The 57,671-nt window shown below is 59.7% G+C and carries 48 protein-coding genes and 1 tRNA gene (1 of these 49 running past the window's edge); 30 read left to right on the top strand and 19 right to left on the bottom strand.

Annotation, left to right across the window (positions count from 1 at the left end):
* Positions 1-1,603: the 3' portion of an esterase EstP gene (estP, locus tag LUB09_RS21260; protein WP_231423611.1), read on the top strand. Its footprint begins 320 nt before the window's first position; only the last 1,603 of its 1,923 coding nucleotides appear in the window; its start codon lies beyond the left edge, outside the window; it ends in the stop codon at positions 1,601-1,603.
* Positions 1,604-1,678: 75 nt separating this feature from the next.
* Here the strand turns inward: estP and trpE are convergent, their stop codons facing one another.
* The 10 genes from trpE to LUB09_RS21210 form a co-directional block, all read right to left on the bottom strand.
* A complete protein-coding gene (trpE, locus tag LUB09_RS21255) occupies positions 1,679-3,160 on the bottom strand; it encodes an anthranilate synthase component I (RefSeq protein WP_209985457.1) in 1,482 nt (493 codons plus the stop codon).
* Positions 3,161-3,230: 70 nt separating this feature from the next.
* Positions 3,231-4,049 carry a phosphoglycolate phosphatase gene (locus LUB09_RS21250; RefSeq protein ID WP_057006684.1) on the bottom strand — a complete coding sequence of 273 codons (819 nt, stop codon included), beginning with the start codon at positions 4,047-4,049 and terminating at the stop codon, positions 3,231-3,233.
* Positions 4,046-4,720, bottom strand: a complete 675-nt coding sequence (gene rpe, locus LUB09_RS21245; protein ID WP_209985460.1) for a ribulose-phosphate 3-epimerase — start codon at positions 4,718-4,720, stop codon at positions 4,046-4,048. The genes LUB09_RS21250 and rpe overlap by 4 nt, the downstream gene beginning before the upstream one ends.
* A gap of 84 nt (positions 4,721-4,804) precedes the next feature.
* Positions 4,805-5,953, bottom strand: a complete 1,149-nt coding sequence (locus LUB09_RS21240) for an iron-containing alcohol dehydrogenase (RefSeq protein WP_231423610.1) — start codon at positions 5,951-5,953, stop codon at positions 4,805-4,807.
* Between the two features lie 140 nt (positions 5,954-6,093).
* Positions 6,094-6,918: an ABC transporter permease gene (locus LUB09_RS21235; RefSeq protein ID WP_209985466.1), complete on the bottom strand. Its 825-nt coding sequence runs from the start codon at positions 6,916-6,918 to the stop codon at positions 6,094-6,096.
* Between the two features lie 11 nt (positions 6,919-6,929).
* A complete protein-coding gene (locus LUB09_RS21230) occupies positions 6,930-8,177 on the bottom strand; it encodes an ABC transporter permease (RefSeq protein WP_209985469.1) in 1,248 nt (415 codons plus the stop codon).
* 147 nt (positions 8,178-8,324) lie between these two features.
* Positions 8,325-9,365 (bottom strand): ABC transporter substrate-binding protein, encoded by a 1,041-nt coding sequence (locus tag LUB09_RS21225; RefSeq protein ID WP_209985472.1) that lies wholly within the window; start codon positions 9,363-9,365, stop codon positions 8,325-8,327.
* Positions 9,366-9,408: 43 nt separating this feature from the next.
* Positions 9,409-10,521 (bottom strand): ABC transporter ATP-binding protein, encoded by a 1,113-nt coding sequence (locus LUB09_RS21220; protein WP_231423609.1) that lies wholly within the window; start codon positions 10,519-10,521, stop codon positions 9,409-9,411.
* Positions 10,522-10,747: 226 nt separating this feature from the next.
* Positions 10,748-11,377, bottom strand: a complete 630-nt coding sequence (locus tag LUB09_RS21215) for a response regulator (RefSeq protein ID WP_003232590.1) — start codon at positions 11,375-11,377, stop codon at positions 10,748-10,750.
* A gap of 18 nt (positions 11,378-11,395) precedes the next feature.
* A complete protein-coding gene (locus LUB09_RS21210) occupies positions 11,396-13,390 on the bottom strand; it encodes a PAS domain-containing sensor histidine kinase (protein WP_231423608.1) in 1,995 nt (664 codons plus the stop codon).
* Positions 13,391-13,465: 75 nt separating this feature from the next.
* Between LUB09_RS21210 and LUB09_RS21205 the strand changes: the two genes are divergently transcribed.
* Positions 13,466-14,440 (top strand): alpha/beta hydrolase family protein, encoded by a 975-nt coding sequence (locus LUB09_RS21205; RefSeq protein ID WP_209985479.1) that lies wholly within the window; start codon positions 13,466-13,468, stop codon positions 14,438-14,440.
* Between the two features lie 290 nt (positions 14,441-14,730).
* On the opposite strand, the gene LUB09_RS21200 is transcribed toward LUB09_RS21205, so the two are convergent.
* Genes LUB09_RS21200 through LUB09_RS21190 form a run of 3 tightly spaced genes read right to left on the bottom strand, consistent with a single transcriptional unit; the run spans position 14,731 to position 17,196 of the window.
* Positions 14,731-15,498: a TerB family tellurite resistance protein gene (locus LUB09_RS21200; protein WP_057006680.1), complete on the bottom strand. Its 768-nt coding sequence runs from the start codon at positions 15,496-15,498 to the stop codon at positions 14,731-14,733.
* Between the two features lies 1 nt (position 15,499).
* Complete coding sequence (gene murU / locus LUB09_RS21195) at positions 15,500-16,174, bottom strand: N-acetylmuramate alpha-1-phosphate uridylyltransferase MurU (RefSeq protein WP_231423607.1); 675 nt, start codon at positions 16,172-16,174, stop codon at positions 15,500-15,502.
* Positions 16,171-17,196 (bottom strand): aminoglycoside phosphotransferase family protein, encoded by a 1,026-nt coding sequence (locus LUB09_RS21190; protein WP_231423606.1) that lies wholly within the window; start codon positions 17,194-17,196, stop codon positions 16,171-16,173. The genes murU and LUB09_RS21190 overlap by 4 nt, the downstream gene beginning before the upstream one ends.
* 130 nt (positions 17,197-17,326) lie before the next feature.
* On the opposite strand from LUB09_RS21190, the gene LUB09_RS21185 reads away from it, so the two are divergent.
* The 11 genes from LUB09_RS21185 to LUB09_RS21135 all read left to right on the top strand — a co-directional run bounded on the left by LUB09_RS21185 (position 17,327) and on the right by LUB09_RS21135 (position 31,452).
* Positions 17,327-20,104: an LPS-assembly protein LptD gene (locus LUB09_RS21185; RefSeq protein ID WP_231423605.1), complete on the top strand. Its 2,778-nt coding sequence runs from the start codon at positions 17,327-17,329 to the stop codon at positions 20,102-20,104.
* Complete coding sequence (locus LUB09_RS21180) at positions 20,085-21,419, top strand: peptidylprolyl isomerase (RefSeq protein ID WP_231423604.1); 1,335 nt, start codon at positions 20,085-20,087, stop codon at positions 21,417-21,419. The genes LUB09_RS21185 and LUB09_RS21180 overlap by 20 nt, the downstream gene beginning before the upstream one ends.
* Complete coding sequence (gene pdxA, locus LUB09_RS21175; protein WP_209985499.1) at positions 21,416-22,405, top strand: 4-hydroxythreonine-4-phosphate dehydrogenase PdxA; 990 nt, start codon at positions 21,416-21,418, stop codon at positions 22,403-22,405. Before LUB09_RS21180 ends, pdxA begins: the two co-directional genes overlap by 4 nt.
* Entirely contained in the window at positions 22,402-23,214 is an 813-nt protein-coding gene (gene rsmA, locus LUB09_RS21170) for a 16S rRNA (adenine(1518)-N(6)/adenine(1519)-N(6))-dimethyltransferase RsmA (protein WP_057006674.1), read from the top strand. Before pdxA ends, rsmA begins: the two co-directional genes overlap by 4 nt.
* 238 nt (positions 23,215-23,452) lie before the next feature.
* Complete coding sequence (gene apaG, locus LUB09_RS21165) at positions 23,453-23,833, top strand: Co2+/Mg2+ efflux protein ApaG (RefSeq protein ID WP_209985501.1); 381 nt, start codon at positions 23,453-23,455, stop codon at positions 23,831-23,833.
* On the top strand, positions 23,833-24,678 hold the full coding sequence (locus LUB09_RS21160) for a symmetrical bis(5'-nucleosyl)-tetraphosphatase (protein ID WP_209985504.1): 846 nt from the start codon (positions 23,833-23,835) through the stop codon (positions 24,676-24,678). Before apaG ends, LUB09_RS21160 begins: the two co-directional genes overlap by 1 nt.
* Positions 24,679-24,687: 9 nt before the next feature.
* Complete coding sequence (glpE, locus tag LUB09_RS21155; protein WP_209985507.1) at positions 24,688-25,017, top strand: thiosulfate sulfurtransferase GlpE; 330 nt, start codon at positions 24,688-24,690, stop codon at positions 25,015-25,017.
* A 284-nt stretch (positions 25,018-25,301) separates the two neighbouring features.
* Positions 25,302-27,224, top strand: coding sequence for a PrkA family serine protein kinase (locus tag LUB09_RS21150; RefSeq protein WP_003194732.1), 1,923 nt, complete (start codon positions 25,302-25,304; stop codon positions 27,222-27,224).
* 104 nt (positions 27,225-27,328) lie between these two features.
* On the top strand, positions 27,329-28,600 hold the full coding sequence (locus tag LUB09_RS21145) for a YeaH/YhbH family protein (protein ID WP_057006670.1): 1,272 nt from the start codon (positions 27,329-27,331) through the stop codon (positions 28,598-28,600).
* On the top strand, positions 28,597-30,162 hold the full coding sequence (locus tag LUB09_RS21140) for a SpoVR family protein (RefSeq protein ID WP_209985511.1): 1,566 nt from the start codon (positions 28,597-28,599) through the stop codon (positions 30,160-30,162). The genes LUB09_RS21145 and LUB09_RS21140 overlap by 4 nt, the downstream gene beginning before the upstream one ends.
* Before the next feature lie 63 nt (positions 30,163-30,225).
* Positions 30,226-31,452: a multifunctional CCA addition/repair protein gene (locus tag LUB09_RS21135; RefSeq protein ID WP_231423603.1), complete on the top strand. Its 1,227-nt coding sequence runs from the start codon at positions 30,226-30,228 to the stop codon at positions 31,450-31,452.
* Positions 31,453-31,458: 6 nt separating this feature from the next.
* On the opposite strand, the gene folK is transcribed toward LUB09_RS21135, so the two are convergent.
* Both folK and folB read right to left on the bottom strand, forming a co-directional pair.
* Positions 31,459-31,983 carry a 2-amino-4-hydroxy-6-hydroxymethyldihydropteridine diphosphokinase gene (folK, locus tag LUB09_RS21130; RefSeq protein ID WP_209985517.1) on the bottom strand — a complete coding sequence of 175 codons (525 nt, stop codon included), beginning with the start codon at positions 31,981-31,983 and terminating at the stop codon, positions 31,459-31,461.
* A complete protein-coding gene (folB, locus tag LUB09_RS21125; RefSeq protein ID WP_209985521.1) occupies positions 31,974-32,327 on the bottom strand; it encodes a dihydroneopterin aldolase in 354 nt (117 codons plus the stop codon). The genes folK and folB overlap by 10 nt, the downstream gene beginning before the upstream one ends.
* Before the next feature lie 74 nt (positions 32,328-32,401).
* Here folB and plsY point away from each other — a divergent pair, with 74 nt between their 5' ends.
* Positions 32,402-32,971: a glycerol-3-phosphate 1-O-acyltransferase PlsY gene (gene plsY, locus LUB09_RS21120; RefSeq protein WP_231423602.1), complete on the top strand. Its 570-nt coding sequence runs from the start codon at positions 32,402-32,404 to the stop codon at positions 32,969-32,971.
* Positions 32,972-33,004: 33 nt separating this feature from the next.
* On the opposite strand, the gene tsaD is transcribed toward plsY, so the two are convergent.
* Positions 33,005-34,030: a tRNA (adenosine(37)-N6)-threonylcarbamoyltransferase complex transferase subunit TsaD gene (tsaD, locus tag LUB09_RS21115; protein WP_231423601.1), complete on the bottom strand. Its 1,026-nt coding sequence runs from the start codon at positions 34,028-34,030 to the stop codon at positions 33,005-33,007.
* A gap of 203 nt (positions 34,031-34,233) precedes the next feature.
* Here tsaD and rpsU point away from each other — a divergent pair, with 203 nt between their 5' ends.
* The 7 genes from rpsU to LUB09_RS21080 all read left to right on the top strand — a co-directional run bounded on the left by rpsU (position 34,234) and on the right by LUB09_RS21080 (position 44,231).
* The gene (rpsU, locus tag LUB09_RS21110) at positions 34,234-34,449 is read left to right on the top strand and encodes a 30S ribosomal protein S21 (RefSeq protein WP_002551877.1); all 216 of its coding nucleotides are present in this window, start codon (positions 34,234-34,236) and stop codon (positions 34,447-34,449) included.
* Between the two features lie 444 nt (positions 34,450-34,893).
* Positions 34,894-36,864, top strand: coding sequence for a DNA primase (gene dnaG, locus LUB09_RS21105; protein WP_231423618.1), 1,971 nt, complete (start codon positions 34,894-34,896; stop codon positions 36,862-36,864).
* Positions 36,865-36,931: 67 nt separating this feature from the next.
* Positions 36,932-38,785 carry an RNA polymerase sigma factor RpoD gene (rpoD, locus tag LUB09_RS21100; protein ID WP_231423600.1) on the top strand — a complete coding sequence of 618 codons (1,854 nt, stop codon included), beginning with the start codon at positions 36,932-36,934 and terminating at the stop codon, positions 38,783-38,785.
* A gap of 135 nt (positions 38,786-38,920) precedes the next feature.
* Positions 38,921-42,664 (top strand): EAL domain-containing protein, encoded by a 3,744-nt coding sequence (locus tag LUB09_RS21095; RefSeq protein WP_231423599.1) that lies wholly within the window; start codon positions 38,921-38,923, stop codon positions 42,662-42,664.
* 15 nt (positions 42,665-42,679) lie between these two features.
* Positions 42,680-42,756, top strand: a tRNA-Ile gene (locus LUB09_RS21090).
* Positions 42,757-42,983: 227 nt separating this feature from the next.
* Entirely contained in the window at positions 42,984-43,355 is a 372-nt protein-coding gene (locus LUB09_RS21085) for a plasmid mobilization protein (RefSeq protein ID WP_231423598.1), read from the top strand.
* Positions 43,356-43,445: 90 nt separating this feature from the next.
* Positions 43,446-44,231, top strand: coding sequence for a hypothetical protein (locus LUB09_RS21080; protein ID WP_231423597.1), 786 nt, complete (start codon positions 43,446-43,448; stop codon positions 44,229-44,231).
* A gap of 212 nt (positions 44,232-44,443) precedes the next feature.
* On the opposite strand, the gene drt3b is transcribed toward LUB09_RS21080, so the two are convergent.
* Together drt3b and drt3a are read right to left on the bottom strand one after the other, a co-directional pair.
* Positions 44,444-46,486, bottom strand: coding sequence for an antiviral reverse transcriptase Drt3b (drt3b, locus tag LUB09_RS21075; protein ID WP_231423596.1), 2,043 nt, complete (start codon positions 46,484-46,486; stop codon positions 44,444-44,446).
* A complete protein-coding gene (gene drt3a, locus LUB09_RS21070) occupies positions 46,479-47,825 on the bottom strand; it encodes an antiviral reverse transcriptase Drt3a (RefSeq protein WP_231423595.1) in 1,347 nt (448 codons plus the stop codon). Before drt3a ends, drt3b begins: the two co-directional genes overlap by 8 nt.
* Before the next feature lie 428 nt (positions 47,826-48,253).
* On the opposite strand from drt3a, the gene LUB09_RS21065 reads away from it, so the two are divergent.
* From LUB09_RS21065 to pqqE, 9 genes are all read left to right on the top strand, one after another.
* A complete protein-coding gene (locus LUB09_RS21065) occupies positions 48,254-48,700 on the top strand; it encodes an Lrp/AsnC family transcriptional regulator (protein ID WP_003232633.1) in 447 nt (148 codons plus the stop codon).
* 146 nt (positions 48,701-48,846) lie between these two features.
* Entirely contained in the window at positions 48,847-50,550 is a 1,704-nt protein-coding gene (locus LUB09_RS21060) for a flavin monoamine oxidase family protein (RefSeq protein WP_209985553.1), read from the top strand.
* A 24-nt stretch (positions 50,551-50,574) separates the two neighbouring features.
* Positions 50,575-51,369, top strand: a complete 795-nt coding sequence (locus LUB09_RS21055; protein ID WP_231423594.1) for a carbon-nitrogen hydrolase family protein — start codon at positions 50,575-50,577, stop codon at positions 51,367-51,369.
* 48 nt (positions 51,370-51,417) lie between these two features.
* Positions 51,418-53,757 carry a pyrroloquinoline quinone biosynthesis protein PqqF gene (gene pqqF, locus LUB09_RS21050; protein WP_231423593.1) on the top strand — a complete coding sequence of 780 codons (2,340 nt, stop codon included), beginning with the start codon at positions 51,418-51,420 and terminating at the stop codon, positions 53,755-53,757.
* A gap of 156 nt (positions 53,758-53,913) precedes the next feature.
* Positions 53,914-53,988, top strand: a complete 75-nt coding sequence (gene pqqA / locus LUB09_RS21045; RefSeq protein ID WP_003194766.1) for a pyrroloquinoline quinone precursor peptide PqqA — start codon at positions 53,914-53,916, stop codon at positions 53,986-53,988.
* Positions 53,989-54,059: 71 nt separating this feature from the next.
* Positions 54,060-54,971 carry a pyrroloquinoline quinone biosynthesis protein PqqB gene (pqqB, locus tag LUB09_RS21040; protein ID WP_231423592.1) on the top strand — a complete coding sequence of 304 codons (912 nt, stop codon included), beginning with the start codon at positions 54,060-54,062 and terminating at the stop codon, positions 54,969-54,971.
* An 11-nt stretch (positions 54,972-54,982) separates the two neighbouring features.
* Positions 54,983-55,735 carry a pyrroloquinoline-quinone synthase PqqC gene (pqqC, locus tag LUB09_RS21035; RefSeq protein ID WP_209985565.1) on the top strand — a complete coding sequence of 251 codons (753 nt, stop codon included), beginning with the start codon at positions 54,983-54,985 and terminating at the stop codon, positions 55,733-55,735.
* Positions 55,732-56,007, top strand: coding sequence for a pyrroloquinoline quinone biosynthesis peptide chaperone PqqD (gene pqqD / locus LUB09_RS21030; RefSeq protein WP_209985568.1), 276 nt, complete (start codon positions 55,732-55,734; stop codon positions 56,005-56,007). Before pqqC ends, pqqD begins: the two co-directional genes overlap by 4 nt.
* Positions 56,000-57,130 (top strand): pyrroloquinoline quinone biosynthesis protein PqqE, encoded by a 1,131-nt coding sequence (gene pqqE / locus LUB09_RS21025; RefSeq protein ID WP_245229033.1) that lies wholly within the window; start codon positions 56,000-56,002, stop codon positions 57,128-57,130. The genes pqqD and pqqE overlap by 8 nt, the downstream gene beginning before the upstream one ends.
* 138 nt (positions 57,131-57,268) lie before the next feature.
* Here pqqE and LUB09_RS21020 read toward each other — a convergent pair whose 3' ends face one another.
* Positions 57,269-57,427: a YqaE/Pmp3 family membrane protein gene (locus LUB09_RS21020; RefSeq protein WP_003194776.1), complete on the bottom strand. Its 159-nt coding sequence runs from the start codon at positions 57,425-57,427 to the stop codon at positions 57,269-57,271.
* Between the last annotated feature and the right edge of the window lie 244 nt (positions 57,428-57,671).

Here is a 57,671-nt window from a genome sequence, read left to right as displayed (position 1 = left end):
GGTCGGCGGCTACCGTACCGACAACATCCTGGACTCGATCAACTCGGTGTCCAACGCCACGGTCCCGCCCAACAATCCCGGCGGCGGTACGGTATTGCGCAGCCGCCAGGGCTACCTGCCGGCCAACGGCGGGCGGGCGGATCCAAACGCGCTGTATTTTCTCTCCGGCGGCGGTAACGACTTCATTCAAGGCCGCGTGCTCAGCGCGGGCCAGGCCGTCGCTGCAGGCGGCCGCCTGGCCGACAGCGCCCAGGCCCTGCAAAAGGCCGGCGCCCGCTACATCATGGTGTGGATGCTGCCCGACCTGGGGCTCACACCGGCCATCAACGGCACACTGCTGCAGGCGCCGAGTTCGGCCCTCAGCAGCCTGTTCAACCAATCGCTGGTGCAACGGCTGTCGCAGATCGACGCGCAGATCATCCCGCTGAACATTCCGCTGCTGCTCAATGAAACCTTCGCCGCCCCCGGCCGCTTCGGCCTGGCCACCGGGCAAAACCTCACCGGCACCTGCTTCAGCGGCAACGGCTGCAGCGCCAACCCGACCTACGGCATCGGCGGCACCACCCCGGATCCGACCAAGCTGATCTACAACGACGCCGTGCACCCCACCATCGCCGGGCAACGCCTGATTGCCGACTACGCTTATTCACTGCTGTCGGCGCCCTGGGAACTGACCCTGCTGCCCGAAATGGCCCAAGGCACCTTGCGCGCCCACCAGGATGAACTGCGCAACCAATGGCAGGCCGATAACGGCCGTTGGCAAGCGGTCGGCCAGTGGCGCGCGATTGTGGCCGGCGGTGGCCAGCATGTGGACTTCAACCACCAGGACAGCGCCGCGAGTGGCGATGGCACTGGCTACAACCTGAATGTCGGCGGCAGCTACCGGCTCAACGAGGACTGGCGCGTCGGCGTGGCGGCCGGCTTGTACCGCCAGACCCTGGAAGTCGGCGCCAACGATTCGGACTACAAGCTCAACAGCTACATGGGCACCGCCTTCGCCCAATATCAGCAAAACCACTGGTGGGCCGACGCGGCGTTGACCGGCGGCAAGCTGGACTTCGACAGCCTCAAACGCAAGTTCGCCCTGGGCGTCAGCGAAGGCTCCGAAAAAGGCGACACCGACGGCTGGCTGTGGGCCTTGAGCAGCCGCGTGGGCTACGACATCGCCGCGCCGGGCAGCGACTGGCACCTGTCACCGTTCATCAGCGCCGATTACGCACGGGTCGAAGTCAACGGCTACTCGGAGAAAGACAATCGCTCCACGGCCCTCACCTTTGATGACCAGCAACGCGACTCCAAACGTCTGGGCGCAGGCCTGCAAGGCAGCTACCGGGTAACACCGCAGACCCAGGTGTACGGCGAAGTTGCCCACGAGCACGAGTTCGAAAATGACACGCAGAAAGTGAACATGTCGCTCAACAGCGTGCAGGCCATCGACTTCAAGCTGGACGGCTACACGCCACGCAGCAATTCGGATCGCCTGAGCCTGGGCGTCAGCCACAAGCTGACTCAGGAGCTGGCACTACGGGCGGCGTATAACGTGAGGAAGGATGACAGTTTGACCCAGCAAGGCGTCAGCGTTGGCGTGAGTCTGGATTTCTGATGCAGTCTTGAGAGCGGAACAAAACAAATGTGGGAGCTGGCTTACCAGCCCCCACATTTTGTTCAATGCCAGCCTTTAGCGTTGCGGCGTTTGCTCGGCCAACGCCACAGCCCGGAACATCGCGCGGCGCTTGTTCAGGGTTTCCTCCCACTCAAGGGCCGGCACCGAGTCGGCTACAATCCCGCCACCCGCTTGCACATGCAGCTCGCCATCCTTGATCACCGCCGTGCGAATCGCAATCGCCGTGTCCATGTTGCCGTTCCACGCAAAATACCCCACGGCACCGCCGTAGACACCGCGCTTGACCGGCTCCAGCTCATCAATGATTTCCATCGCGCGAATCTTCGGCGCGCCCGACAAGGTGCCCGCCGGCAGAATCGCGCGCAGTGCGTCCATGGCGGTCAGCCCGGCCTTCAGCTCGCCGGTGACGTTGGAGACGATGTGCATCACGTTGGAATAACGCTCGATCACCATCTTCTCGGTCAACTTCACCGAACCGATTTCCGAGACCCGCCCGGTATCGTTACGGCCCAGGTCGATCAGCATCAAGTGCTCGGCAATTTCCTTGTCGTCGCTCAGCAGGTCCTGTTCCAGCGCCAGGTCGGCTTCTTCGGTCGCGCCACGGGGACGCGTGCCGGCAATCGGGCGCACGGTGATCAGGTTGTCCTCGACACGCACCAGCACTTCCGGCGAACTGCCCACTACGTGAAAGTCGCCAAAGTTGAAAAAGTACATGTACGGCGTCGGGTTGAAGCAGCGCAGTGCGCGATACAAGTCGATGGGCGCAGCCTTGAAGTCAATGGACATGCGCTGCGACGGCACCACCTGCATGCAGTCTCCGGCAAGGATATATTCCTTGATGGTATCGACTGCGCGCTCGTAGTCATCCTGAGTGAAGCTTGAGCGAAAGATCGGATCGGCGGCCGGCGGACGGCTGAGGTCCAGGCCGCGACGCGGAGTGATCGGCTGGCGCAGTTTGTCCAACAAGGCTTCGAGGCTCGCCAGCCCCTGCTCGAACGCATCGGCCTGGGCCGGGTCGGCGAGCACGATGGCGTGCATCTTGCCGGCCAGGTTGTCGAACACCACCACCGCGTCGGAGACCATCAGCAGAATGTCAGGCACGCCCAGCGGGTCCGGGTTCGGGCATTTGCCCAGGCGCTTTTCCACATAGCGCACGCAGTCGTAGCCGAAATACCCGACCAGGCCGCCGTTGAAACGCGGCAGGCCCGGGATGGTCGGCACGTTGTAGCGCGCCTTGAAGCTTTCGACGAAGGCCAGCGGGTCTTCCACGTCATGGCTTTCGATCTCGACGCCATCGTGGGTGATGCTCACGTGGTGATCGTGCACCCGCATCACCGTGCGGCACGGCAGGCCGATGATCGAATAACGGCCCCACTTTTCGCCGCCCTGTACCGATTCGAGCAGGTAGGAGTTGGGCTCGTCGGCCAGTTTCAGGTAGATCGACAACGGCGTGTCGAAGTCGGCCAAGGTGTCGCAGGCCAGGGGAATACGGTTATAGCCGGCAGCGGCCAAACGCAGGAATTCTTCGCGGGTCATGATGTGCCTCGTGGCATGAGGGTCTGGCGGTCGGGTAGGCAAACGTGCCGCAGGGTGCGGCCAGGAGCAGTCAGGCGCGCCAACGCCAGCGGGCCAGAGCCTTGATGACTTTCATCCAGAGTTTGCGGGTAACCACCACGATGGCATTTCCAGAAGGGGACGGGTCGATGTCGGGCAACGTTATCCCAGCGCCCGCTCCCAGGCAACCGGGGATTAACAGGCGCAGATCATCAATCACCAGCGCCGGCGATTCTTCGGCAATCGGCCGGCCATGGTTGTAGCCATAACTCAAGGCCACGCACTGCACGCCTGCGGCTTTCGCCGCCTGCACATCGCTGCGCGAGTCGCCGACGAACAACGACTGGGATGCCGGAATATTGGCCATTTTCATCACGAAAAACAGCGCCGCCGGGTCGGGCTTTTTCTGCGGCAAGGTATCGCCGCCGATGATCCAGCGGAAATAGCGGCCGATTTTCATCTGGTCCAGCAGCGGCGCGACAAAGCGTTCCGGCTTGTTGGTGATCAGGGCCATTTCCACGCCCTTTTTGTGCAGCCACTTGAGGGTGTCGCGCACGCCGGGGTACACCACTGTCAATTCATGGCTGCTTTCATAGGCCGCGTTGAACAGTTCCAGAGCGTGCTCGGCCTCCACCTCGTCGACACCCGTGGCGTCGATATGGTTGGCCAGGGCCCGGCGCACCAGCATCGGCGCGCCATTACCCACCCAGTCGCGCACCGCCTCGATCCCTGCCGGCTTGCGCCCCAGTTTGAGCAGCATGGTGTCCACCGCCGCAGCCAGGTCGGGCACCGAATCGATCAACGTACCGTCCAGATCGAACATCACCAGCCGTGGCAGCTTGCCGGGAAACAGCTGCTCGAAGCCGCTCATGGACGCGTCAGCGCCAGTTCGGCGCGCATCTTGTCGATGACTTCCTGGTAGTTCGGCGCATTGAAGATCGCCGAGCCGGCCACAAAGGTGTCGGCACCGGCGGCAGCGATGTCGCGGATATTATTGACGTTCACCCCGCCGTCGATCTCCAGGCGGATATCCCGGCCCGAAGCGTCGATCAGCGCCCGCGCTTCGCGCAGCTTGTTCAGGGTGCCGGGGATGAACTTCTGCCCGCCGAAGCCCGGGTTGACGCTCATCAGCAGCACCATGTCGACCTTGTCCATCACGTACTCAAGCACGTTCAGGGGCGTGGCCGGGTTGAACACCAGGCCCGCCTTGCAGCCGCCTTCGCGGATCAGTTGCAGGGTGCGGTCGACGTGCAGCGTGGCTTCCGGGTGGAAGGTGATGTAAGTGGCGCCGGCCTCGATGAAGTCACCGATGATGCGGTCGACCGGGCTGACCATCAGGTGCGCGTCGATCGGCGCGGTGATGCCGTACTTGCGCAGCGCTGCGCAGACCATCGGGCCGATGGTCAGGTTGGGCACGTAGTGGTTGTCCATGACATCGAAGTGCACGAAGTCGGCACCGGCGGCCAACACCTTGTCCACTTCTTCACCCAGGCGGGCGAAGTCGGCGGAGAGAATCGATGGAGCAATGACGAAGGGCTGCATGACGCACCTTTTCTGAGCTAAATCACAATGGCGCGCATTGTATACCTCATGCTTTGCCGCGCGCACCGTGACCTCGTTCAAGGATCAGAAAGCGGCCCGGTAGATTTTCTCGATATCCGCCGCGCTGAGCTTGCGCGGGTTGTTGCGCATTAGACGCTCTATGCCCGCCGCTTCCACCGCCATGGCCGGGATCGCGTCCTCGGGCACCCCGAAACTGTGCAGCCCGGCCGGGATTTCGACGGCGGCGCACAGGCGCGTCATCGCCTCGACAGCCTGGTCGGCGGCGTCATTGGCGCTCAGCCCGGTGACATTCACGCCCATGGCCAGGGCAATGTCCTGCATGCGCTCGACACAGGCCAGTTTGTTCCAGTGCATCACGTAGGGCAGCAACAGCGCGTTGCTCACGCCGTGGGCGATGTTGAAGCGTCCGCCCAGCGGGTACGCCAACGCATGCACCGCGCCCACGCCGGCATTGCCGAACGCCATGCCGGCCATCAGGCTGGCGGTGGCCATATCGTCACGGGCCTTGAGATTGGCCGGGTTGGCATACGCCTTGGGCAGCGCGTTGGCAATCAGCTTGACCGCGCCAATGGCCAGCGCATCGGTGATCGGCGACGCATTCAGCGACAGGTAAGACTCGATGGCATGCACCAACGCATCCAGACCGCTGGCGGCGGTGACGCTGCGCGGGCAGGTCAGGGTCATTTGCGGGCTGATCAGCGCCACATCCGGCAGCAGGTAGTCGCTGACGATGCCCTTCTTCAATTGCGCCGCCTTGTCGGAGAGAATCGCCACATTGGTCACCTCCGAACCAGTGCCGGCCGTGGTGGGGATGGCGATCAGCGGCGGCCCTTTGCGCGGCACCTGGTCGACGCCGAACAAATCCGCCAGGGCGCCGTGGTAGCCGGCGTAGGCCGCCACGCTCTTGGCGATATCGATGGCACTGCCGCCGCCCAGACCGATCAGCCCGTCGTGCCCACCGTCGCGATAGACCTGCATGCAGTCTTCGACGATGGCGATTTCCGGGTCGGGCAGCACACGGTCGAAAATCTCATAGGTGCGTCCGCCCAGGTGTTCGAGCGCCAGCGCCACGGTGCCGGACTTGACCAGCGCGGCATCGGTGACGATCAGCGGGTTATCCACATCCAGGCGCGTGAGTTCGGCGGCGAGTTGCTCGATGGCGCCAGCGCCGGTGAGCAGTTTGTGGGCGATCTTGAATGAGGAAGTACTCATGTGCGCGGCCTCTTATCGGTGATGGGCTGGCACAAGGATAGCTGACAGATGAGCGTTGTCTGCCATTCAGCATCTGAATGCACACAATTCAAATGTGGGAGGGAGCAAGCCCCCTCCCACAATGGATCTCTACCTGATCTCTAGACCTGCGCCGTCCGCAGCTTCTCGCTGCGCCCACGCAACCACTCCAGCGTCAGCAACAGCAGCACCGAGAACCCGATCAGCAAGGTCGCCGCCGCGGCAATCGTCGGGCTGAGGTTTTCGCGGATACCGCTGAACATCTGCCGTGGCAGGGTGGCTTGCTCGGGGCCAGCGAGGAACAGCGTCACCACCACCTCATCGAACGAGGTGGCAAAGGCGAACAGCGCCCCGGAAATCACCCCGGGCGCAATCAATGGCAAGGTCACCCGACGAAACGCGGTCAACGGTGAGGCCCCGAGGCTCGCCGCCGCACGCACCAGATTATGGTTGAACCCCTGCAAGGTGGCCGACACGGTGATGATCACGAACGGCACGCCCAGCACCGCATGCACCACGATCAGCGAAAAAAAGCTGTTGCCCAGCCCCAGCGGTGCAAAGAACAAATAACTGGCCACGCCGATAATCACCACCGGCACCACCATCGGCGAAATCACCAGGGCCATCACCAGCGCCTTGCCGGGAAAATTGCCGCGCGTCAGGCCAATCGCCGCCAGCGTGCCGAACACCATCGCCAGCACGGTGGCCGCCGGCGCCACGATAATGCTGTTCTTCAGCGCGCGCATCCATTCGGCCGAGGCGAAGAAATCCTCATACCAATGCAGCGAAAAGCCCTGCAACGGGTACACCAGGAAACTGCCGCTGTTGAACGACAGCGGGATAATCACCAGCACCGGCAAAATCAGGAACAGCAGGATCAGGCCGCACAGCACCCGCAAGCTGTAGAACCACACCCGTTCCACTGGTGACATATAAGGACTCAGCATCGCAAGCCTCCTCAGCTCAGACGCAGGCGGCTCGCGCCTACCAGTCGGTTGTAGATCAGGTACAGCAACACGGTGGCCAGCAGCAGCAGACCGCCCAATGCCGTGGCCATGCCCCAGTTGATGCTGGTGTTGGTGTAGAACGCCACGAAGTAGCTGACCATCTGGTCGTTCGGGCTGCCCAGCAAGGCCGGGGTGATGTAGTAACCAATTGCCAGAATGAACACCAGCAGGCAGCCGGCGCCGACACCGGCGTAGGTCTGCGGGAAGTACACGCGCCAGAAACTGGCGAACGGGTGACACCCCAGGGAAATCGCCGCACGCAGGTAGGTAGGCGAAATGCCCTTCATCACGCTGTAGATCGGCAGAATCATGAACGGCAGCAGGATGTGCACCATGGAGATGTAGACCCCGGTGCGGTTGAACACCAGTTCCAGCGGGCTGTCGATCAGGCCCAGGCCCATCAGCGCGCTGTTGATCAGGCCGCCCGACTGCAGCAACACGATCCACGCCGCCACCCGCACCAGAATCGAGGTCCAGAACGGCAACAGCACCAGAATCATCAGCAGGTTGCTTTTGCGCGCCGGCAGGTTGGCCAGCAGGTACGCCAGCGGGTAGGCCAGCAGCAGGCAGATCACGGTGATCACCAGGCCCATCCAGAAGGTGCGGGCGAAGATGTCCAGGTAGATCGCCTGGTCGGGCGTGGCCGGGGCGATCTCGCCGAGGTCGTCGATGCGGTGATCGACGGCCGCCAGCAGGTAGTACGGGGTAACGCTGCTGGTATTACGCCGGATCGCCTGCCAGTAGGCTGGGTCGCCCCAGCGTTCGTCGAGGTTTTCCAGCGCTTGCTTGTAAGAGCCGGGCGTTTCGGCAAACGGCAGCGCCCGCGCGGTTTTCGTCAGCAGGCTGCGATAGCCCGCCAGTTCCATGTTCAAGCGTTTGGACAAGTCGCCCAGGGTCTGGTTTTTACGCGCCTCGCCCAGGTCTTCGCTGAGCGCCTGGTACACCGGCTCGCCCGGCAGGCCGCGCCCGTCCCAGGCCGTCACGGCCACCACGGTACGCGGCAAGCCCGCCACCACTTCCGGGTTGCCGACACTCTTGAACAACAGCGCGACAATCGGCACCAGAAACACCAGCAGCAAAAACAGCACCAGCGGCGCAATCAAGGCCTGCGCCTTCCAGCGGTTGAGCCGCTCGGCACGCGCCAAGCGCTGCTTGAGGGTGGGGCTGTTGACCTCGTTCGAAGGAACGGCGATGGCCATGGCTGACTCCGGATATTGAAGATAAATGCACACCCTTGTGGGAGGGGGCTTGCTCCCGATAGCGGGGGGCAAGTCAGCCTGTCTGTTGCCTGACCCTCTGCCATCGGGAGCAAGCCCCCTACCACAGGGGGTCAGCGGTGCTGCTGCTTACTTGGCCGCCCAGGAATTGAAGCGCTGCTCCAGTTGCTCGCCGTTATCGGCCCAGAAGCTCACGTCGATCTGCACCTGGTTGGCGATGTTTTCCGGGGTGGTCGGCATGTCCTTGAGGACGTCCTTGGCCAGCAACGGCACGGCCTGGGTGTTCGCCGGGCCGTAGGCGATGTTTTCCGAGTAGGTCTTCTGCTGCTGCGGCTGCACTGAGAAGGCGATGAATTTCTTCGCCGCTTCCGCGCGGTCCTTGGCCAGGCCTTTAGGGATGGCCCAGGCGTCGAAGTCGTAGATACCGCCATTCCACACCACTTTGAGGTTGCTTTCTTTCTGCACGGCGGCGATGCGGCCGTTGTAGGCCGAGCTCATCACCACGTCACCCGAGGCCAGGTACTGCGGCGGCTGTGCGCCGGCTTCCCACCACTGGATCGACGGTTTGAGTTCGTCGAGTTTCTTGAATGCGCGGTCCTGGCCATCTTTGCCGGCCAGCACTTTGTACACGTCTTTGGGCGCTACTCCGTCGGCCATCAGCGCAAATTCCAGGGTGTACTTGGCGCCCTTGCGCAGGCCACGCTTGCCGGGGAATTTCTTGGTGTCCCAGAAATCCGCCCAACTGGTTGGCGCGGAAGCCAGTTTGTCGGCGTTATAGGCCAGCACGGTCGACCACACGAAGAAACCCACGCCGCACGGCTGGATCGCGCCCTTCACATAGTCGGCGGTGTTGCCGAACAGCTTCGGGTCGAGAGGCTCGAACATGTCTTCGTCGCAGCCACGGGACAGTTCCGGCGACTCCACTTCCACCAGGTCCCAGGACACGCTCTTGGTGTCGACCATGGCTTTGACCTTGGCCATCTCACCGTTGTATTCGCCGGCGACAATCTTGCCATTGCCCGCACTTTCCCACGGCGCGTAGAACGCCTTGACCTGGGCCGCCTTGTTCGCGCCACCGAACGACACCACGGTCAGGTCGGGGCCTGCCATGGCTTGTGTGGCGCCCATCAAGCCAAGTGCCAGGGCCGAATACTTAAGGGATTTCAACATTGTTGTGCTCTCCACGTGCAGGGTTGGTGAAGCCAGGGGGCGATCAGTTCGCCTCTAGAAGTGGGTCGAGTGCGCGAACGTGCTCGACTTGCCAGCCAATCGGTACCACGTCGCCGACCGCCAGGGCCGGGTCCAGCTCGGCAATCGGTTGTTTCACAAAGAAATCGGTCTTGCCGCAGACCTCCAGGCGCACCCGCACGTGGTCGCCCAGGTAGATGAACTCCACCACGCGCCCGGAGAAACGGTTGACGCAGCGTTCGCTGGTGCCGTTGAGGCTGACGCGCTCCGGGCGCACCGACAGGGTGACGGGGCCGCCGACCTCGCCAACGTTCACCGCCAGCGCCTCGACCTTCTCGCCCCGCGCCAGCTCCACCACGCAACGCTCGCCGGTGTGGCTGTGCAGGCGGCCATTGAGGCGGTTGTTTTCGCCGATGAAGTTGGCGACGAAAGTGTTTTTCGGCTCTTCATACAAGCTGCGCGGCGCGGCGATCTGCTGGATTTCGCCCTGATGAAACACTGCTACGCGGTCGGACATGGTCAAGGCTTCGCCCTGGTCGTGGGTCACGTACACCACGGTCAAGCCGAGGCGCTGGTGCAGGTGCTTGATCTCCATCTGCATGTGCTCGCGCAGTTGCTTGTCGAGGGCGCCAAGGGGTTCGTCCATCAACACCAGCTGTGGCTCGAACACCAGCGCGCGGGCCAGGGCCACGCGCTGTTGCTGGCCGCCGGACAGCTGCGCGGGGTAGCGCTGGGCGAAGGCATCGAGCTGGACCATGCTCAGCACGCGTTTGACCCGTTCGCTGATATCGGTCTTGCTCAACGAGCGTACCGACAAGGGAAAGGCGAGGTTTTCGGCGACGGTCATGTGCGGGAACAGCGCGTAATTCTGGAACACCATGCCGATATCGCGCTTGTGCGGCGGCACGTTGTTGATGGAGCGCCCGGCCAGCTGGATCTCGCCGGCGGTGGGTGTCTCGAAACCGGCGAGCATCATCAGGCTGGTGGTCTTGCCCGAACCGGACGGCCCGAGCAGGGTCAGGAACTCGCCCTTGCGAATCTCCAGGTTGAGGTCCTTGACGATCAGGTTCTCGCCGTCGTAGCTCTTCTGCACGCCACGAAAGCTGACCAGCACATCCTTTGAATCCACCTCGCTCATACCCGCACCTTTGTGTTTTGGACTGCTGTGGCACAAGCGTAGTCCAGGCGCGAGGCCCCGGAAATCGGGGGCCAGGAGAGAATCGCATCAGCCGGACGGAAGGTGGCGGGTAGGGATTGCCCTACACCGATGGCGGGGATGGGACAGTACCGTGGCAAGGCGCGAGCTGCACACGGCAGGAACGGTGCGGCGGTGGTTTTCCGGGTCGTCGTTATTGGGTAAGTCGCTAGAGAAGCTTGTGCTCCATGGCGTACTTCACCAGCTCGGCCAATGAGGTGATATGCAGCTTCTGCATCAAACGCGCCTTGTGGGTGCTGATGGTCTTGTTGCTCAGGGCCAGTTGCTGGGCGATGTCATTGACGTTGGCCCCCTGGGCCAGGCGCTCGAACACCGAAAACTCCCGCTCCGAGAGCAGCGAATGCAACGGCCGCGAGTCGGTGAGGCCGACCTCGAAGACCATCCGGTCGGCCAGGTCCGGGTCGATATAGCGCCCACCCGCCGCCACCTTGCGAATCGCCGCCAGCAGCAGCGCGGGGTCGCTGTCCTTGGTGGCGTACCCTGCCGCACCGACTTTCAGGGCGCGCGCGGCCATTTGGGCTTCGTCGTGCATCGACAGCACCAGGATCGCCGGCGGATCGTTCAGCGCGCGAATACGCGCAATCGCTTCCAGCCCATTGACGCCCGGCATCGAAATATCCAGCAGCACCACTTCGCAGGGCACATGGCGCAAGGTCTCGAGCAACTGCTCGCCGTTGCTGGCCTCGCCAACCACCAGCAGGTCTTTGGCCAGACCGATCAATTGCTTGATGCCCTCTCGAACAATGGTGTGGTCTTCGGCTACCAGTACGCGGATCACAGGGGTTTCCTTTTGTAGTTAGGCATCCAGCGGCACCGTGACACTCAGGGTGGTGCCCTCCCCCAACGCGCTGTCCAGGGTCAACAGCCCGCCCATGATCAGCACCCGCTCGCGCATGCCCACCAGGCCGAACGACACCGGGCGCTCCCCGGTCTGGACGAACCCCACGCCGTCATCGCTGATGCTCAGCCGCAGGGACTCGCCGTCTATCGCCAGGGTCAGTTCGACAGTATGCGCCTGGGCATGGCGCATCACATTGGTCAGCGCCTCCTGCAGGATACGGAACAGGCCGATGGCCTTGGCATCACTCAGGGTCGGCAGGTGTTCCGGCACCTGCACCAGGCAAGGAATCTGCGTGCGCGCTTCGAACCGCCGCGCCTGCCATTCGATGGCCGAGCCGATCCCGGCATCCAGAATCGGCGGGCGCAGGGCCGTGGCCACGTCGCGTACCAGTTGGAATAGTTGGGCGATCAGACGCTTCATGCTGTTCAAGCGCTCATGCAGCCCGGGATCAAGCTGCGCATAGGCCAGCTCGCACATGGAGGTTTCCAGCTTGAGCACCGTGAGCATCTGCCCGAGTTCGTCGTGCACCTCGCGGGCGATACGTGCCTTTTCTTCTTCGCGCACGGTTTCCAGGTGGGCGGAGAGTTCGCGCAATTGCGCTTCGCTTTGCAGCAAGGCAGCCAGGGTGCGGCGCAGTTCGGTGACGTCATTGAGATAGACCACCAGGTATTCGGCCTCGGCAAAGCGCAGAAAACTCAGCGACACCGTGACTGGCACGATGCTGCCATCGGCGCGCGTGCAGTCGGTGGCGAAGTTCTGTGGCGCCTCTTCGTTGGCCCGCGCGCGCTTCCACAGGTTGAGCCAGCGGTCCATGTCCAGCGTGGGATCAAGCGCGGCCAGCGGCCGTTCGATCAGCGCGCCGGGGCCGTAGCCGAGCATGCTTTCGGCCGCACGGTTGGCGTAGCGCACATGGCTGTCCCAGTTGACCCAGAGAATTCCGACGGTGCTTTGATCGATGGAAAACTGCGTCAGCCGCAGCGCTTCAGCGCCGGCGGCGCGGGCGGCACTTTCTTCACGCGCGGCCAGCAGGCTGCGTTCGAGCCCGCGCTGCTGACGGCGCTGCCAAGCCACCAGCGTCAGGCTGGCAAGCAGCAACAGGCCCAGCAGCAGGCAGAGGTTTTGCCACAACCCGGGGGATGCGGACAGGCGTGGATACTGGGGTTGCAGCCAGCGATTGTGCAATTGGTCGAGGTCGCGGGCGGGGATGGCGCGCAGGGCGCTCTGCATGATGCCTGCCAGCTGGGGCCAATCGCGGCGCGTCGCCACCCGCAGCAATTGCGGCAGGCCAACATCGCCCACCACCGCCAACCCGGCGAACTCCGCTTCGCCCGACAGCCGGCTCAACTGCGCTTCGTCCACCACCGCATAGCGGGCCTGCTGACTCACCAACAATTGCAGGGCCTGGCGCTCCATGGGCACGCCTTGCAGATTGAGGCCGGGATAAGTGCTGCGCAGATAATCGGCCACTGCGCTGGGCATGCGCACGGCGATGCGCGAGAGGCTGTCGAGCTTTTCCAGCTCCACCGCACCGCCGCCCTCGCGGATGCCGACGATGTGCTGCGGCACACGCATGTAGGGATCGCTGAACGACCACAGGCGCAAGCCGGCCGGGGTTTGCTGCAAGCCGGGGGCGATATCGATCTCGCCGTCGCGCAGGGCGGTTTCGAGTGACTCCTGAGCAGGAAAATTGCGCCACGACAGCTCGATATTCAGCGCCTTGGCCAGCCATTGCATCAATTCCACATTGGCTCCGGACAAACGCTGCAACCGCCGGTCGTATTGCGCATACGGTGCCTGCAGCACCAGGCCGACGCGCAGTTGCGGATGACGGGCCAGCCATTCCCGTTGCTCGGCATTGAGTTGCGCCTGCGGTACGCCCGGCGCAGGGGCCGCATTGGCGATCAAGGCGAGGCACAGACCGCCGATAAACAGCACACAGCGAAAACCCATGATCACGTCTCACGTCACTGACAAATACTGACCAACCCATTAGGCTGCTGGAATCATTCCGGCCGGGAAGCAACGATGCCATCACCCAACCGCTCAGCAGTGCCAGCATTGTGCCTGTCGCTGTTATTTACCAGCGCCTTTTCTGTCCAGGCCGCCGACGCCCCTGCGCCCGCCGCCGAAAAACCGGCCGAGCGCCAGCCTCTGGTGGAGCGCAGCCAGGAAGAGTCCGCCGCCCTCGAGCGCCAGCTCCCGCGTGGCGAGCAGCAACAACTGCAGGCTGGCAGCGAGTCATTCCTGGCCCTGTGGAAGCCGGCCAACAGCGCCGAAGCCGAAGGTGTGGTGATTATCGTGCCGGGTGCCGGGGAAACGGCGGACTGGCCGCAGGCAGTTGCGCCGCTGCGACGTAAATTGCCGGACGCCAACTGGGGCACGCTCAGTCTGTCGTTGCCGGACGTGAACCTCGACACCCTGCCGCCCCGGGTAATGGAATCCCCCAAGGCCGCCGTTGACACCAGCAGCAAGGAAGGCAGCACCGCCGCCAAGCCGATCGAACAGGCCGCCAGCGCCGAGGCCGAAGGCACCGACCCGGCCGTGGTACCCGGTGCGGATGAACAGGACAAGACCGACGCCAAACGCATCTTCGACCGTATCGACGCCGCCGTGGCCTTCGCCCAGGCCCAGAGCGCGCGCAGCGTGGTGCTGCTCGGCCATGGCACCGGTGCCTGGTGGGCCGCGCGTTACCTGAGCGAGAAACAACCGGCCCAGGTGCAGAAACTGGTGATGGTGGCCGGCAAGACCCCGCCGGCCCGCCAGCCGGACCTGCTGCAACTGGCACCGGCGCTGAAACTGCCGACTGCGGACGTCTTCTATCAAGACAGCGCAGCCGCCAGCAAAAACGCCCTGGCGCGCAGCCAGGCCGCCAAGCGCGCGAAAAATGAGGGTTACAAGCAGGTGTCGCTCAAGACGCTGCCCGGCAACAGCTCGGCCGAGCAGGAGCAGTTGTACCGCAGGGTTCGCGGCTGGCTGAGTCCGCAGGGCAACGCCGACTGACACCACAGAACCAGGTTGAATGCTTAAACCCAGTAGTCAGGGGGCCATTGTGGCGAGCGGGCTTGCCCTAATGCCGTTCAGTTAAGCGCAGATTCCCTGTGGCGAGCAGGCTTGTCCTGCGTTGGGCTGCGCAGCAGCTCCAAAGCCAGGCGCTGAGCCGTATCAGGTACACCGCGTTTTGCTCGATTGGGGGCGCTTCGCACCCCAACGCGGGGCAAGCCCGCTCGCCACAGAGGTCTTCGGTCGGAAGCAACTCCTCCTGTATTCATTGGGTTGTCATTTCGACACTGTCAGCGAAAATCCCGGCGCTCGCGGATCAGCGCATATGCATTGTGCAACTCTCGGGTACGTTCGGTGGCCTCGCGCACTTGCGCGGGGCTGGCGCCTGAGCCAGCGATTTTATCCGGGTGATGGCGGCTGAGCAGGCGACGGTAGGCACGCTTGATCACGGACGGTTCGCTCGTCGCGGTCACCCCCAGAATGCGCAGGGCGTCCTGATAGGCGCCGCCCCGGTTGGCCACCGGCTTGCGCTCCGGCGCATAGTCGGACGCCAGCGCCTGCAGCTGTTGCGGGGTCCAGCCCAGCCATTTACCCCACAGATCAATGAGGTCGCGCTCGGCGTTGTCCGCCTTGCCGTCCGCCCATGCCATGCGCCAGCAGGCGCGCAGCACACCCTCCGCCGCATGGGGCTGGGCCTTGAGCACGCGCAAATAGGTGCGCACCCGGTCGGATCCGGACTTGCCCCGATTAAACGCAGCAATTGCCCGATGCCGGGCCGGCTCGCTCATGTCCAATGCACGCATTTCCTGGCGGGCCTGCTGGATATGCCCATCCACCACGCGGCCGTTGCTTTTGGCCAGGCGGCCCAGCAGCACAAACAACAATTCGTCGTTGCGCAACACCGGGCGCCCACCCAGGCGTTCACGCAACTGTTCCCAGCTTTGCAACTGCAGGCGGCGGTCCAGCGCCTGCCCCAGCAATGCGCCCAATAAAGCCCCCGGAATACTGGCAATGGCATAGCCAGCCCCGGCGCCGATCAGCGTCCCTGGCCACAGCATGCTAGTGCCCCGCTGTCAGCAGGGTTTCGACATGCGCCAGACGCTCCAGCGTGCCGACATCAATCCAGCGTCCCGTCATGTGCTCTCCCGTTACCTGATCCCTGGCCATCGCCTCGCGCAACAGCGGCGCGAGTTTGAAGGCGCCAGCGCTGCAACCCGCGAACAAACGTGGGTCGAGCACTGAAATGCCACTGAAGGTCAGGTTATCGGCACCGGGCGCCGCATCATGAAGCAGGCCGTCATCCAGGCGAAAATCCCCGCCCGATGGGTGATGCGCCGGGTTGTCGACCATCACCAGGTGGGCCAGGCCCTGGATCGGCTGCTTGAGACGGGTAAAGTCGTAGTCGGTCCAGATATCGCCATTGACCACCAGAAACGGCTCATCCCCCAGCAGCGGCAAGGCCTGGAAAATCCCGCCGCCGGTTTCCAGCGGCTCGCCCTCGGCGGAATAACGGATGCGCACACCGAACTGCGCGCCGTCGCCAAGGTAGCGCTCGATCTGTTGGCCGAGCCAGGCATGGTTGATCACGATGTCGGTAAAGCCTGCCCTGGCCAGCGCCTCCAGGTGATATTCGATCAAGCGCTTGCCGCCGGCCTGCACCAGCGGCTTGGGCGTGTGCAGGGTGAGCGGGCGCATGCGTTCGCCCTTGCCGGCCGCCAGGATCATCGCCTTCATAACACGGCCTCGGCCGGCTGGCGCAGGCTGCAAAGCAGCTCACCCAGCGCATCGAGTTCGGGGCGCTCGGCGAGCACGGCTTCTATATAAGCAAAGAAACGCGGCACATCGGCCAGGTAACGCGGCTTGCCGTCGCGGTGGCAGATACGCGAGAAGATGCCGATGACCTTGAGATGACGTTGCACGCCCATCAAATCGCTGGCGCGCAGGAAGTCGTCGAAATCCGCCTGCACCGGGATGCCCAGTTGTACGGCGCGCTCCCAGTAACCGCGCTGCCATTCACGCACGCGGGCCTGGGGCCAACTGAGGAAGGCATCCTTGAACAGGCAGGTGATGTCGTAGGTCACCGGGCCGTAGACTGCGTCCTGGAAGTCGAGCACGCCGGGATTGGGCGTGCTGAGCATGAGGTTGCGCGGCATGTAGTCGCGGTGCACCAACACCTTGGGCTGGGCCAGGGCGCTGTCGATCAGCAGGTCGCTGGCGCGCTGCCAGAGAGCCTGCTGCTGCGGGTCCAGCTCCACACCCAGGTGCCGACGCACGTACCACTCGGGGAACAATTCCAGCTCGCGGCGCAGCAAGGCCACGTCGTAACTGGGCAGCGGCTCGTCCATCGGCAACTGCTGAAAAGCCAGCAAGGCATCGATGGCATCGGTGAACAGGGCGTCGGCATTTTGCGTGTCGATCACGTCAAGAAAGGTCTTTGTGCCCAGGTCATTGAGCAAAAGAAAGCCGCGCGGCAGATCTTCTGCATAAATTTTTGGGACATTTATTCCTGATTTCGCCAGCAAATAAGCGATATCGACGAAAGGTTTGCAGTTTTCCTGAGGGGGTGGTGCGTCCATCACGACCAACGTGCGGCCGCCCCCCTCCCAACGGAAATAACGCCTGAAACTCGCGTCGCTGCTGGCCGCAGTCAATGTGGCCGGGGGTACGGCGCCCCAGTCCTGAGCGTTGAAAAGGATCGGCAACTGCTCATCCAGCCAGACTTCCAGCTGTTGTAAACGTAGATCGTGCTCGGGCATTACAAGGGTCTCCGACGGCGCTAGCCGTCAAGCGGGGCATGCTTTATTATCACGCATCTTTTTCAGACCATCGAGAGGCGTGCGGCCCAAACCGCGGGCAGATGGCACGCAGGAAGCCCGGACTAATAAGATGGCATTGAAATCCCCCGCGTTTCGTAGAAAATTTCCGTTGCTGGTAACCGGCAGTCTGCTGGCCATGCAACCTTTCGCCACCTCATTCGTGGTCGCCGCGGAACAGTATGACTGCTCAGTCTCTGCTTCGGGTGCCTGGGATTGCGCGCCGAAAACCGCCGCCGCCCCATTACCACCGCGCCCGGTGCATGACGGCGCTGCCGTCAGCTCGGCCAACAGCACGGCCCAGGCCGCTGCGGGTGGCACTGCCGAGGCCGAGCCGAAGACGGCGCTGGTCACCGAATCCAAGGGCCGTGGCCTGCGTTCGCGCAGCGCCGACTACAGCCACCTGGACTGGGTGCCGCGCAATAAGCTGACCGCAGCCCAACTGGCCGAAACCGGCCCGTACTGCGGCGGTGCGTACATCGAGCCGATTCGTCCTGGCATGAACGACAAGACGGACAAGAGCGATGCGCCCACCTTCATCGGCGCCAAGGCCTCCCGTTACGAGCAGGAGTCGCAGGTCGCGACTCTCGCCGGTGACGTGGTCATGCGCCAGGGCAGCATGCAGCTCGAATCCCAGGAAGCCAGCCTGTACCAGGCCGAAAACCGTGGCGAGCTGAACGGTAACGTGCGTCTGCGCGACAATGGCGCGCTGATCGTCGGCGACCATGCCGAGGTCCAGCTGGACACCGGTGCGGCGCAAATCGACAACGCCGAGTACGTGATGCACAAGTCGCGTATCCGCGGTAACGCGCTGTACGCCAAGCGTGCCGAAAACGCGATCATCCGTCTCAAGGACGGTACGTACACCACCTGCGAGCCGGACAGCAACGCCTGGCAACTGCGCGGCAACAACATCACGTTGAACCCGGCCACCGGTTTCGGCACGGCCACCAACGCGACGTTGCGGGTCAAGAACATCCCGATCCTGTACACCCCGTACATCTATTTCCCGATCGATGACCGTCGTCAATCCGGCTTCCTGCCGCCGAGCTTCAGCACCGGCAGCGAGACCGGCTTCACCCTGGTAACGCCGTACTACTTCAACCTGGCGCCGAACTACGACGCCACGTTGTACCCGCAATACATGACCAAGCGCGGCCTGTTGATGGAAGGCGAATTCCGCTACCTCACCAAGTCCAGCGAAGGCCAGTTCGGTGGTGCGTACCTGAACGACGACAACAACGAGCGCAGCAAGCAGACCGATTACGAGAAAACCCGCTATATGCTCAATTGGCAGCATAAGGGCGGGTTGGATTCGCGCGTGACAACGCAGGTGGATTACACCCGGATCAGCGACCCTTACTACTTCCAGGACTTGAAGTCCTTTGAAGAAGGCGTTGAGAGCCGTGACGCTCTGAATCAGCAGGGCTCTGTGTCGTATCGCGGTGACAACTACACAGCTCGCCTGAATCTCCAGGCGTACCAGTTGGCGACCATCTCGCAAATCACGCCGTACGACCGCTTGCCTCAGATCACCTTCAACGGTGCACTGCCATACCATCCGGGCGGGCTGAACTTTACTTATGAGACCGAAGCGGTACGTTTTGATCGGGACCTGCAAAACGGTTCCTTCACTGATGAAAACGGCCTTACATCCGCGCGCCTCGACACCTTTGTCACCGGCCTGACCCGTGCAAACGGTACTCGCCTGAACGTGGCACCCGCTGTCGACTACCCGATGAACTGGACTTACGGTTTCATTACGCCAAAGCTTAAGTACGTCTATACCAAGTACGATCTGGACCTCGACACCATCGGCAAGAACACGCTTGCAGCGGGCGATGAGTTCAAAAGTTCTCAAGACCGTGCTGTGCCGATCGCCAGCGTAGACAGCGGCCTGTTCTTCGACCGCAAGACCAACTGGTTCGGCAAAGAATACAACCAGACTCTTGAGCCTCGCGCTTACTACCTCTACGTGCCGAACAAGGACCAGAGCGACATCCCGGTCTTTGACACCAGTGAAAACACGTTCAGCTACGCCTCGCTGTTCCGCGACAACCGCTTCAGTGGCAATGACCGGATCGGCGATGAAAACAAGCTGTCCCTGGGTGTGACCAGCCGCTGGATCGAAGAAAACGGCTTTGAACGTCAGCGTGTGGCCATCGGCCAGGCCCTGTACTTCAAGGATCGCAAGGTTCAACTGCCAGGCATCCTGGCTGCCGACCGTGACGACGCCAAGACCGATGTGTCGCCGATCGCGCTGGACTACGAGTTCCGCTTCAACCGCGACTGGCGCGCCACGGCCGACTATAACTGGGACCCGGTGAGCCACTCGCCACGTTCCGGCAGCGCAATGTTCCACTACCAGCCGGAAGACAACCCGAACAAAATCATCAACCTTGGCTATCGCTATCGTAACGACCAAGTGGTCTACAACCAGTTGACCGGCAAATGGCAGTTCGGTGGTGACTACAGCGTTCCGTCAGACACTGCGAACTACGTGAAGGATTACTACAAAATCCAGCAACACGACTTCTCGATGATGTGGCCGATCATTCCTCAGTGGAACCTGATCACCCGCTGGCAGTATGACTACGCCCGCAACCGCACTCTGGAAGCCTTCGGTGGTTTCGAGTACGACAACTGCTGCTGGAAACTGCGCGTCATCAACCGTTACTGGGTTTCCAACGACGAATACAGCCAGATCGCCCCACTTAACGAAAAGGGTGACCACGGTCTCTTCTTCCAAATCGTTCTCAAAGGACTCGGCGGCCTGACCGGCGCCAAGGTAGAGAGCTTCCTCGACAAAGGCATTGAAGGTTATCGTCAACGTGAAGATCAAGCTTTCTGAGTCTCTGCGCCCGCTCCTGCTGGGCGCGCTGTTCCTGGGTGCCGCATCGGCGCACGCTGCGGTTCAACAGCTGGATAAGGTCGTGGCCATCGTCGATAACGACGTGATCATGCAGAGCCAACTCGACCAGCGCGTCAAGGAAGTCCAGCAAACCATCGCCAAGCGTGGCGGTGGTGTACCGCCGACCAGCGTGCTGGACCAGCAGGTACTGGAACGCCTGATCGTCGAAAACCTGCAACTGCAGATCGGCGAGCGTTCCGGCATCCGTATCTCGGACGAAGAACTGAACCAGGCCGTCGGTTCCATTGCTCAGCGCAACAACATGAGCATCGACCAGTTCCGCGCCGCCCTGGCCCACGATGGTCTTTCCTATGAAGACGCCCGTGACCAGATCCGCCGCGAGATGATCATCAGCCGTGTACGCCAGCGCCGTGTGGCCGAGCGGGTTCAGGTATCCGAGCAGGAAGTGAAGAACTTCCTCGCGTCGGACCTGGGCAAGATGCAGCTTTCCGAAGAACTGCACCTGGCCAATATCCTGATCCCGACCCCGGACAGCGCCAACTCCGAGCAGCTCAACGCCGCCGCCGCGAAAACCCAGGCTATCTATGATCGCCTGAAAGCCGGTGCCGACTTTGCGCAAATGGCCATTGCCCAATCCGGTAGCGACAATGCCCTTGAAGGCGGTGACATGGGCTGGCGTAAAGCCGCGCAACTGCCACCTCCGTTCGACCGTGAGCTGAGCGCCATGCAAGTCGGTGGCATTACTCAGCCGGCCCGTACCCCGGGCGGCTTCATTATCTTGAAGCTGCTGGAACGTCGTGGCGGCGAGACTTCGCTCAAAGACGAAGTGCATGTACGTCATATCTTGGTCAAGCCAAGTGAAATCCGCACCGAGGCGCAAACCAAGGAACTGGCGCAGAAGATCTATGACCGCATCGAAAGCGGTGAAGACTTCGCCACCCTGGCCAAGAGCTTCTCGGAAGACCCGGGTTCTGCCCTCAACGGCGGCGACCTCAACTGGATCGACCCGCGTGCGCTGGTGCCGGAGTTTCAGGACGTGATGGCCAAGACTCCGCAAGGCGTGCTGTCCAAGCCGTTCAAGACTCAATACGGCTGGCACGTACTGGAAGTCCTCGGCCGTCGCGCTACCGACAACACCAACCAGGCCCGCGAGCAACAAGCGCTGACCGTGCTGCGTAACCGCAAGTACGACGAAGAGCTGCAAACCTGGTTGCGTCAGATCCGTGACGAAGCCTACGTGGAAAACAAGCTGCCAGGCGCCGAGCAAACAGGCACCGACCAGGCTACTCAGTGAAACCACAGCGTTTCGCAGTGACACCCGGCGAGCCGGCCGGCATTGGTCCAGACCTGTGCCTGCTACTCGCCTCGCACGCCCAGCCGCATCCCCTGATCGCCATAACCAGCCGCGACCTGCTCCTTGAGCGGGCCGCGCAGTTGGGTGTGGCTGTCACGCTGCTGGACGTGGCGCCGGGCAACTGGCCGGAGCTGCCGGCCCCGGCGGGCAGCCTGTACGTGTGGGACACGCCCTTGCAAGCCAGGGTCATTGCTGGTCAGTTGGACAAGGCCAACGCGGCCTTCGTACTCGAAACCCTCACCCGCGCAGGCCTTGGCTGCCTCAACGGTGACTTCGCCGGCATGATCACCGCCCCGGTGCACAAGGGCGTGATCAATGAATCCGGCATTGCCTTTTCCGGGCATACCGAATTCCTCGCCGAACTGACCCATACCGAACAAGTGGTGATGATGCTGGCCACCCGTGGCCTGCGCGTCGCCCTGGTGACCACGCACCTGCCACTGCGGGACGTCGCCGACGCCATCACCGCCGAGCGAGTGGAGCGTGTGACGCGCATCCTGCACGCCGACCTGCAACACAAATTCGGCATTGCCCGGCCCCGTATTCTGGTCTGTGGGCTCAACCCACACGCCGGCGAAGGCGGCCACCTGGGCCATGAAGAAATCGACATCATCGAACCCACCCTGGAGCGTCTGCGCCAAGAAGGCATGGACCTGCGCGGCCCGCTGCCGGCGGACACTCTGTTTACCCCCAAATATCTGGAGCACTGCGACGCAGTGCTGGCGATGTACCACGACCAGGGACTGCCCGTGCTGAAGTACAAAGGCTTCGGCGCCGCTGTCAACGTGACACTGGGCCTGCCGATCATCCGCACCTCCGTCGACCATGGCACCGCCCTGGACCTCGCGGGCAGCGGCAAAATAGATACCGGCAGCCTGCACGTGGCCCTGGAAACCGCCTATCAGATGGCCGAGACCCGTATATGACCGAGCATTACCAACACCGGGCGCGCAAGCGCTTCGGGCAAAACTTCCTGCACGACGCTGGCGTGATCGACCGCATCCTGCGCTCCATCCACGCCAAGCCAGAAGACCGCCTGCTGGAAATCGGCCCGGGCCAGGGCGCGCTGACCCAAGGCCTGCTGGCCAGCGGCGGCCAGCTCGACGTGGTTGAGTTGGACAAGGACCTGATCCCGATCCTCAACCAGCAGTTCGCCGGCAAGACCAACTTCAACCTGCACCAGGGCGACGCGCTGAAGTTCGACTTCAACAGCCTCAATGCCGCGCCCAACAGCTTGCGAGTAGTGGGCAACCTGCCCTACAACATCTCCACACCGCTGATCTTTCACCTGCTCAACAACGCCTCGATCATCCGCGACATGCACTTCATGCTGCAAAAGGAAGTGGTCGAGCGTCTGGCCGCCGGCCCTGGCGGCGGTGATTGGGGCCGGCTATCGATCATGGTTCAGTACCATTGTCGCGTTGAGCACCTGTTCAACGTCGGCCCCGGCGCGTTCAACCCGCCGCCGAAGGTCGACTCGGCCATCGTGCGCCTGGTGCCCCACGCCGTGCTGCCGCATCCAGCCAAGGATCACAAACTGCTGGAGCGCGTAGTGCGTGAAGCGTTCAACCAACGCCGCAAAACCTTGCGCAACACGCTCAAGGCACTGCTGAGCAATGCCGAAATCGAAGCCGCCGGCGTCGACGGCAGCCTGCGCCCTGAACAGCTGGACCTCGCCGCCTTCGTGCGGCTGGCCGACCAGTTGGCGATCCAGCCTGCGCCAGCAGTGGAATAAGGCTCAAGCCTCGACACAATCCAAATGTGGGAGGGGCTTGCTCCCGATTGCAGAGTGTCAGTCGATGCATGCGTTGACTGATCCGCCGCTTTAGGGAGCAAGCCCCCCCACAATTGAATCCAGTGATGCCAACAGTTGCTCAAAGCCTCCCGGACAGCATGTCTGGCCTAGTGCCCATCTCTTGGCCTAGACTGACCCGCATCTGCTGTCTTCCGCTTTTGCTTTTAAGGCCTCTTGCATGTCCGATCCTCGTTACCAGATCGACGTCAGCGTCGTCACCCGCTTTCTGGCGGACCAATCCCAACCCGAGCACAACCGCTTCGCCTTTGCCTACACCGTCACAGTGAAGAACAACGGCCTGGTGCCGGCCAAGCTGCTGTCGCGCCACTGGGTGATTACCGACGGCGACGGCCAGGTCGAGGAAGTACGCGGTGCAGGCGTGGTCGGCCAGCAGCCATTGATCGACAGCGGCGCCAGCCACACCTACAGCAGCGGCACGGTGATGACCTCAAGGGTCGGCACCATGCAAGGCTCGTATCAGATGAAAGCCACCGACGGCCAACTGTTCGACGCCATCATCAAGCCGTTCCGCCTCGCCGTGCCCGGGGCCCTGCACTGATGGCGACGTACGCGGTCGGCGACCTGCAGGGCTGCCTGGATCCCCTCAAGCGCCTGCTGGAGCGCGTGGCCTTCGACCCGGCGCAAGATCGCCTGTGGCTGGTCGGCGACCTGGTCAACCGCGGCCCGCAGTCACTGGAAACCCTGCGCTATCTCTATGGCCTGCGTGATTCGCTGGTGTGCGTATTGGGCAACCATGACCTGCACCTGCTGGCGGCCGGCCGTAACATCGAGCGCCTGAAAAAGGGCGACACCCTGCGCGAAATCCTCGAAGCGCCGGACCGTGCCGAACTGCTGGAATGGGTGCGCCGGCAAAAAATCATGCATTACGACGAAGCGCGCAACATGGCGCTGGTGCATGCGGGCATTGCGCCGCAGTGGACGCTGAAGAAAGCCCTCAAGTGCGCCGCCGAAGTCGAAATTGCCCTGGCCGACGATAACCTCTATACCGCCTACCTCGACGGCATGTACGGCAATGAGCCGGTCAAATGGGACAATGACCTCACCGGCGTGGCACGCCTGCGGGTGATCACCAACTACTTTACGCGTATGCGCTTCTGTACGGTCGACGGCAAACTGGACCTCAAGACCAAGGAGGGCGCTGACAGCGCGCCGCCTGGCTACAAGCCCTGGTTCGCCCACAAGGAGCGCAAGACCCGCGACACGAAGATCATCTTTGGTCACTGGGCCGCCCTCGAAGGCAACTGCGATGAGCCCGGCGTATTCGCCCTCGACACCGGCTGCGTGTGGGGCGGCGCCATGACCCTGATGAACATCGATACCGGCGAGCGCCTCCGTTGCCAGTGCCAATCCCCTCTCCCACCACAAACGGCCGCCCAGCCCTAGGAGCCCGCCATGAGCGAATTCAAACGTATCCCCCCCGCACAAGCCCAGGCCCTGCGCGAGCAAGGCGCCGTGGTGGTCGATATTCGTGACCAGCCCACGTACGCCGCTGCTCACATCAGCGGCGCCCGGCATCTGGACAACGTCAATATTCAAGACTTCATCCGCGCCGCCGATTTCGACGTGCCGCTGATCGTGGCCTGCTACCACGGCAACTCCAGCCAGAGCGCCGCCGCTTACTTGGTCAGCCAAGGCTTCTCCGACGTCTATAGCCTGGACGGCGGCTTTGAGCTGTGGCGTGCGACCTATCCCGCAGAAATTTCCTCGGGCGATCCGCAATAATTTTTTTCACACCCCGCCACCCCGCGTGATGCTTGGGCTTGCGCCGTTTCTGACGAACGGCGCGGGCAAACTAATTTCGCATCACGCCTTGACCTCCACAATTCCGAACTATCCTTAAGCGCAGGCCATCCAAATCAGGGGAGAGCCGGTACACCGGCGCACGGGTCATCGGTAGCGTTTCAGGGTGTTCTGGGGGGAAACAGCCATTGGTGTCTGCCAATGGTTGCCAGCATCGACTGATTGATCCGGCGTCGGCTCCACGTATCGAGCGAGGTGACGACGTCATGAGTATCTTTAGCCACTTCCAACAACGCTTTGCGTCCACACAGCAGGAAGAACTCACGCTTCAAGAGTATCTGGAGCTGTGCAAACAGGACCGCAGCACCTATGCGTCGGCCGCCGAGCGCCTGCTATTGGCGATCGGCGAGCCGGAGCTGGTGGAGACCGCGAACAATTCACGCCTGTCGCGAATATTCTCCAACAAGGTGATCCGTCGCTATCCGGCCTTTGAAGACTTCCACGGAATGGAAGAATGCATTGACCAGATCGTCTCCTACTTCCGCCACGCCGCCCAAGGCCTGGAAGAAAAGAAACAGATTCTTTACCTGCTCGGCCCGGTGGGTGGCGGTAAATCCTCCCTCGCCGAGAAGCTCAAACAGCTGATCGAGAAGGTCCCCTTCTATGCCATCAAGGGCTCGCCAGTGTTCGAGTCGCCCCTGGGGTTGTTCAACGCCACGGAAGATGGCGCGATCCTCGAAGAAGACTTCGGCATCCCTCGGCGCTACCTCAACACCATCATGTCGCCCTGGGCCACCAAGCGCCTGGCCGAGTTCGGTGGTGATATCAGCCAGTTCCGCGTGGTCAAGCTCTACCCTTCGATCCTCAACCAGATCGGGGTCGCCAAGACCGAGCCCGGCGACGAAAACAACCAGGATATTTCGGCGCTGGTGGGCAAGGTCGATATCCGCAAACTCGAAGAATTTCCGCAGAACGACGCCGATGCCTACAGCTACTCGGGCGCACTGTGCCGGGCCAACCAAGGCCTGATGGAGTTCGTGGAGATGTTCAAGGCGCCGATCAAGGTGCTGCACCCACTGCTCACCGCCACCCAGGAAGGCAACTACAACAGCACCGAGGGCCTGGGGGCGATTCCGTTCACCGGGATCCTGCTGGCCCACTCCAACGAATCGGAATGGCACACCTTCCGCAATAACAAGAACAACGAAGCCTTCATCGACCGGATCTACATCGTCAAAGTGCCGTACTGCCTGCGCGTCAGCGACGAGATCAAGATCTACGACAAGCTGCTGTTCAACAGCTCCCTGGCCAAGGCTCATTGCGCGCCTGACACCCTGAAGATGCTCGCGCAGTTCACCGTGCTGTCACGCCTCAAGGAGCCGGAAAACTCGAATATCTATTCGAAGATGCGCGTATACGACGGCGAAAATCTCAAGGACACCGACCCCAAGGCCAAGTCGATCCAGGAATACCGCGACACCGCGGGCGTGGACGAGGGCATGAACGGGCTGTCGACGCGCTTCGCGTTCAAGATCCTGTCCAAGGTCTTCAACTTCGACCCGCACGAAATCGCCGCCAACCCGGTGCACTTGCTGTATGTGCTGGAGCAGCAGATTGAACAGGAGCAATTCCAGGCCGAAACCCGCGAACGCTACCTGCGCTTCCTCAAGGAATACCTGGCGCCGCGCTATATCGAATTCATCGGCAAGGAAATCCAGACCGCGTATCTCGAATCCTACAGCGAGTACGGCCAGAACATCTTCGACCGCTACGTGCTGTACGCCGACTTCTGGATCCAGGATCAGGAATACCGCGACCCGGAAACCGGCGAAATCCTCAACCGCGTGGCTCTCAACGAGGAACTGGAAAAAATCGAAAAACCGGCCGGCATCAGCAATCCGAAGGATTTCCGCAACGAAATCGTCAACTTCGTACTGCGCGCCCGCGCCAACAACAACGGCAAGAACCCCACTTGGCTCAGTTACGAGAAGCTGCGCGTGGTCATCGAGAAGAAAATGTTCTCGAACACCGAGGACCTGTTGCCGGTCATCAGCTTCAACGCCAAGGCCAGCAAGGAGGATCAGCAAAAACACAACGACTTCGTCACACGCATGGTCGAGCGAGGCTATACCGACAAACAGGTACGACTGCTGTCGGAATGGTACCTACGGGTCCGGAAATCGCAGTGAGAGCAGTAGCTGCAAGCTTCTAGCTACAAGCTGCAAGAGAACAGCGCACGCCGTTCCAACTTGCAGCTTGCAGCTTACGACTTGAAGCTCCCCGGAGGGGCCCCATGAGCTATGTGATCGACCGACGCCTCAATGGCAAGAACAAGAGCACGGTAAACCGGCAGCGTTTCCTGCGGCGTTACCGTGACCACATCAAAAAGGCTGTGGAAGAAGCGGTCAGCCGCCGCTCCATCACCGATATGGAGCATGGCGAGCAGATCAGCATTCCCGGGCGGGATATCGACGAGCCGGTGCTGCACCACGGGCGCGGCGGCAAACAGACGGTCGTGCACCCGGGCAACAAGGAGTTCACCACCGGCGAACATATCCAGCGACCGCAGGGTGGCGGTGGCGGCAAGGGTGCGGGCAAGGCCGGCAACTCCGGCGAAGGCATGGACGAGTTCGTGTTCCAGATTACCCAGGAAGAATTCCTCGAGTTCATGTTCGAGGATCTGGAGCTGCCCAATCTGGTCAAGCGCAACCTCACCGGCACCGACACCTTCAAGACCGTGCGCGCGGGGATCAGCAACGAAGGCAACCCCTCGCGCATCAATATCATCCGCACCCTGCGTTCAGCCCACGCGCGGCGCATTGCGCTGTCCGGCAGCAGCCGCGCCAAACTGAGGGAAGCCAAGGAAGAACTGGCGCGGCTCAAACGCGAAGAACCGGACAATTTCGGCGATATCCAGCAGATCGAGGCGGAAATCGAAAAACTCAGCGCGCGTATTCATCGTGTGCCGTTTCTCGATACCTTCGACTTGAAATACAACCTGCTGGTCAAGCAGCCCAATCCCAGCTCAAAGGCCGTGATGTTCTGCCTGATGGACGTGTCCGGCTCCATGACCCAGGCCACCAAGGACATTGCCAAGCGCTTCTTTATCCTGCTGTACCTGTTCCTGAAGCGGAACTACGACAAGATCGACGTGGTGTTCATCCGCCATCACACCAGCGCCCGGGAAGTGGACGAGGAAGAGTTCTTTTACTCGCGGGAAACCGGCGGCACCATCGTCTCCAGCGCCTTGAAGCTGATGCAGGAGATCATGGCCGAGCGCTATCCGGCCAATGAGTGGAATATCTACGCGGCCCAGGCTTCCGACGGTGACAACTGGAACGATGACTCACCGATCTGCCGCGATATTCTGATCAACCAGATCATGCCGTTCGTGCAGTACTACACCTACGTCGAAATTACCCCCCGTGAGCACCAGGCCCTGTGGTTCGAATATGAGCGCATCGGCGAAGCCTTTGCCGACACATTTGCCCAGCAGCAACTGGTCTCGGCCGGCGATATTTACCCGGTCTTCCGTGAACTCTTCCAGCGCAGGTTAGTGACATGACCGCCAAAAAAGAGACTAGACGCCAACCCCTTTCCACCGGGTCCGAGTGGACCTTTGAACTGATCCAGGCCTATGACCGGGAAATCAGCCGCATTGCGGCGGGTTATGCGCTGGACACTTACCCCAACCAGATCGAAGTGATCACCGCCGAACAGATGATGGACGCCTATGCCTCGGTAGGCATGCCGCTGGGTTACCACCATTGGTCCTACGGCAAACACTTCCTCAGCACCGAGAAATCCTACACCCGTGGCCAGATGGGCCTGGCCTACGAGATCGTGATCAACTCCGACCCATGCATCGCCTACCTGATGGAAGAAAACACCATCTGCATGCAGGCGCTGGTGGTCGCCCATGCGTGCTATGGACATAACAGCTTCTTCAAGGGCAACTACTTGTTCCGCACCTGGACGGATGCCAGTTCGATTATCGATTACCTGGTATTCGCCAAGCAGTACATCATGCAGTGCGAGGAGCGCCACGGCATCGATGCGGTGGAAGACCTGCTCGACTCCTGCCATGCGTTGATGAACTACGGGGTCGACCGCTACAAACGCCCGTACCCGATTTCTGCCGAAGAAGAACGCCTGCGCCAGGCTGAGCGCGAGGAGCATCTGCAGAAGCAGATTAACGACCTGTGGCGCACCATTCCGAAAAAGGCCGGCAAAAACAACGACAAGGATAATGCGCGCTTCCCCGCCGAACCTCAGGAAAACATCCTCTATTTTCTGGAAAAACACGCGCCACTGCTTGAGCCCTGGCAGCGTGAAATCGTGCGCATTGTGCGCAAGATCGCCCAGTATTTTTATCCACAGCGCCAGACTCAGGTGATGAATGAAGGCTGGGCAACCTTCTGGCACTACACCCTGATGAACGACCTGTACGACGAAGGCCTGGTCACGGACGGCTTCATGATGGAGTTCCTCACCTCCCACACCAGCGTAGTGTTCCAGCCCGGCTTCGACAGCCCTTATTACAGCGGCATCAACCCTTACGCCCTGGGCTTCGCGATGTACCGCGATATACGGCGCATGTGCGAGCACCCCACTGAGGAGGATCGCCGCTGGTTCCCGGAAATAGCCGGCAGCGACTGGCTGTCGACCATCAAGTTCGCCATGAGCAGCTTCAAGGACGAGAGCTTTATCCTGCAGTACCTGTCGCCTCAGGTGATCCGCGATCTCAAGCTGTTCAGCATCATGGATGACGACCTCAAGGACGATCTGGTGGTGCCGGCCATCCACGATGAACCGGGCTACCGCACCATCCGCGAAACCCTGGCGGCGCAGTACAACCTGGGCAATCGCGAGCCCAACGTGCAGATCTACAGCATCGATGTGCGCGGTGATCGCTCGCTGACCCTGCGTCACCAGCAGCACGACCGCAAACCCTTGGGCGAGTCCACCGAAGAAGTCCTCAAGCACCTGCACCGGCTGTGGGGCTTCGACATTCACCTGGAAACCCTGCAGGGCGATCAAGTGATGAAAACCCATCACGTGCCACCGCGCAGCGATCACGGTGATGGCGACTATGGCCGTCTGGATTTGGCAGTCGTTCATCTCTGAAACGGCAAAGCCTCCATTGGTCAGGCACAGGCGGTATCCTGTGGCGCTAATGGAGGCTTTTTCATGAAAATCTACACAGTCGGCGGCGCCGTACGCGACCGCTTGCTGGGCATCAAGGTTACCGATGTCGACCGCGTGGTGGTTGGCGCGAGCGCCGAAGAAATGCTCGCCAAAGGCTACAAGCCGGTAGGCGCAGACTTCCCGGTATTCCTTGACCCTAAGAACGGCGACGAGTACGCCCTGGCCCGCACTGAACGCAAAAGTGGCCGGGGCTATGGCGGTTTTGTGTTTCACGCCAGCCCCGAAGTGACGCTGGAAGAAGACCTGATCCGTCGCGACCTGACGATCAACGCCATGGCGGAGGACGACGACGGTAATGTGATCGATCCGTATCACGGCCAGCGCGACCTGCAAGCCCGTATTCTTCGCCACGTTTCCCCCGCGTTTGCCGAAGATCCGTTACGTGTGCTGCGCGTGGCGCGCTTTGCCGCACGGTATGCGTCCCTGGGTTTTACCGTCGCGCCGCAGACCCTGGAACTGATGCGCCAACTCAGCGAGTCCGGCGAACTGGAAGCGCTGACACCCGAGCGCAGTTGGAAAGAAATCTCCCGCGCACTGATGGAGAATCAGCCCCAGGTATTTATCCAGGTGCTGCGCGACTGCGACGCGCTGAAAACCCTGATGCCGGAAGTGGACGCCCTGTTCGGCGTGCCGCAACCCCAAGCCCATCATCCGGAAATCGATACCGGTGTGCACACATTGAGCGTGCTGGAACAAGCCGCCGTGCATCATCAACCGCTGACAGTGCGCTGGTCCTGCCTGCTGCACGACTTGGGCAAGGGCACCACGCCTGGGGATAAGTTGCCGCAGCACATTGCCCATGAACAACGGGGTTTGAAGCTGATCAAGGCAGTGAACGAACGCTTCAAGGTGCCGAAGGATTGCCAGGAGCTGGCATTGCTGGTGGGTCAATATCATACCCACGGCCACCGTGCGCTGGAGCTTAAAGCCTCGACGTTGTTGGAGTTGCTGCAAAGTTTTGATGTGTATCGTCGGCCGCAACGCTTTGAAGAGTTTGTGGTGAGCTGCGAAATGGATGCGCGTGGCCGCAAGGGACTGGAACAGAGAAGTTATCCACAAGCAGATTATTTACGCGGCGCAGCGAAGGCGGCGCGCGAGGTGCCAGTGGCGCCGCTGCTGGAGAAAGGCTTCAAAGGCCCGCAATTGGGCGAGGCATTGAAGCGCGAACGGCTCAAAGCACTGCAGGCCTACAAATCACTGCAGACCTGAGCTTGCTCACGCCTGCAGGAGGGTTGCGGGCGTGAGTGGCTGGCCCTGCCATTCGAACCCGACCGGCGCCAGCACCTGGTCGATCTGTGCATCACGCCACAGCTCGGCCATGGTCCTGCGGGCCAGTGGATGCACGCGTTCCGGTGCCATCATCGACAGCGGCCACAGAACGAAAGCGTTGGTCAGGATCTCTGCGCGCGGCAGGATCAAACCGTCGAAATCCCCCACCAGCTCGCCGTACAGCAATACGTCGATGTCCAGCGGCAAGCCTTTGCGGCCGGGTGCATAGCGGCCGTTTTCGGCCTCGATGAGTTTCAGCCTGCGGTCCAGTTCCTTCAGCGGCAGGTCGGTATATGCCGACACCACCAGGTTGAAAAAAGGCCCGCTCTTGATGCCAACCGGCTGGCTTTCGAACACCGCCGAGCAACGCATCTGCGTCAGAAAGCTCGCCAATGCATCCAGCCCGGCACACAAACGCAACTCGCGCTCGATATTGCTGCCAAGGCCGAGGTAAACCTGAGTCAGCGACATCCGCGCTCGATCTCCACGCCCACGCCCCTGGCAGCCGGTACGGCGCCTGGCTTGGTCAACTTGAGGTGCAACCAGGGAATCTGGAACTCGCTCATCAGCACCTGCGCCAGGCGCTCGGCGAAGGTTTCCACCAGCTGGTACCGGGACTCGTCGGCAAAGGCCTGGATACGTGCGGACACGCTGGCGTAATCCAGCGCCAGGGTCAGGTCGTCACCGGCCGCGGCCGGGCGATTGTCCCAGGCGAAACTCAGGTCCAGACGCAGGCATTGCTTGATGCCGCGCTCCCAGTCGTAGGCGCCGATCACCGTGTCGACTTCCAGGCCTTCGATAAACACTCTGTCCAAGCACTCTTCTCCGCAGCACGACAAGGGCGCGATGCCCCGTTAGAATCAGGGCGTCCTCGCCCGGAATAGTTAGCATGTTTTGGTCACTGGCGGTTTTCGCCTACCTGCTCGGCTCGCTGTCCTTCGCCATTGTGCTCAGCCGCCTGACGGGAAATCCCGATCCGCGAATGAGTGGCTCAGGCAATGCCGGCGCCACCAACATGTTGCGTCTGGCCGGCAAGAAACTTGCCGTATTGACCCTGCTGGGTGACGTCTGCAAGGGCCTGGTGCCCGTGCTGATTGCCAGCCTCGCCGGCCTGGCCCTGCAACAGCAGGCCTGGGTGGGCGTATGCGCCGTCCTGGGCCATCTGTTTCCCCTGTACTTTCGCTTTCGCGGCGGCAAAGGCGTCGCCACGGCGGCCGGCATGCTGCTGGGGATCTACCCACCCGCGGCTTTGCTGGCCATGACGGCCTGGCTGCTGACGTTCTACCTGACCCGCACCAGCTCCCTGGCCGCGCTGATCGCCACGCCGCTCACCCTGCCATTGCTGGCCTGGCAGGCGCCGGCAGCGCTGTTGCCGATGAGCGTGCTGACGCTGCTGATCGTCTGGCGCCACCGCGGCAATCTACGCGACCTGTTTGCCGGGCGCGAACGGCATTTTTAAATACGCCCGGTGAACCCGGTTCATGCGCAAGCCTTACAACGGTGACAACTGCTCCATCGGCCAGCGCGCCTGCACGCTGATCGCCAGGCTTTCATGCTGCCCGGCCTGCAGGCGCTGGCAGCCGGCGTAGGCGATCATCGCGCCATTGTCGGTGCAGAACTCGGGGCGTGCGTAGAACACATCGCCCTTCATGTCACCGAGCATTTTTTCCAGCGAGGTACGCAAGGCCTTGTTGGCGCTGACGCCGCCAGCGATCACCAGGCGCTGCATGCCCGCCTGCTTGAGCGCGCGTTTGCACTTGATGGTCAAAGTTTCCACCACGGCCTGCTGGAACGCCAGAGCGATGTCGCAACGGGCTTGCTCACTGTCGTCCCCGGCGCTGACGCTTTGCTGCCAGGTGTTGAGTGCCGAGGTTTTCAAACCGCTGAAGCTGAACATCAGCCCCGGGCGATCACACATCGGACGCGGGAAGGTATAGCGACCGGCCACGCCCTTTTCGGCCAGGCGCGCGATTTCCGGGCCGCCAGGATAATTGAGGCCCATCATCTTCGCGGTCTTGTCGAACGCCTCACCGGCGGCATCGTCCAGGGACTCGCCCAACAGGGTGTATTGACCGATTCCATCGACCTGAACCAGTTGCGTATGGCCGCCCGACACCAACAAAGCGACGAACGGGAACTGCGGTGGTGTTTTTTCCAGCATGGGCGCTAGTAAATGGCCTTCCATGTGGTGCACACCGAGGGCCGGAATGCCCCAGGCAAATGCCAGCGCCTGCGCGCAAGAGGCCCCAACCAGAAGGGCTCCAACCAATCCGGGACCGGCGGTGTAGGCGATGGCATCGATCTCGGTCGGCACACAGCCGGCCTCGTCCAACACCTGCCGGATCAACGGCAGCATGCGCTTGACGTGATCGCGGCTGGCGAGCTCCGGCACCACGCCGCCATAGGCACGGTGCAAGTCGATCTGACTGAACAGTGCATCGGCCAAAAGCCCGCGTTCACTGTCGTAAAGTGCGACACCGGTTTCATCGCAGGAGGTTTCAAGTCCCAGTACTAGCATGGGTTTGCGCCTTGTAGAGGCTGAATTCGAAGGCGCGCATAATAGTCGCCACTCCCCCTCCCGCCTAGCGGTTTTCGATCAGAGGCTTTGCATTCCGGGCAATGAGGGGTTAACATCCGCAACCCTTAAAAACCGACGACCTCAGCCGCGAATTTTTTGCGACGAGAACGTTGAATCCCGGTAATGAAAGAAGGTAGCTCTGGATGCCAGCCGTCAAAGTAAAAGAGAACGAACCCTTCGACGTAGCTCTGCGTCGTTTCAAGCGCTCCTGCGAAAAAGCCGGTGTTCTGGCTGAAGTTCGTAGCCGCGAATTTTATGAGAAGCCAACTTCTGAGCGTAAGCGCAAGGCAGCAGCCGCTGTTAAGCGTCACGCCAAGAAAGTTCAGCGCGAACAGCGCCGCGCCGTTCGTCTGTACTAATACACAGACGTTCGTAGCAAGCTTCTGCCAAGCCCGGCCCTCAGCCGGGCTGTTGGCATTTGCGGATATCGCTTGATGCTTCACTGTTGACGCCGCACACGCGACCGATACAACCGCTTCACACGTCAGGACTGGCTCTTTTGCCAGCGGTGCGCGTCTCTTCTGACGAGCCTAACAAGGCTACTGACGAGCACACTTATTCTTCAAACAGACGATCAACCGTGTCGGCTGTGCCCATTGACGAGTTCCGAGGCCGCCCGCAGGCCAAGACCGGATACCGGGGCAACATTTCCATGCCGACTCCTGATAGAAACCTAACGTCAGAGAATGTTCGGCAGATACACTTCCTGACAATCCATGCAGACGCAAGCTGGTCGAGCACTCGATAGCTGCGCTTGAACACTTCATGGACCCCGATTGACACGCAGTGATGACGAGAACGCCATGGCCGGGCTGATTCCCCAGAGCTTTATTGACGACCTTCTGAACCGCACCGACATCGTCGATGTTGTCAGCTCACGCGTGCAATTGAAAAAAGCCGGCAAGAACTACACCGCCTGCTGCCCGTTCCACAAGGAAAAGACCCCGTCGTTCAGCGTCAGCCCCGACAAGCAGTTCTACTATTGCTTCGGCTGCGGCGCAGGCGGCAACGCCCTCGGCTTCCTCATGGACCACGACAACCTGGACTTCCCCCAGGCGATCGAGGACCTGGCTAAAGCCGCCGGCATGGAAGTCCCCCGCGAAGAGAGTGGCCGCCCGCACAAACCGCGCCAGCCCACCGATTCGCCGCTGTACCCGCTGCTGACCGCTGCCGCCGACTTTTATCGTCAGGCGCTCAAGAGCCATCCGCAACGCAAGGCCGCCGTCGACTACCTCAAGGGCCGCGGCCTCACCGGCGAAATCGCCCGGGACTTCGGCCTGGGCTTCGCGCCGCCCGGCTGGGACAACCTGTACAAGCATCTGAGCAGCGACACGCTCCAGCAAAAAGCCATGATCGATGCCGGCCTGCTGGTGGAAAACGCCGAGACCGGCAAGCGCTACGACCGTTTCCGCGACCGCGTGATGTTCCCGATCCGCGACAGCCGTGGTCGTATCATCGCCTTTGGTGGGCGCGTACTGGGCGACGACAAGCCCAAGTACCTGAACTCACCGGAAACCCCGGTGTTCCACAAGGGCCAGGAACTCTATGGCCTGTATGAAGCGCGCAAGAACAATCGCAACCTTGATGAGATCATCGTGGTTGAAGGCTATATGGACGTGATCGCCCTGGCCCAGCAAGGTTTGCGCAACGCCGTGGCGACCCTCGGCACCGCCACCAGCGAAGAACACCTCAAGCGGCTGTTTCGCGTGGTACCCAGCGTGCTGTTCTGTTTCGATGGCGACCAGGCCGGTCGCAACGCCGCCTGGCGCGCCCTCGAAGCTACGTTGTCGAGCCTGCAGGACGGGCGCCGCGCGCGCTTTCTGTTCCTGCCCGAAGGCGAAGACCCGGACACTTTGGTACGCGCCGAAGGCACCGATGCATTCCGTGCGCGCATCAACCAGCATGCACAGCCGCTGGCGGATTATTTCTTCCAGCAACTGACCGAGGAAGCCGACCCGCGCTCCCTTGAGGGCAAGGCCCACATGGCCACCCTCGCCGCACCACTGATCGACAAGGTGCCCGGCGCCAACCTGCGCACCCTGATGCGCCAGCGTCTGCTGGAAATTACCGGGTTGAGCGGCGAGGCCGTCAGCCAGCTGGTGCACAGCGCGCCGCAGACCGCACCACCGGCCTATGATCCGGGCATGGACTACGATGCCATGCCGGACTACGCCGACTTTCACCCGCCGCAGGACGCCTATGCGCCGCAGCAGGACTGGACGCCAAAGAAACCCGGTGCCGGCGGCAAGAAGTGGGAAAAGAAACCCTGGAGCAAGAATTTCAAGCGCGGTGATCGCGACGAGGCTTATGCCCCGCGAACACCGGTCGCCGTCGAAGCACCCACGCTGATTGCTCTGCGCACGCTCATCCACCACCCGGAACTGGCGGGCAGGGTTGAAAGTGCCGAGCATTTTGCCAATGAGAGCAATACCTACGCTCAGGTGCTGATTGCCCTGATCGAAGCCGTGCAGAAAAATCCTAAGCTAAACTCCATCCAGTTGATGGCTCGTTGGCATGGCACCGAACAGGGCCGTTTGTTGAAAGCACTCGCAGAAAAGGAGTGGCTAATTGACGGCGATAACCTTGAACAACAGTTTTTAGACACCATTACTAGGTTATCTGCGGGTCAGCACACGCAGACCCTCGATGAGCTTATCAAGAGAGCAAGGCAGCCAGGATTGTCGGCTGAAGAGCAAATTCAGATAGCAAAACAGATGCGCGACCTATTAAAACAGAATGTTTCAGCATCAAACCCGACCTCAGCTGGCGTGTGAGGTCATAGCTCGGGTATAATCCTCGGCTTGTTTTTTGCCCGCCAAGACCTTCAGTGGATAGGGTGTTATGTCCGGAAAAGCGCAACAGCAGTCTCGTATCAAAGAGTTGATCACCCTTGGTCGTGAGCAGAAGTATCTGACTTACGCAGAGGTCAACGACCACCTGCCTGAGGATATTTCAGATCCTGAGCAGGTGGAAGACATCATCCGCATGATCAATGACATGGGGATCCCCGTACACGAGAGTGCTCCGGATGCGGACGCCCTTATGTTGGCCGACGCCGACACCGACGAGGCAGCCGCTGAAGAAGCCGCTGCCGCGCTGGCTGCGGTGGAGACCGACATCGGTCGCACGACTGACCCTGTGCGCATGTATATGCGTGAAATGGGCACCGTCGAGTTGCTGACGCGTGAAGGCGAAATCGAAATCGCCAAGCGCATTGAAGAGGGTATCCGTGAAGTGATGGGCGCAATCGCGCACTTCCCTGGCACGGTTGACCACATTCTCTCCGAGTACACTCGCGTCACCACCGAAGGTGGCCGCCTGTCCGACGTCCTGAGCGGTTATATCGACCCGGACGATGGCATTGCGCCGCCTGCCGCCGAAGTACCGCCACCGGTCGATCCGAAAGCCCCGAAAGCGGACGACGAGACCGACGACGAAGAGACTGAAGGCAGCAGCAGCGACGACGAAGACGAAGTCGAAAGCGGCCCGGATCCGGTTATCGCTGCACAGCGTTTCGGTGCGGTTTCCGATCAAATGGAAATCACACGCAAGGCCCTGAAGAAGCATGGTCGTTCCAACAAGCAGGCAATTGCCGAGCTGTTGGCCCTGGCTGAGCTGTTCATGCCGATCAAACTGGTACCGAAGCAATTCGAAGGCCTGGTTGAGCGTGTTCGCAGTGCCCTCGAGCGTCTGCGTGCACAAGAGCGCGCAATCATGCAGCTGTGTGTGCGTGATGCACGCATGCCGCGTACCGACTTTCTGCGCCAGTTCCCAGGCCATGAAGTTGACGAAAGCTGGACCGATGCGCTGGCCAAGGGCAAGGCGAAATACGCCGAAGCCATCGGTCGCCTGCAGCCCGATATCATCCGCTGCCAACAGAAGTTGACCGCGCTTGAGACCGAGACCGGCCTGACGATTGCCGAGATCAAGGACATCAACCGTCGCATGTCGATCGGTGAGGCCAAGGCCCGCCGCGCGAAGAAAGAAATGGTTGAAGCCAACTTGCGTCTGGTGATCTCCATCGCCAAGAAGTACACCAACCGTGGCCTGCAATTCCTCGATCTGATCCAGGAAGGCAACATCGGCTTGATGAAGGCTGTGGACAAGTTCGAATACCGTCGCGGTTACAAGTTCTCGACCTATGCCACCTGGTGGATCCGTCAGGCGATCACTCGCTCGATCGCTGACCAGGCACGCACCATCCGTATTCCGGTGCACATGATCGAGACGATCAACAAGCTCAACCGCATTTCCCGGCAGATGTTGCAGGAAATGGGTCGTGAACCGACCCCGGAAGAGCTGGGCGAACGCATGGAAATGCCTGAGGATAAAATCCGCAAGGTATTGAAGATCGCCAAAGAGCCGATCTCCATGGAAACCCCGATCGGTGATGACGAAGACTCCCATCTGGGTGACTTCATCGAAGACTCGACCATGCAGTCGCCAATCGATGTCGCCACCGTTGAGAGCCTCAAGGAAGCAACCCGCGACGTACTCTCCGGCCTCACTGCCCGTGAAGCCAAGGTACTGCGCATGCGTTTCGGCATCGACATGAATACCGACCACACCCTTGAGGAAGTCGGTAAGCAATTTGACGTGACCCGTGAGCGGATCCGTCAGATCGAAGCCAAGGCGCTGCGCAAGTTGCGCCACCCGACGCGAAGCGAGCATCTGCGCTCCTTCCTCGACGAGTGATACCAGAACCCCCGGCCCAGGCCGGGGGTTTTGCTTTCTGTACATGTCTTTCTACAGATTAACTGCCTCGCCTCTCCCTCCCCCCGCATTGCCCGTCTACACTCGAAATATTCCCCGTGCCATAACGAGACCGTTATGCCCAGACTGCCGACCGTGATACTGCTGTCGCTGCTGACCTGGACCGCAACGGCTGGCGCGTTGACGCTTACTGATGAAGAGCGTGGCTGGCTGTCGGACCATCAGGAGCTGAAACTCGGTGTGGACCCTTTATGGCCACCGTTTGAATACCGTGATGAAAATGACCGTTACCAGGGCCTTGCGGCCGATTATATTCGCCTGATACAGGATCGCCTGGGCGTCAGGGTCAAACTGATCGAGCCTGGAAGTTGGAGGGCGGTTCTCGATCTGACGAAAGACAATCAGCTCGACCTGCTGCCTGCCGTCATGTCCACCCCTGAGCGTCAAAGCTTCATTGCGTTCACGCGGCCTTACCTGGACTTCCCCATCGTCATCCTGGCCCATGAGGGTGGCGCCAAACCGCGCAACCTTCAGGACCTGTACGGGCTGAAGATTGCCGTGGTGGAAAACTATGCGCCCCATGAGCTGCTGCGCAGCCACCATCCCGACCTCAATCTGGTCGCCATGCCCAATGTCAGCTCGACCTTGCAGGCGCTGGCCACCGACGAGGTGGATGCGGTAGTCGGAGACCTGGCTTCCAGCGTCTGGAGCCTGCGCCAACTCAAGCTGGAAGGCCTGTACGTCAGTGGCGAAACGCCCTATCGCTATCAACTGGCAATGGGTGTGCCGCGCGACAACAAGGTCCTGGTGGGCATCCTCGACAAGGTGCTCGCCGACCTCACCCCCGGCGAAACCGAAGCCATCCAGCAACGCTGGGTAGGCGGCATCAACGATCACCGCACTTTCTGGAAAGACCTGTTGACCTACGGCCTACCCGCCGTATTGCTGCTGATCACCGTATTGGCCATCGTGATTCAGATCAATCGCCGGCTCAGTTCGGAAATTTCCCGCCGCGTCGCCCTCGAACAGGAACTGCGCAGCAGCGAATACCACTACCGCGGCCTGGTGGAGAGCCTTTCCGCCATCGCCTGGGAAGCCAGCGTTACCGATTTCACCTACAGCTACGTGTCGCCCCACGCTGAGGATTTACTCGGCTACCCCCGTGCCCATTGGCTGATCCCGGGCTTCTGGCGCAATATCATTCACCCCGCCGACCTGACCCGCGCCGAAGCCTATTGCAACCGTGAAACGCGCGCCAACCGTGACCACAGCATTGATTACCGGGTTATCACCGCCGACGGCCGCTGCCTGTGGGTGCGTGACATCGTGAGCCTGATCGAACACGGGCACGAACCCGTGCTGCGCGGGTTGATGATCGATATCAGCGAAGCCAAGCGCACGGAAGAAGCCCTGCAGCGCTCCGAACAGAAATTCGCCTCGGTGTTCCAGCAATGCCCGGACATCCTGGTGATCGCGCGCCTTTCCGACGGCTGCCTGCTCGAGGTGAACAAAGCCTTCGAAGACCAGATTGGCCTGAGTGCCGAGCAGGTAATCGGCAAGGCCGGTACCGAGCTGGATATCTGGGGCATTCCCGGCATCGGCTCGGAGTTGCTGAAGCGCGTCCAGACCACCAGTATCCGCAACCTGGAACTGCCCTTCCGGCGCAGCAATGGCCAGGCGTTCATCGGGCTGATTTCCGCCGAACCGTTCCTGCTCGATACCACGGAAGCCATCGTCGTCGTGGTGCGCGATATCACCCAGCTCAAGGAAACCCAGCAACAGCTGCAAACCTCCGAAGAGAAGTTCGCCAAAGCCTTCCATGCCTCGCCCGACGGCTTGTTGCTGAGTCGCCAGCGGGACGGCCTGTTGATTGAGGTCAACGAAGGCTTCAGCCGTCTCACCGGCTACACCTCCGCCACGTCTCTGGAACACTCAGCCATGGAGCTGGGCATCTGGGTCGATCTCAACGAACGCAAACACATGCTGGATCTGATACGACGCGACGGCTTCGTGCGTGACTTCATTTGCCACATACGGCGCAGCGACGGGGAGATCCGGCTTTGCGAAGTGTCCAGCCGGCCCCTGCCCATCGGTGATGAAGCCTGCATATTGACCATCGCCCGCGACATCACCGAACGTCAGTTGATGCAGGAGAAACTGCAACAGGCCGCGACCGTGTTCGAAAGCACCGCCGAAGGCGTGTTGATCACCGACACCTCGCAGAACATCAGCGCAGTCAACCGCGCGTTCAGCGAAATCACCGGCTACAGCGAGGCTGAAGCCTTGGGCCAAACCCCGCGTCTGCTCGCCTCCGGCCAGCACGACAGCGCGTTCTTCGCTGCGATGTGGCACCAGTTGGCCGCCCATGGGCATTGGCAAGGCGAGATCGCCAACCGTCGCAAGGATGGCGAGGTGTACCCCAGCTGGCTGACCATCAACGCCGTGCGTAATCGCGACGACGTGATCACCCACTTCGTTGCCGTGTTCGCCGATATCTCCAGCCTCAAACTTGCCCAGGCCCGCCTCGATTACCAGGCGCACCACGACCCGCTCACCGGCCTGCCCAACCGCACCCTGTTTGAAAGCCGGCTGCAGGCCGCTCTCGATGGCCACCAGGAAACCGGCCAACAAGGCGCCGTTCTATTCCTCGACCTGGACCGTTTCAAACACATCAATGACAGCCTCGGCCACCCCATCGGCGACCTGCTGCTCAAAGGCATCGCCGTGCGCCTCAAAGAACAACTGCGCGACATCGACACCGTTGCGCGCCTGGGCGGCGATGAATTCATCATCCTGCTGCCCGGCCTGCAAAACGCCAGCGACGCCGACTACCTGGCCAACAAGCTGCTCGCCTGCTTCACGCAGCCGTTCCAGGCGGGCGAACACGAGTTCTTCATCAGCGCCAGCATCGGCACCAGCCTGTACCCCGAGGACGGCACCGACGTCGCCACCCTGGTCAAGAATGCCGATGCCGCCATGTACCGCTCCAAAGCCAAGGGCCGCAACCGGGTCGAAAGCTACACCAGTGACCTGACCACCCAGGCCAGCGAACGCGTGGCACTGGAACACGAACTGCGCCGCGCCATCGAGCGTGACGAACTGAGCCTGTATTACCAACCCAAGCTGAGCCTGACGAGCCAGGAACTGATCGGCGCCGAAGCCCTGATCCGCTGGCACCACCCTACTTTTGGCGACGTGCCGCCCGAACACTTCATCGCCCTGGCCGAAGAAAACGGCACCATCCTGCAGATCGGCGACTGGGTGCTGGAACAAGCCTGCCAGCAACTGCACGCCTGGCAGGGCACCTTCGACACATTCGGCCCGCTCTCGGTCAACCTCGCCGGCGCACAACTGCGCAGCCCCAACCTGCTGGCGCGCATCGAACAACTGCTGCACGACTACCACCTCGACCCCGGCTGCCTGCAACTGGAGATCACCGAAAACTTCATCATGAGCCAGGCCGAAGAGGCCCTGAAAGTGCTGCACCAGCTCAAACACCTCGGCGTGCAACTGGCAATTGACGACTTCGGCACCGGCTACTCCTCCCTCAGCTACCTCAAACGCCTGCCCCTGGACTTCCTGAAAATCGACCAGTCCTTCGTCCGCGGCCTCCCCGATGACCCCCACGACGCCGCCATCGTCCGCGCCATCATCGCCCTGGGCCACAGCATGCAATTCACCATCATCGCCGAGGGAGTGGAGAATGCGGCGCAGCAGGATTTCCTGGCGGCGGAAGGGTGTGAACAGATGCAGGGTTACATCGTGAGCCTGCCATTACCGCCGGGCCTTTTTGCCGAGGCGTTTCTTCGTACGAAGATTGAGAATTTTACGGATGGCACAGTGAAGAAACCGTCGTTATAATCCGCGACCTACTGAGGGCCTATAGCTCAGTTGGTTAGAGCAGGGGACTCATAATCCCTTGGTCGTAGGTTCGAGTCCTACTGGGCCCACCATACTCAAAGCCGCGCATTGCGCGGCTTTCGCGTTTCTGGCGGGACCATCTCAAATACAGTCCTATGGTCCAAGGGTACAATTTAGGTACAGTGCTGGTTCGCCAGCCGCCTAGGAGCACCCACATCACAGGCGAAATTGACCTGAACGAATTTGTGATGCTCTCGCAGAAGATGCGTCCTGACAGCGACGATTCTCAGCCATCAGGAAAGCAGTTAACTTTGCGCTAATGCGCTACGTCATCCAAGATGAAATCCCATCTAACGTTAAAGAATGGATTTCAGAACAAGTCACTGGCGAACCCGACGAACGCCCAAAACAACGGCTTGAAATTCGATTCACACCGAGCGAGCATCATGAAATTTTGGCACGCTCAGAGGCCGAGGGTTGCTCACCACAGCGCTGGGTGATCAACTCCGTTAGAGCAAGCCTGACCAATCAACCTCAGTTCACGATGGCAACGACAAAGGCCCTTTGGGAGTCCTCAGGTCAGCTACGGGCTATCGGCAGAAACCTAAATCAGATCGTGAAAAACCTGAATGCGCGCGGTGGCGAAAGCATCACGCAGAGTGAGATAGCTCAGCTATCAACCTATATATAAACATACCGAAATAGTTTACGAGCTCCAGGATGCCAGCCTCAGCCGCTGGAAACTGGCTCAAAAACGCATGTCATGATTAGAGGTGATGCAGTGGGCAAATTTTTCCCAGAAATAAAATTTCCAACCAAGGCGTCAACCAGCATGTGCGCCACGGTGTTTGAAGAGCTCGATGCAGCCGTTAGTTTATTAGATATCACACGCAAAGAATTCAATCCCACCCAACGACAGCTTATTGGACGTTTTCTCATTGCCTGCAAGATGTTCGGGCATGAAATGCTAGTAGCTGACGGTGACTCGGAGGCGTTGAGAGTTGCCTTAGGACTTTCTTTATCCGATAGCAAAATTGAGAAAAGCCCATCAGAGATATCTGGAACAGAACTAATCAATAGCGTTTGCATGGAAGTTTGTAGCGATTTAGACAAAATAGGCCAAACTCTTCAAGGCGAACTATTGACAGGCGTAGCAGATGTGGTTGCGAGCATTAGAGCTGCATATGATTTGGAAGATGGTGAAAGAGATGCGCTCGACTCTGTAGCATCAGCAGTCCGCCATCTGGCGCAACAGGTGACCGCACTATTCGATGTACAGCCTTATATTTTTCAACAACACTACTCTATCTACCAAGCAAACGTAGAGAGCGAGAATGATGGTAAAGGGGAAGAAACTCTTCGAATCACTGCTGAGCAGTTCATGCAAAATGTAAAGCCGCCTGAGCGAAAAGCAACACTTCGAGACAGGTTACAGCCATTCATTCCCGAACTTACGCGGCTGCGTCAAGAGGGCTACACCTACGCACAATGCGCGCAGTTCTTGGAAGAAAACGGCATAAAAACTTACATAGGTGCCATCAGTGGTGTCATGAATGATCTTAGATAGGTCGTAAATCGAAGATGGACCGGAGGGCTTTAGCACATAAAAATCTTAATCTCTCCACTCCCGAGCGGCCTTACGCTTTCAGGAGCAGAGGGACCTTGACCGAGCGGCTCATGCGGACCGTCCGATGGCAGACCTCCATGCGTAGGACGGACCGCCAATGATGCTGGTGTGTGCGACTGCAAACAGCCTTTAAGGCGCATGATGCATCGATGTCAGTATACCTCTTGACTAATCTTAGCGTCCAGTTCTCTGGAAAAATCGAAATCTTTCCATTTAGTAAACCAAAAATCGTTGAAGCCAGCGATCTTTCTGAAATTCTGGCCAGATACCCCGTAGAGAGCCAATATTTTTCGCTTTAAGTCATTTTCAACGAATGGACAAGACAGTATATCTAAGGATAGGTGCAACATCTCTGTGTCACCAGGCAAATTATTTTTGCGATCATCGAATTTATTCTGAACGTGAAGAATCAATAATTTCTTCAAGTTGGAATATCTCACCTTATCTGAGATATAGAAAAACATAGTAGTAATCGAAAAGTAACTCAACTCGGCACCGAACTCTCTTCTATCACCGATAGTCACTACATTAAAATACTTACCAAGAGTTTTTTCATCCAACCAATATGAAGTACCCAACTGCCGCATCAACACAAGCAGATAAAGCGTTTCAATGGGCACATTCTTAGTATTAGCTGCCTGATCGAGCACACTACAGCAACAATCGAAAATCTGTCGATATATAGACGCACAATGCTCCTTACCTACTTCATGCTTACTTACGAAGGTAATAACCCTTTGCATTATCCGACAAAGCTTAATGGTGGTATTAACTTTCGGAGAAACCGAATAAATAAAAAACAGAAAACCGATGATAGCCTCTACAGAGCACGCCAATTGTTTAGGAGAGGCATGATCAGGATCTAGCCGCTCGTAATCAAAAATAATTCGCGACACTTTTTTATCAACGATCGAAAGCGAATAATTCAAAACATCTTTATATTCTACGGAAGAGATTGATAGAATTGATTTGAAATCAGTTATCAGACCGAACTGGTTGATATTTATCGAGCCTTTAAAGGTTTCAACACCATCCTTGTCGAAACGTTCAAGATCATAGCAAAGCTTTTCATTAAACAAGTCTGATATTCGTTTTTTCGCGATAGATATTGACGTTATAATTGGCCTTGCTAAAACTTCCTCTTTGTTTTTATTCAACGAGAGCTTGTATAGTTTCAGCGACTCCTGAAGGCACGACTTGATATCAACAAAAACATTTTCGTCATTATAAAAAACAAAAAAATCGTCAACATATCTATATATGCGATATTGTTTCCCGTTGAAGTATCCTTTTTCCTCAAGAGCTCTAGACACGTCAACATCGACAGCTTGGAAGATTACTTCAGCAAAAACTCTAGAAACCTCCGGCCCAATGACTATACCGTTAGTCTCGTTATAGTTTAGTTTCTGCATCAACCAATCAAATCGGCCTGGAAACGTTTCGGGCAACGCCCCGAGATTATTTTTTGCGTATTCTTTTTTATAAATCGCCCAAGCAATCGAGTGCGTATATATACGATCAAAGCACGATGCAACATCCAGCTTAGCCAGATTTCTAAACTCTCTTTCGCCCTCTAAATGCTCTATAGACTCATAAAATTTAAATACATTGCTGAATCGCTCATACACAAAAAAAGATTTTAAATTCTCATAGTCATCACCTTCGAGCTCAACAACCGAATCGCTAGTTTCTCTTTTTTCAATTAACGCTCTAGCATCAATGTAAGTGCAGCCCGCCACACGCCTGGGCATGCGCAAGCTGTATTCGCTCCTGCCCGAAAAATATATTATTAGATCTTTGAACTCATCATAAAAATCGACCACTAACATTTGCGCACGAGGATGTATTAAAGATAAATGCCTGAGCTGATCTTCCTTATGCGAAATGGAAAATGCAAACGGTATAGAGGAAATCTCTCTCTTCTCTAACACCATGGTGGAATATAGCACGCCCGACCTATCTACTCGGGAAATCTCTTTTTCAATAGAGACACCCACAACTAGTTTAACCAACTCATCCAACGCATCATCTTTAGCAAACCAACTGAATGTAAAATTACTATACTTAACACCGTGCTCACACAGAAACTTATAGAAATGCCGATTCGAAAATACTATTGGAACCTCAAAAGGTAAAACATCGGACAAGACAGCTCGCTCTACAGGAAAGTTTATTGATAATGCTTTCTTAGCCATGTAGCCACCCCCGAGACATCTCGGATAAAGTTCTAGGATCAAACTCTCTAAAAATCTTGTTATTAAAGCCGAGCTCAAATGAGTAGTGACTGAGCCGCCTCTTTAAACGCTCATCATCGAGCATTCCAATCTGATGTTTTAAAAAGTGATCTAAACCAATGAGTTGCTTTGTGTCATTTATAAATTTAATTCCGAAATACACGCCAATAAAAGCATTACTCTTGCGATTAAACAGCCTGGTATTGGATGTTAAAAATCCAATTCTAGCAATCAGGTCTTTCGAAGATTTGTCTCTCATCCACGCTTGCTTAGCCTTATACTCATCAAAGCTTTTCTTGACTCTCGCACGATATTTTTCACATTTCTTATGACTTAGCGTCACCTTTTTACTGGCACCGTCGACTTTGAATGCATACCCAAGATACTCAAAGCTACCTTTTTGCTCGGTAAGAAACGAAATCTCATCGGTTTTACTATTAACAACTAATCCCTTCCTGCCAAGAATACCTTTCAATTCTGAAAGATAACTGACAGTGCACTCTGCCCTTCTCGGGGCATATACAAGAAACATATCATCGACATATCTTGAGTAGTACACGAGATCGCTAGACTGCCTTAGATCCTGATCAACCTTCGCTAGGTATATTTCAGCTAAGTACGCGCTAATTCCGATACCTCGAGGTAATCCTTTTTCAGAACCAGACAGAGAAACATAATCTTTAACTGCCCGAGTAATAAGCCGCTTAACCAAAACCGACAGTTTTGTAGATCCGTGTAACTGCTCCAGAAGCAACTTATGATCGACCGATTCGTAGAAGGCGCTTATATCTGCTTTAATTACATACTTTGGAAAGCCATCAAAAACCAAGCTTTTAATCTGATTCACAATCAGATCTCTACCTGCCAACCGTATACCGTATAACTCTTTAAGGATTTTTTGAAGATGCCTAGCAGCTAATATACTCTCGATAGTGCTGCCAACACTATACACCTGCTTACCATTTACCAATTCAGGAAGAGCATGAACAGCAAGCCTAAAATCTTTCTTATTAATTAGCTCAGCAATTGAAGACAACAAATCAGTTATAACCACATCATATTTTTCCCGCCTAGCGTCTAAAACCATACGCAAACGGCTATGCCGTGCCAAAAAGATTTCTTCAGTGATTAATGCTTTTTTAAGTCTCGACCTAAGGAATTTATAGTATCTTTTTATAAAAGCTATCTTTCGCTTTAAAGCGAAGGCATCGGGGAAAAATTTCTGCTCAAGGCTGCCGCCTTTTTTCTGGTCTTCATCAAACAATCGCTTGAGATTCTTGACAGTTACCGTCTGATCCATCGCTAATTCTCCATGTCAATACCGCATAAAGGCGCCCCTCTGTCGGATGGCGACCTCTCCAGCGTCCTTACCAAGAGGTACAGTATCAGTACACAGAGCAGTTCTGATACATTTCGTTAACCTTCGGTAAACTCCTTTATCTCCGTTGCTTTGGGCTTGTTGTACCTACGCTAGCCTATGTACAATTTCTGTAGATACTTGGCTTTGCTTACACACTCATAATCCCTTGGTCGTAGGTTCGAGTCCTACTGGCCCCACCATACTCAAAGCCGCGCACTGCGCGGCTTTTGTCGTTCTTGACCTCTGGATTTTCAGCGCAAATTTCCGCCGTAAATGCCAATGAGTCCAAAGAGTGTCCACCCCTCCTCGCTGACATCCCCGCACAAGCCTGTAACATGCCACCAACCGCCCCCCATCCCGGAGCCCCCTTGGCCACCCTAGACGAAATCGACCGCCAACTCATCGCTGCGCTGCAACTGAACGCCCGCGAAAGCGTGGCCATGCTCGCTCGGCAGCTCGGCATCGCGCGCACTACGGTCACCTCTCGCCTGGCGCGGCTGGAGAAAACCCAGGTGATCACCGGTTACGGCGTTCGCCTCAGTCAACGTGTCGCCGATGGGGGTCTGCAGGCATATGTAGGCATCACCGTACAACCACGCTCCGGCAAGGAAGTGCTGCGCAAACTCAGCGCCATGGCTCAGGTGCAGCAACTCTGCGCGGTGAGCGGCGAATTCGATTATGTGGCCTGGCTGCGCACCGATTCGCCCGAGCAACTCGACCAACTGCTCGATCAGATCGGCAGTGTCGACGGCGTTGAAAAAACCACCACGTCGATCATCCTCAGCAACAAACTGGATCGCGCACAACCAATCTGATCGATCGACTCGTCATATTGACTAAAACCAGCTCAATATGACGACACATTGCGTCTTATTAATGACCTCTGCACTCCCTAAACTGGCTGCCATCTTTTCCTATACTCAGCGGGTCGCTTCCCGTCGAGTCGTCAACAAGGTCAGCCATGAGCATTCCGTCCAGCACCCTCAGCAAGACCATTCGCCACCCTGCCGACGGTAAAAAACCGATCACTATCTTCGGCCCGGATTTTCCGTTTGCCTTTGATGACTGGATTGAGCACCCGGCGGGCCTGGGCAGCATTCCTGCTGCCAATCACGGCGCCGAGGTGGCGATTGTCGGCGCGGGGATTGCCGGGCTGGTCGCGGCCTATGAGCTGATGAAGCTGGGTCTGAAGCCGGTGGTGTACGAAGCCTCGAAAATGGGCGGCCGTTTGCGCTCCCAGGCGTTCGAAGGCGCCGAGGGCATCATTGCAGAGCTGGGCGGCATGCGGTTTCCGGTGTCGTCCACGGCGTTCTATCACTATGTGGACAAGCTGGGGCTGGAAACCAAACCGTTTCCCAACCCGCTGACGCCGGCCTCCGGCAGCACGGTGATTGATCTGGAAGGCGAGACTCACTACGCGCAGAAACTCTCGGACTTGCCGGCGCTGTTCCAGGAAGTGGCCGACGCCTGGGCCGATGCGCTGGAGGCCGGTTCGCAGTTCGGCGATATCCAGCAGGCTATCCGCGACCGCGATGTGCCGCGTCTGAAAGCGCTGTGGAACAAGCTGGTGCCTCTGTGGGACGACCGCACTTTCTACGACTTCGTGGCCACCTCGAAGGCGTTCGCCAAGTTGTCGTTCCACCATCGCGAAGTGTTTGGCCAGGTGGGTTTCGGCACCGGCGGCTGGGACTCGGACTTCCCCAACTCGATGCTGGAGATCTTTCGCGTGGTGATGACCAACTGCGACGATCACCAGCACCTGGTGGTTGGCGGCGTGGCGCAGGTGCCCATGGGCATCTGGCGCCATGTGCCGGAGCGTTGCGCCCACTGGCCGGCCGGCACCAGCCTCAGCTCATTGCACTGCGGCGCGCCACGGGCCGGGGTCAAGCGCATTGCCCATGCGGCGGGTGGCCGTTTCGCGGTCACCGACAATTACGGCGACACCCGCGAATACGCTGCGGTGCTCACCACCTGCCAGAGCTGGCTGCTGACCACACAGATCGAATGCGACGAAACCCTGTTCTCGCAAAAGATGTGGATGGCTCTGGACCGCACGCGCTATATGCAGTCGTCGAAAACCTTCGTGATGGTCGACCGCCCGTTCTGGAAGGACAAGGACCCGGAAACCGGCCGCGACCTGATGAGCATGACCCTCACCGACCGCCTGACCCGTGGCACTTACCTGTTCGACAATGGCGACGACAAGCCGGGCGTCATCTGCCTGTCGTACTCGTGGATGAGCGACGCGCTGAAAATGCTGCCGCAGCCCATCGATAAACGGGTGAAACTGGCGCTGGACGCCCTGAACAAGATTTACCCGAAAGTCGACATCAAGGCGCGCATCATCGGCGATCCGATCACCGTGTCCTGGGAAGCCGACCCGCATTTCCTCGGCGCCTTCAAGGGCGCATTGCCCGGCCACTATCGCTACAACCAGCGGATGTACGCGCACTTCATGCAGAAGGACATGCCCGCCGAGCAGCGTGGGATTTTCATTGCCGGCGACGATGTGTCCTGGACGCCTGCGTGGGTCGAAGGCGCGGTGCAAACTTCCCTCAACGCGGTGTGGGGCATCATGAATCACTTTGGTGGCAGCACTCACGCCGAGAACCCGGGGCCGGGTGACGTGTTCGATGAAATCGGGCCGATTGCCCTGCCTGAATAACTGCCCGACTCAAGGAGCTGCGTCATGCGTGTCGCCCTGTATCAATGCCCGCCGCTGCCGCTGGACGTGGCCGGCAACCTCAAGCGCCTGCACCAGGTGGCGCAAGAGGCGGCCGGCGCCGATGTGCTGGTGCTGCCGGAGATGTTTCTCAGCGGCTACAACATTGGCCTCGAAGCAGCAGGTGCCTTGGCCGAGGCGCAGGACGGGAATTCTGCCCTGGCCATCGCCGAGATTGCGCGAAACGCCGGCTTGGCGATTGTGTACGGCTATCCGGAGCGCGCCGAAGATGGCCAGGTCTATAACGCCGTGCAGTTGATCGACGCGCAAGGTCAACGCCTGTGCAATTACCGCAAGACACACCTGTTCGGCGACCTCGACCGTTCGATGTTCAGCGCCGGCGGCGATGATTTTCCGCTGGTGGAACTCAACGGCTGGAAGCTGGGGCTGCTGATTTGCTATGACCTGGAGTTCCCGGAGAACACCCGGCGCCTGGCCCTGGCCGGTGCCGAGCTGATCCTGGTGCCCACGGCCAACATGGTGCCGTTCGACTTTGTGGCTGACGTCACCGTGCGGGCGCGCGCCTTCGAGAACCAGTGCTACGTGGCCTACGCCAATTATTGCGGGCATGAAGGCGAGATCCAGTATTGCGGGCAAAGCAGCATCGCCGCGCCGGACGGTCAGCGCGTCGCCCAGGCGGGATTGGACGAAGCCTTGATCGTCGCGGCGCTGGATCGCCAATCGATCCTCGCTGCCCGCACCGCCAACCACTATCTGCAAGACCGCCGCCCGGAACTGTACGGCGCGCTGCACAAGCCCTGATCCAGCGGGTTTGTTAGCATAGGCACTTCCCTCGCTTCGGAAGTGCCCATGCCTGCGCCGGCCCAATCTCATCCCATCCACCTGACCTTGGCCAACGGCCTGCGCGTCTCGTTGCGCCATGCGCCGCGTTTGAAGCGTTGCGCTGCAGCCTTGCGCGTGGCTGCCGGTAGCCATGATGTGCCGTTGGCCTGGCCTGGTCTGGCGCATTTTCTTGAGCATTTGTTGTTCCTGGGGACAGAGCGTTTTCCTGCAAGCGATGGGCTGATGGCCTACGTGCAGCGTCATGGTGGTCAGGTCAATGCCAGCACCCGCGAGCGCGCCACCGACTTCTTCTTTGAGCTACCGGTCTCGACCTTTGCCGATGGGTTGGAACGGCTGGCAGACATGCTGACCCACCCTCGGCTGACAAGCGAAGACCAACTGCGCGAACGGGAAGTGCTGCACGCAGAGTTTATCGCCTGGTCCCAGGATGCAGCGGCGCAACAGCAAGTGGCGCTTTTGCAGGGCCTGGCGGCCGATCATCCGTTGCGGGGTTTTCACGCAGGCAATCGCGACAGCCTGCCGGTGGAAAGCCAGGCGTTTCAACAGGCCTTGCGGGCCTTCCATGAGCACTTTTATCAAAGCGGGCAGATGACCTTGAGCCTTGCAGGCCCACAGCCGTTGGCAGAACTGGAGGCGTTGGCGCAACGCTTCAGTGACGCCCTGGCTTCAGGCCCCCTGCACCCGCAAACCTTGCCGCCGCCTTTGATGCCCGGCCAGGCGCAGAGCTATCAACACCTGGACGGCAATCACTTGCATCAGGTCATTTGCTGCGAAGCCCCTCGCGAAGCCCTGGAATTTCTGTGTACCTGGCTCAACGCTTCGGCACCGGGCGGGCTGCTGGCTGAACTGAAAACGCAGCAACTGGCCACCTCGCTGCACGCCTCAGTGCCGTACGACTTTGCGGGGCAGGCGCTGCTGGTTATCGACTTCACCGTCGAGACTCAAGAAACAGCGCAGATCGAGACACTGCTGTACGACTGGCTGAGCTTTTTTGCCCACAGTGACTGGACCTCCCTGCGCGAAGAGTTCGCCCTGCTGGCCGCTCGTCAGCAGCAGACCCAGGGCGCACTGGCGCTGGCCCGCAATCACAGCGAAGCACTGTCGGAACCTGCGGTCGCAGCACTCAAGGCCATGCTCGACTCATTGCACCTGCCCGTGTCCCAACACGGGTGGCAGCCTGCTCCCAACAATCCCTTCCTGCGCCCCCCTGTCAAGGAAGAGCGCGCAGGCCTGATTCGCGGCCAGACCAGCGCCCATCGCGGGTTACGCACCTTTGCCCAGGACCGTTCACGGGGCCGCAAGGACGCATCGGCGCTGACGTTCAGCCATGCGCTGGCCGATGACAGTGATGAAGGCGCGCTGTATCTGCAGTGGCGCTTCAACGCGCCCGCCCCCGAACTGGACAGTACGCTGCAGGCATTGCGCGAAAATGCCGGTCAGGCCGGTGTCGAATTATCCTTCGAGGCTATGGGCAATGACTGGCGTGTGAGGATGATCGGTCTTCAACAGCCAATGCCTGCGGTGCTCGAAGCCTTGGCCCATGCGCTGAAACAGCCGCAAGCGCCAGCTCCCGCGCCGGTGCCGATGATCGCCATTCGGGCACTGCTCAAGGCACTGCCTGACTGCTGTGCCAACGCGACCGGCGCTGATGAGACGCCAGCGTCCTGGTCCGACGCCCGCTGGCAAGGCTTGGGCATAGGGCTGACAGCCACGTGCGAGACCGCGATCAAAGCGGCCGCCGCGCGCTTGCCTGGACAACCCGCGATTATTGGTCACGACGTTGCAGATCTTGCCGGCCAACACGTTTGGCACGCAGTAAAAACCGACACGAGCGAAGCCGCCCTGCTGCTGTTCTGCCCCACACCGAGCGGATCTCTGGCCGATGAAGCGGCCTGGCGCCTGCTCGGTCATCTGCTGCAAGCCCCCTTCTACCAACGCCTGCGCGTCGAGCTGCAATTGGGCTACGCGATCTTCAGCGGCGTCCGACAGATCAACGGACAAACCGGACTGCTGTTGGGTGTGCAATCGCCCACGGCGTCATTGGAAGACATCGTCGAGCACCTGCACAGCTTCCTGCAGCAGCTGCCGGCCTTGATCGAGCGCAGCGACGAGTTGGGCAACCGGCCCTTGGCCGAACAGTTTGCCCGCGAGGCGCTGCCCGTTGCGCAAGCTGCCGAACTGCTCTGGCACGCGCATCTGGCAGGCCACCCGTCGGATTACTTGCAGCAACTGCAACAACGCATTCTGGCGTGCACCCGGGGCGACTTGCTGCACGCCGCCCGGCAGTTGCAAACTGCAGCGGGCGGCTGGCGCTATGTGGCCAATGGCCCACGTATGATCAACTGAACAGCGATCATTGCTGCCTTTGCAAAAGGCTTTTTCCATCAAGACAGCGCTAACTTGAAAAGAATTGCGTAACATTCACACGCACACATCTGAACATCTCCGACAGGAGATGGACTATATGTATTACACATCCCATCCCTACGTAGGAGTAAGAACATGACCTGGTCCAAACCTGCTTACACTGATCTGCGCATTGGTTTCGAAGTCACCATGTACTTCGCCAGCCGTTAATCCGCTGGGTAATACAACGCCTCGGTTCGCCCGGGGCGTTTTTGTTTTGAGCTTTGCTTGATGGAGCGGCCATGTTTGTCCAGATTCTAGGTTCCGCCGCTGGCGGTGGTTTTCCGCAGTGGAACTGCAACTGCGTGAACTGCGCAGGTTTTCGCGACGGCAGCCTGCGCGCCCACGCGCGTACTCAGTCATCCATTGCAATCTCCGACGACGGTGTGAATTGGGTACTGTGCAACGCCTCACCGGATATTCGCGCGCAGTTGCAAGGCTTTGCGCCGATGCAACCCGGCCGCGCCCTGCGGGATACCGGCATCAGCGCAATCATCCTGATGGACAGCCAGATCGACCACACCACCGGCCTGCTGAGCCTGCGCGAAGGTTGCCCGCACCAGGTGTGGTGCACCGACATGGTCCATGAAGACCTGAGCACCGGTTTCCCGCTGTTCACCATGCTTACCCACTGGAACGGCGGCCTGGCCTGGAACCGCATCGAACTGGACGCCAGTTTCACCATCCCGGCCTGCCCCAATCTGCGCTTTACCCCACTGCCGCTGCGTAGCGCCGCACCGCCCTATTCGCCACATCGCTTCGACCCGCATCCGGGCGACAACATCGGCCTGATCGTCGAAGACCTGCGCACTGGCGGCAAGCTGTTCTACGCCCCAGGCCTGGGCAAGGTCGACGCGCCGTTGCTGCAGATCATGGCCGGCAGCGACTGCCTGCTGGTGGACGGCACGATGTGGGACGACGATGAGATGCAGCGCCGCGGCGTCGGCACGCGCACCGGTCGCGAGATGGGCCACCTGGCGCAGAACGGACCCGGCGGCATGCTGGAAGTGCTGGAACAATTGCCCGAGCAGCGCAAGGTGCTGATCCACATCAACAACACCAATCCGATCCTCGATGAGGACTCCCCCGAGCGCGCGGAACTGGTGCGGCGCAATGTCGAAGTGGCTTACGACGGCATGAGCATTGAATTGTAGGAGCTATCGAAATGACTGACACAGCCCTGACCACCGCCGAATTCGAAGCAGCCCTGCGCGCCAAGGGTGACTTCTACCATATCCATCACCCTTACCACGTGGCGATGTACGAAGGTCGCGCCAGCCGCGAGCAAATTCAGGGCTGGGTCGCCAACCGCTTCTACTATCAGGTGAACATTCCCCTGAAAGACGCCGCAATCCTGGCCAACTGCCCCGACCGCGAAATCCGCCGCGAGTGGATCCAGCGCCTGCTCGACCACGACGGTGCGCCGGGTGAAGACGGCGGCATCGAAGCCTGGCTGCGCCTGGGTCAAGCCGTTGGCCTGGACCCCGACCAGTTGCGCTCCCAGGAACTGGTGCTGCCCGGCGTGCGCTTCGCGGTGGACGCCTACGTCAACTTCGCTCGTCGCGCCAGTTGGCAGGAAGCCGCCAGCAGCTCGCTGACCGAGCTGTTCGCGCCGCAGATCCACCAGTCGCGCCTCGACAGTTGGCCCCAGCATTACCCGTGGATCGACCCGGCCGGCTATGAGTATTTCCGTACCCGCCTGGGCCAGGCGCGCCGCGATGTGGAGCACGGTCTGGCGATCACGCTGCAGCACTACACCACCCGTGCAGGCCAGGAACGCATGCTGGAAATCCTGCAGTTCAAACTGGACATTCTGTGGAGCATGCTCGACGCCATGAGCATGGCCTACGAACTCAAACGCCCGCCGTATCACAGCGTGACCGCGCAGCGGGTCTGGCATAAAGGGATCACCCTATGAGTTTTGATCGCAGCAAAAAACCCGTGTGGCGCCAGGGCTATCGCTACCAGTACGAGCCTGCGCAAAAAGGCCATGTGCTGCTGTACCCGGAAGGCATGATCAAGCTCAACGAAAGCGCCGCGCTGATTGGCGGCTTGATTGATGGCGAGCGTGATGTGACAGCCATCATCGCCGAACTGGACCGGCAATTTCCCGGCGTGCCTGAACTCGGTGAAGACATCGAGCAATTCATGGAGGTCGCCCGTGCTGAGCACTGGATCGAACTTGCCTGAAAAACCGCCTGTCGGCCTGCCCCTATGGCTGCTCGCCGAGTTGACCTACCGCTGCCCGTTGCAGTGCCCGTACTGCTCCAACCCATTGGATTTTGCCGAGCAGGGCAAGGAACTGACTACCGAGCAGTGGATAAAGGTATTTCGCGAGGCGCGCGAGATGGGTGCCGCGCAGTTGGGCTTTTCCGGCGGTGAACCGCTGGTGCGCCAGGACCTCGCCGAACTGATCAGCGAGGCGCGCAAGCTTGGGTTCTACACCAACCTGATCACCTCCGGCATCGGCCTCACCGAACAGAAGATCAGCGACTTCAAGAAAGCCGGCCTGGACCATATCCAGATCAGCTTCCAGGCCAGCGACGAGCAGGTGAACAACCTGTTGGCCGGCTCGAAAAAAGCCTTTGCGCAAAAGCTGGAAATGGCCCGCGCCGTAAAGGCCCACGGCTATCCGATGGTGCTGAACTTCGTCACCCATCGGCACAACATCGACAAGATCGACCGTATCATCGAGCTGTGCATTGCGCTGGAGGCGGACTTCGTTGAGCTCGCCACCTGCCAGTTCTATGGCTGGGCGCAGCTCAATCGGGTGGGACTGCTGCCGACCCGAGAGCAACTGGTGCGCGCCGAGCGTATCACCAATGAATACCGCGCCAGGCTCGAAGCCGAGGGCCATCCCTGCAAGCTGATCTTTGTGACGCCGGATTATTACGAGGAGCGCCCCAAGGCCTGCATGAACGGCTGGGGCAGCATCTTCCTGACCGTCACACCGGACGGCACTGCCCTGCCCTGCCATGGCGCGAGGCAAATGCCGGTGCAATTCCCCAATGTGCGCGACCACAGCATGCAGCACATCTGGTATGACTCGTTCGGCTTCAATCGTTTTCGCGGCTATGACTGGATGCCCGAGCCGTGCCGTTCATGCGATGAAAAGGAAAAGGACTTCGGCGGCTGCCGCTGCCAGGCGTTCATGCTGACGGGGGATGCCAGCAATGCCGACCCGGTGTGCAGCAAGTCCGAGCACCACGGCATCATCCTGCAGGCAAGGGAAGAAGCCGAGCACGCCACTCAGACCATCGAACAACTGGCGTTTCGCAATGAGCGCAATTCACGGCTGATCGCAAAAGGCTGAAGGAACACCATGAGGTCTGAAAATGTGAGAGGGGGCTTGCTCCCGATGGCGGTGGCTCAGTCAACCTATCAGTGACTGCTCCACTGCCATCGGAAGCAAGCCCCTCCTGCATTTGACCTTCAGCGCAACAGACAGGCCTTAACGCTTGGCGATGATGTACACCGCATGGATGATGCCGGGGAAGTAACCGCACAGGGTCAACAGGATGTTCAGCCAGAACGCGCCGCCGAAACCTACTTGCAGGAACACACCCAGTGGCGGCAGTAGAATGGCGATGATGATGCGAATGATATCCATGGGTCAGCTCCAGAAAATCGGCTCGTGCGAGCCGTGTAGCTAATCGACCTTGGGCGTCGGCGAGGGTTCAGTGGTTTCTGGCATTGCGCCATCGTCAGACCCGGCCTGACTTTTTCGCAGGATCGAGTAGGAGGCGGGATTACTCCCGCCGTCCTCTCACACCACCGTACGTACGGTTCCGTATACGGCGGTTCAGGCTATGCGGTTGAGTCGGTTTATCGTATCCAGTATCGAGACCAGCCCG

It is taken from the genome of Pseudomonas sp. Leaf59 (assembly GCF_920984685.1).
GTDB lineage: Bacteria > Pseudomonadota > Gammaproteobacteria > Pseudomonadales > Pseudomonadaceae > Aquipseudomonas.
This window is presented reverse-complemented; position numbering and strand designations above follow the sequence as displayed.

Excerpts from the sequence above, each read along its gene's own strand:
- trpE (WP_209985457.1), bottom strand. The coding sequence starts at position 3,160 with ATGACCCGCGAAGAATTCCTGCGTTTGGCCGCTGCCGGCTATAACCGT.
- LUB09_RS21250 (WP_057006684.1), bottom strand. The coding sequence starts at position 4,049 with ATGAGCGGCTTCGAGCAGCTGTTTCCCGGCAAGCTGCCACGGCTGGTG.
- rpe (WP_209985460.1), bottom strand. The coding sequence starts at position 4,720 with ATGCAGCCCTTCGTCATTGCTCCATCGATTCTCTCCGCCGACTTCGCC.
- LUB09_RS21240 (WP_231423610.1), bottom strand. The coding sequence starts at position 5,953 with ATGAGTACTTCCTCATTCAAGATCGCCCACAAACTGCTCACCGGCGCT.
- LUB09_RS21235 (WP_209985466.1), bottom strand. The coding sequence starts at position 6,918 with ATGCTGAGTCCTTATATGTCACCAGTGGAACGGGTGTGGTTCTACAGC.
- LUB09_RS21230 (WP_209985469.1), bottom strand. The coding sequence starts at position 8,177 with ATGGCCATCGCCGTTCCTTCGAACGAGGTCAACAGCCCCACCCTCAAG.
- LUB09_RS21225 (WP_209985472.1), bottom strand. The coding sequence starts at position 9,365 with ATGTTGAAATCCCTTAAGTATTCGGCCCTGGCACTTGGCTTGATGGGC.
- LUB09_RS21220 (WP_231423609.1), bottom strand. The coding sequence starts at position 10,521 with ATGAGCGAGGTGGATTCAAAGGATGTGCTGGTCAGCTTTCGTGGCGTG.
- LUB09_RS21210 (WP_231423608.1), bottom strand. The coding sequence starts at position 13,390 with ATGGGTTTTCGCTGTGTGCTGTTTATCGGCGGTCTGTGCCTCGCCTTG.
- LUB09_RS21205 (WP_209985479.1), top strand. The coding sequence starts at position 13,466 with ATGCCATCACCCAACCGCTCAGCAGTGCCAGCATTGTGCCTGTCGCTG.
- LUB09_RS21200 (WP_057006680.1), bottom strand. The coding sequence starts at position 15,498 with ATGCTGTGGCCAGGGACGCTGATCGGCGCCGGGGCTGGCTATGCCATT.
- murU (WP_231423607.1), bottom strand. The coding sequence starts at position 16,174 with ATGAAGGCGATGATCCTGGCGGCCGGCAAGGGCGAACGCATGCGCCCG.
- LUB09_RS21190 (WP_231423606.1), bottom strand. The coding sequence starts at position 17,196 with ATGCCCGAGCACGATCTACGTTTACAACAGCTGGAAGTCTGGCTGGAT.
- LUB09_RS21185 (WP_231423605.1), top strand. The coding sequence starts at position 17,327 with ATGGCATTGAAATCCCCCGCGTTTCGTAGAAAATTTCCGTTGCTGGTA.
- rsmA (WP_057006674.1), top strand. The coding sequence starts at position 22,402 with ATGACCGAGCATTACCAACACCGGGCGCGCAAGCGCTTCGGGCAAAAC.
- apaG (WP_209985501.1), top strand. The coding sequence starts at position 23,453 with ATGTCCGATCCTCGTTACCAGATCGACGTCAGCGTCGTCACCCGCTTT.
- LUB09_RS21160 (WP_209985504.1), top strand. The coding sequence starts at position 23,833 with ATGGCGACGTACGCGGTCGGCGACCTGCAGGGCTGCCTGGATCCCCTC.
- glpE (WP_209985507.1), top strand. The coding sequence starts at position 24,688 with ATGAGCGAATTCAAACGTATCCCCCCCGCACAAGCCCAGGCCCTGCGC.
- LUB09_RS21150 (WP_003194732.1), top strand. The coding sequence starts at position 25,302 with ATGAGTATCTTTAGCCACTTCCAACAACGCTTTGCGTCCACACAGCAG.
- LUB09_RS21145 (WP_057006670.1), top strand. The coding sequence starts at position 27,329 with ATGAGCTATGTGATCGACCGACGCCTCAATGGCAAGAACAAGAGCACG.
- LUB09_RS21140 (WP_209985511.1), top strand. The coding sequence starts at position 28,597 with ATGACCGCCAAAAAAGAGACTAGACGCCAACCCCTTTCCACCGGGTCC.
- LUB09_RS21135 (WP_231423603.1), top strand. The coding sequence starts at position 30,226 with ATGAAAATCTACACAGTCGGCGGCGCCGTACGCGACCGCTTGCTGGGC.
- folK (WP_209985517.1), bottom strand. The coding sequence starts at position 31,983 with ATGTCGCTGACTCAGGTTTACCTCGGCCTTGGCAGCAATATCGAGCGC.
- plsY (WP_231423602.1), top strand. The coding sequence starts at position 32,402 with ATGTTTTGGTCACTGGCGGTTTTCGCCTACCTGCTCGGCTCGCTGTCC.
- tsaD (WP_231423601.1), bottom strand. The coding sequence starts at position 34,030 with ATGCTAGTACTGGGACTTGAAACCTCCTGCGATGAAACCGGTGTCGCA.
- rpsU (WP_002551877.1), top strand. The coding sequence starts at position 34,234 with ATGCCAGCCGTCAAAGTAAAAGAGAACGAACCCTTCGACGTAGCTCTG.
- dnaG (WP_231423618.1), top strand. The coding sequence starts at position 34,894 with ATGGCCGGGCTGATTCCCCAGAGCTTTATTGACGACCTTCTGAACCGC.
- rpoD (WP_231423600.1), top strand. The coding sequence starts at position 36,932 with ATGTCCGGAAAAGCGCAACAGCAGTCTCGTATCAAAGAGTTGATCACC.
- LUB09_RS21095 (WP_231423599.1), top strand. The coding sequence starts at position 38,921 with ATGCCCAGACTGCCGACCGTGATACTGCTGTCGCTGCTGACCTGGACC.
- LUB09_RS21085 (WP_231423598.1), top strand. The coding sequence starts at position 42,984 with ATGCGCTACGTCATCCAAGATGAAATCCCATCTAACGTTAAAGAATGG.
- drt3b (WP_231423596.1), bottom strand. The coding sequence starts at position 46,486 with ATGGCTAAGAAAGCATTATCAATAAACTTTCCTGTAGAGCGAGCTGTC.
- drt3a (WP_231423595.1), bottom strand. The coding sequence starts at position 47,825 with ATGGATCAGACGGTAACTGTCAAGAATCTCAAGCGATTGTTTGATGAA.
- LUB09_RS21060 (WP_209985553.1), top strand. The coding sequence starts at position 48,847 with ATGAGCATTCCGTCCAGCACCCTCAGCAAGACCATTCGCCACCCTGCC.
- LUB09_RS21055 (WP_231423594.1), top strand. The coding sequence starts at position 50,575 with ATGCGTGTCGCCCTGTATCAATGCCCGCCGCTGCCGCTGGACGTGGCC.
- pqqF (WP_231423593.1), top strand. The coding sequence starts at position 51,418 with ATGCCTGCGCCGGCCCAATCTCATCCCATCCACCTGACCTTGGCCAAC.
- pqqB (WP_231423592.1), top strand. The coding sequence starts at position 54,060 with ATGTTTGTCCAGATTCTAGGTTCCGCCGCTGGCGGTGGTTTTCCGCAG.
- pqqC (WP_209985565.1), top strand. The coding sequence starts at position 54,983 with ATGACTGACACAGCCCTGACCACCGCCGAATTCGAAGCAGCCCTGCGC.
- pqqD (WP_209985568.1), top strand. The coding sequence starts at position 55,732 with ATGAGTTTTGATCGCAGCAAAAAACCCGTGTGGCGCCAGGGCTATCGC.
- LUB09_RS21020 (WP_003194776.1), bottom strand. The coding sequence starts at position 57,427 with ATGGATATCATTCGCATCATCATCGCCATTCTACTGCCGCCACTGGGT.